We start from the raw sequence: 57671 nt of genomic DNA, 5'->3' as shown, positions 1-57671 counted from the left end.
TGGATCTCCTTCTGGCTGGGCTGGCGCTTTAAGAAGCCGCTGCACCGCTGGTCGTTCATGAAAAAGAACAAAGCGCTGCTGGATAAAACCGAACATGCGCTGCACCAGCACAGCATGTTCACCATTCTGGTAGGCCGCTTTGTCGGGCCAACGCGTCCGCTGGTGCCGATGGTGGCGGGGATGCTGGATCTGCCCGTCGCAAAATTCGTGGTGCCGAACATTATCGGCTGCGTATTCTGGCCACCGTTTTACTTCCTGCCGGGGATCCTCGCGGGTGCGGCCATTGATATCCCTGACGGTATGCAAAGCGGTGAGTTCAAGTGGCTGCTGCTGGGAACGGCGGTACTGCTGTGGCTGGCGGCCTGGCTCTGCTGGCGGCTATGGCGCAGCGCGAAAGCCAGCGTCGATCGCCTGACGCGCTATCTCCCGCGCGCGCGCCTGCTATGGCTGGCCCCGCTGACGCTGGGCGTGGCGGTGGTAGCGCTGGTCGCGCTGATTCGTCATCCGCTGATGCCGGTGTACGGCGAAATCCTGCTGAAGGTGGTTAGCCGTTAAGGTGTTTTCCCTCTCCCCGTGGGAGAGGGCCAGGGTGAGGGCGTCAGACCGCACGAATGCCCAACAATGAAGACGCCCCCGCGTTACCACTCAGAAGTTCTTCTGTTTCTCCATCCCAAAAAATCCGTCCCTCCGCGATCACTACCGATCGCGGCGCAATGCGTGCGGCATCTTCAATGCTGTGCGAAACCATCAGCATCGTGATCTGCTGGCGCTGGCAAACCTCTTCCACCAGCGAGAGCATCTCCTGGCGCAGGGCCGGGTCGAGTGCCGAGAAGGGTTCATCGAGCAGCAGCAGCGGCTGCTCGCGCACCAGACAACGTGCCAGCGCCACGCGCTGACGCTGGCCGCCGGAAAGCTCACCGGGCAGTCTGGAAATCAACGCGGACAGGCCCATTTGTTCGGCAATCTCCTCCAGCTTCTGACGCTGCGCAGCATTGAGTTTTAACCCCGGATCGATTCCCAGCGCGATGTTCTGCCACACCGTAAGGTGATTAAACAGATTGTTTTCCTGAAACAGCATCGACACCGGGCGCTTAGACGGCGGAGCGTAGGTATACTCGCCATTATCAATGACTATCGACCCGCTGACAGGCTGCAAAAAACCGGCAATCAAATTGAGCAGGGTACTTTTACCGGCCCCGCTTGGGCCAAGCACCGCAATTCGCTCTCCCTGACGAACGGAGAGGGTAAAACGCATTGGCAGGTGCTGGTAAAGCCAGGTTACATCAGTCAGTTTTAACATCACGCCCCGGGAGTTTTTCGATAACGGTAAATAACGCAAAGCACAGCACCAGCAGTAAAAGTGCCGTGACCGCGCCGTCCTGGCTGCGATAGGAGCCAATTTGCTGATAAAGCCAGAAAGGCAGCGTGCGGAAATCCTCGTTGCCAAAGAGGGCCACCACGCCAAAATCCCCAATCGACAGCACGCAGGCGAAGGCCATCGCCTGGGCGAGCGGCCGCTTCAGGGCGCGTAGTTCGACCACTTTCAGCCGCCGCCAGCCCATAATGCCAAGGGACTGGCACAGGGCGCTGTACCGGCTGTTAACATCCCGCATCGGGTTTTCCAGCACCTTCAGCGCGTACGGTATGGCCATTAAGGCGTTGGTAAAAATGACGATGCCGTCGGCGCTTTCCGGCAGGCCGATGGTGCTGTTAAACAGTAAAAAGAAGCCGGTCGCCAGCACAATGCCCGGCATCGCCAGGATCAGCATGCCCGTCAGTTCCAGCGCGTGTCCGGCTTTACGGGCATGTCGCGCGTACAGCTCGCGGCTGCTCCAGAGCAGCATCATGGTGAGCGTCACGCAGATTAGCCCGGCTGCCAGCGCGATACGCAATGAGGTCCATGTGGCTTGCCACAGGACCGGCTGTTGAAGTACCGATACCACATTCCTGTTGAGGCCATCGGCGATCACGGCCAGCAGCGGCGGCAGCAGAAGCAGGAGCGCCAGCGCGATCAGCATCACGTCCGAGATGCGGCTGTGCAGGCTGTCCTGCGGATCGCGCCAGCCGGAAAGGTTATTGCTTCCTGCGGGGATCGCTTTGCTCAGCCGCTGGCTGAGTAACACCAGCGCCAGGCAGCACACCATTTGTACGATCGCCAGCAACGCGGCGCGGCCCGGATCGTAGTCGTAGCTTAATGCCTGATAGATCGCCAGCTCAATGGTGGTGGCCTGCGGGCCGCCGCCGAGAGAAAGCACGGTCGCAAAGCTGGCGAAACAGAGCATAAAGATCAGCGCGGCCACCGGGGCAATCTGGCGTCGCAGCCACGGCCATTCGACAAAGCGGAAGAATGACCATCCGCGCATGCCGAGCTGGGCCGCAATCTGGCGCTGCTCGCCGGGTATGTTCTCCAGCGCCTGCAAAAAGAGGCGCGTCGCCATCGGCATATTGAAGAAAATGTGTGCCAGCAGGATGCCCTTCAGCCCGTAGGGAGAGAAGGTCCATTCCAGGCCTAAAGACGCGAAGAGGGAGGCCAGCCAGCCCTGGCGACCGTATACGCTCAGGATGCCAAAGACGGCCACCAGCACGGGCAGGATCAGCGTCATGGCGCACAGGCGCAGCAGTGCCAGCCTGCCGGGGAAACGTCTGCGATAGAGGGCACGCGCAAGGAAAATGGCCGGGATGACTGACAGCAGCGCGGAGAGAAACGCCTGCCAGAAGGAGAAACGGATAACGTGCCAGAGATAGCTATCGTGCCAGAGCGCGAGCAGATCGCTCTCTGGCGCGTTAAACCACAGCGCCAGAAACGCTCCCAGACTGACGACCACCATCAGTATGGCGGCAATCAGTCCGGGAACTAACCAGCCGGGGATCAGCGGCTGACGGCGCGTTGCCATTCGCTTATCCATGCGGCGCGCTGCGCGGCAACCTGCTGCGGCGTAAATTCCAGCGCGGTCTGCGGTTTGTTCAGCTGCTCAAAACCTGCCGGCAGCGTCGCGTCGGTAACCGGGTACATCCAGTTGCCCGTCGGAATGGCGTTCTGGAATGCCGGGGAGACCATAAATTTCAGGAACTTCTCGGCCAGTTCCGGCTGTTTACTGGCGGCGGTGCGGGCAGCCACTTCAACCTGCAGGTAGTGACCTTCAGCGAAATTCGCAGCTGCGTAGTTGTCTTTCTTCTCGGCAATAATATGATAGGCCGGAGATGTGGTGTAGCTCAGCACCAGATCGCTTTCGCCTTTCAGGAACAGGCCGTAGGCTTCGCTCCAGCCTTTAGTGACCGTAACGGTTTTCGCAGCCAGCTTTTGCCACGCCTCAGGCGTTTTGTCGCCGTAGACTTTCTGCATCCACAGCAGCAGGCCCAGACCCGGCGTGCTGGTGCGCGGATCTTCGTATATCACGCGCCATTTCTGGTCGCTTTCGACCAGCTCTTTCAGGCTCTTCGGCGGGTTCTTCAGTTTGTTTTTATCGTAGACGAACGCAAAGTAGCCGTAATCGAAGGGAACGAAGGTGTCGTTTTTCCAGCCGCCCGGCACGTTGACGGCATCTGCCGCTACGCCGCTTTTGGCAAACAGTCTGGTTTGCGTGGCGGCTTCCAGCAGGTTGTTATCCAGCCCGAGCACCACGTCGGCCTTGCTGTTTTTCCCTTCCATGCGCAGGCGGTTAAGCAGCGACACGCCATCTTCCAGCGCCACGAACTTCAGCTCGCAGTTGCAGTCGGCTTCAAAGGCTTTTTTAACCACCGGGCCGGGGCCCCAGTCGGCGGAGAAGGAGTCGTAGGTATAGACCGTCAGAACAGGCTTAGCAAAAACAGGCAGCGCAACCAGCGCCAGCAGAGGAAGAACGTTTTTTAACACTTTGCACCTCAGGGTTGAGTGGCAAAGGATTTTGAGAAACAGCCTCAAATCCCTTCGCCGGCGTTATCCGGATCAGGTTCGACGGGTATTATCTCAGCGCACATCTGTGATGCAGCACCCCGTTGAGAACGGCGCTATTGTAATGATTTGGTGAATATTACGAAAGCGTTATGGCTCCGGCGGCGCAAACCAGGCGGATTTAAAATCAAACCAGCCCAGGGTATTCATCCGCAGGCCGCGCATGCTGCGCTGTCCCTGGATCAGCAGCCAGTGGTGGATCAACGGTACGATGGTCTGCCCGGCCAGGAGCTCCTGGCACCACGCGGCCAGATCCATCTCTCCTGCCCGCCACTTCGCGGCGTCCTGCTGCCAGTCCCGGCTGATGCAGTGCTGAATGAGAGGCACTTCATACAGGTGTGAAAATAGCGAGAAATCCAGCGGCAGCGTAAAGTTGGCGCTGTTGAGCCAGATATCGCTGACGACATCCCCTCGGTGCCATTCATCATAATCGACTTCCTGTATCGCCAGCGTCACGCCTTCTGCCGCGAGCAGCTTGCTCATAATCTTCGCGATAAAACGGTGCTCAATGTGATCGCGATAGTAGCTGAGGGTGATGGTCTCCAGCCCGGCAGGTTTCTCGCTGCGGACCGGCTGTGCATGGTGCCAGCGCGGAAGCAGGCCATAGGCCGGGAACCACCAGGTCTGGTATTGCTCTTCAGCGTGATAAATCAGGTTAGCCGGGGCCAGAATATGGCTGATCCACTTGCGGACATCGTGGTTTGCTCCGCGGTGGCTGCGGCTGTCAAAGAGAAGATAGTAGCAGCCCTCCTCCAGGCGACTTTCGAACGCCTTTTCGCTGGTTGTGGGCCCCTCCAGGGTGAGGCCTGCGCTCAGTTCTTCGTTGAGGTCCGGTAACACCCAGACGTTCACTTCGTCGATCAGCGCCCGATAGCCAAAATAGTCATCAAAGGCGCGGATCTTCAGCTGATTGCTGTTATTGCGCGTAACGGAGTAGGGGCCTGTACCGATCGGCTGGCTGGAAAAATTGTTCAGGGATCGCCACTCGGCAGGCAGGATCATCGAGGGCACGTAGCCCAGAAGCCACGGCAGCCAGTTGTCTGGCTGGGACAGCTCAATATCCAGCGTCCAGGCCGTTGGGGAGTGGATCCGCGTGATATGCGAATAGAGCGGCAGCGTGCGGGCGCGCTCTAAAGAAGCGATGACGTCACGCATCTCCAGCTCGCGTCCATGGTGGAAATGAATGCCGGGTCGTAAAAAGAAGCGCCAGTGCAGGGGGGAAAGCTGCTGCCAGTGGTGGGCGATATCCGCTTCCAGTTCCCCGTTTTCCTCATTTATTTTCGTCAGGCCGCTGAATATCTGCCGGGCCATGTGGGTTTCAGAGCGACGCAGCGCCGTACCAGGCAGCAGATTTTTCATTGGGCGGTAGTAAAGCACCCGCAGAATGTGGCGTCCCTGGCGAAAGCTGCGTCCCAGGTGTGAGACCAGCATCTGGCGCACGGCGGCCTTGTCACCCACCAGCTGGACTAGCTGATCGATGCGGTCCTGCTCCAGCAGATCCTCCGCCCGCTGCTGCTGCAGCGCCAGGCCGGTATACAGGAAGGTCAAGCGTGAGCGCTTGCCGCGTCCCGCCTCGGCCTCCCAGCTTAGCCAGCCCTGCTGCTGCATAGTGTTGAGTAACGTGCGCATATGGCGGCGTGAGCAGTTGAGGAGTTCTGCCAGCTCGTTAAGCGTGGTCTCCTGCGATTGACCCTCGCAGCACTGCCACAGGCGAATGAATTGTTGTTGCAGTCGACCGGATGGCATAAAAGAGGAACTCCTGACAAAAAATCAGCAATTTATTAATCCCTATATTAAGCCAATAATGCTTCCCGATGAAGTGAGGAGGTAAATTATGAAGAGGTCTACCGCACGTCAGTTTTATCAGCAGTACTTTTCAGCGACAAAAGGAGTGTCCTGGCTGGCCCGCCAGTGTGCAGAGCAACGGCTGAGAATCCTGGAAGATCTGATGCAGTGGGACGTTACGAAACCGACCTCTTCTCGCTAACTCGCCTCGATCATGTGTGACTGAGTATTGGTGTTTATCACCCGCCAGCAAAATGTTTTTGCTGGCTTTTTTCGTTTATTCTTTCACCCAATTTCGATTCGCTTTCACAAGGACTTGCGCATGCTGTGGTTGATGACGATGGGGCGCCGCCTGAATGGCGTGTACGCTGCTTTTATGCTGGTGGCCTTCATGATGGGCGTGGCCGGTGCGCTACAGGCACCGACGCTGAGCCTGTTTCTCAGCCGCGAGGTGGGGGCGCAGCCGTTTTGGGTGGGCCTGTTTTATACCGTTAACGCGATTGCCGGGATCCTCGTTAGCCTGGGGCTGGCGAAACGATCCGACAGCCAGGGCGATCGCCGCAGGCTGATCCTCTTTTGCTGCGCCATGGCCGTGGGCAACGCGCTGCTTTTTGCCTTTAACCGTCATTACCTGACGCTCATCACCTGCGGCGTGCTGCTGGCCTCTCTGGCGAACACCGCCATGCCGCAGCTCTTCGCGCTGGCCCGTGAATACGCCGACAGCTCGGCGCGAGAGGTAGTGATGTTCAGCTCGGTGATGCGCGCACAGCTCTCGCTGGCGTGGGTCATCGGCCCGCCGCTGGCCTTCATGTTGGCGCTGAACTATGGCTTTACGGTCATGTTTTCTATCGCGGCAGGCATTTTTATTATCAGTCTGGCTCTGATTGCCTTTGCGCTGCCGTCTGTCGCCCGGGTTGAGCAGACGACGGATAAGCCCATCACTCAGGTGAGCGGCTGGCAGGATAAAAACGTGCGGATGCTGTTTATCGCCTCCACGCTGATGTGGACCTGCAACACCATGTACATTATTGATATGCCGCTGTGGATCAGCAGCGATCTAGGCCTACCGGACAAGCTTGCGGGGATCTTAATGGGGACCGCCGCCGGGCTGGAAATTCCGGCGATGATTCTGGCGGGGTATTACGTTAAGCGCTTCGGAAAGCGTCGGATGATGATCGTTGCCGTGGCGGCTGGGGTGCTGTTCTACGCGGGGCTGCTCCTTTTCCATTCGCGTGAAGCGTTGCTGGCGCTGCAGCTGTTTAATGCCGTGTTTATTGGCATCGTTGCCGGGATCGGCATGCTCTGGTTCCAGGATCTCATGCCCGGCCGCGCCGGCTCTGCGACTACGCTTTTTACCAACAGTATTTCGACGGGCGTTATTCTGGCGGGAGTGATTCAGGGCGCGCTGGCGCAAAGTTATGGTCATGCCTCGGTTTACTGGATGATTGCGGCGATTTCGGTGGTAACGCTTGGGCTGACCTGCCGGGTCAAGGATGTTTGATTCTGGAAGGTGGCTTCACGAAATGAAACGATTTTCTGACAGATACAGAGAAGGCGCATAGAGTGCGTGACGGGTGCTTGAGGCTGTTTGCCTCAGGCTTTCGCAAGAGGCAAACAGTGGAGAGTCCCACATCAAAAAAACTGATGGGGAGACAAACTTCACAACCAACATTGCGAGGTTAGTCTCTTCATTGCCGAAAAGCAATAAGGAGGCTGGAATGCCAAAACGTACTCTGCTGTTAGGTTTGTTTCTGATCTGTACGACGCTATTGATCTTCACCTGGATGGTGCGTGATTCGCTGTGTGAGTTGCACTTCAGACAGGAGAAAACAGAGCTGGCGGCAGTGTTGGCTTACGAAGCAAAACGTTAGCGGTATTGGCGGGGGAAGTGTCCCCGCCTCTCCAGAGTGGTTGAGCCTCAACGCACCCTTATCAATGGCCCGCGCCCTGCGGGCCATTGCCTTTAGCCCATAAATGCAGGCTGTTTTTTCTCGTACGCTGAGATGGCATCCTCGTGCTGGAGCGTCAGGCCAATGCTGTCCAGACCGTTCAACATGCAGTGGCGACGGAAGGCATCAATGCTGAAGCTGTAGGTCTTATCCCCGGCTTTCACCACTTCCGCTTCCAGATCCACCTCAAACGCCATCCCCGGATTTGCCTTAACCAGCGCGAACAGTTCATCGACCTGCTCGTCGCTCAGCGTCACCGGCAGCAACTGGTTGTTGAAGCTGTTGCCGTAGAAGATATCCGCGAAGCTCGGGGCGATAACCACCTTAAAGCCGTAGTCGGTCAGCGCCCAGGGCGCATGCTCACGCGATGAGCCGCAGCCGAAGTTTTCCCGCGCCAGAAGAATAGATGCACCTTTGTATTCCGGGAAGTTCAGGACGAACTCCGGGTTTGGCACTTCGCCTTTGTCATCGAGAAAACGCCAGTCGTTAAACAGGTGTGCGCCAAAGCCTGTGCGAGTCACTTTCTGCAAAAACTGCTTCGGAATGATCGCGTCCGTATCGACGTTAGCTGCGTCCAGCGGGACAACACGGCCCGTATGTTGGGTAAATTTCTCTGCCATGATTGTCTCCTTATTTCAGGCTGCGAATATCGGCGAAATGGCCGGTGACTGCCGCAGCGGCGGCCATTGCCGGGCTGACCAGGTGAGTGCGTCCACCCCGGCCCTGACGGCCTTCAAAATTACGGTTGCTAGTGGAGGCGCAGCGCTCGCCCGGATTCAGACGGTCGTTGTTCATCGCCAGACACATTGAGCAGCCCGGCAGACGCCATTCGAAGCCTGCTTCGATAAAGATCTTATCCAGTCCTTCCGCTTCCGCCTGGGCTTTCACCGGACCGGAGCCTGGAACCACCAGCGCCTGCACGCCCGGCGCCACTTTGCGGCCTTTGGCAATCTCTGCCGCCGCGCGTAAATCCTCGATACGGGAGTTGGTGCAGGAGCCGATGAACACCTTATCAATGTTCACGTCGGTCAGCGGTACGCCGGGTGTCAGCCCCATATAGGCCAGCGCTTTTTCCGCGCTGGCGCGTTCGACCGGATCGGCGAAGGAAGCCGGGTCAGGAATGCTGTCGTTGACGGAGATGACCTGGCCAGGATTGGTACCCCAGGTGACTTGCGGCGCAATCTCTTCCGCCTGCAGCGTGACAACGGTATCAAAGGTGGCACCGTCGTCAGTTTTCAGGGTTTTCCAGTACGCGACCGCGTCGTCAAAATCCTGACCTTTCGGCGCGTGCAGACGGCCTTTCACATAGTTGAAGGTGGTTTCGTCCGGTGCGACCAGGCCTGCTTTAGCACCCATCTCAATCGCCATGTTGCACAGGGTCATACGGCCTTCCATGCTCAGCGCCTGAATGGCTTCACCGCAGAATTCCACCACGTGACCGGTACCGCCTGCGCTGCCGGTTTTGCCGATAATCGCCAGCACGATATCTTTCGCGGTGATACCCAGCGCGGCTTTGCCCTTCACCTCAATCTTCATGGTTTTGGCGCGGCCCTGTTTCAGAGTTTGCGTCGCCAGAACGTGCTCAACTTCCGATGTGCCGATGCCGAACGCCAGCGCGCCAAACGCGCCGTGGGTCGCGGTATGGGAGTCGCCGCAGACGATGGTCATGCCCGGCAGCGTAATACCCTGCTCAGGTCCCATCACGTGGACGATGCCCTGATACGGGTGGTTCAGATCGTACAGCTCCACGCCAAATTCGTTGCAGTTCTTGATCAGCTCCTGCATCTGGATGCGCGCCATCTCGCCGGAAGCATTGATGTCTTTGGTCTGGGTGGAGACGTTGTGATCCATCGTGGCAAAGGTTTTACCCGGCTGGCGCACCGGACGCTTGTGCGCGCGCAGGCCGTCGAAGGCCTGTGGAGAGGTCACTTCGTGCACCAGGTGGCGGTCAATGTACAGCAGCGGGGTTTCGTTTGGCGCCTCGTAGACAACATGCGCATCAAACAATTTTTCATATAACGTCTTGGACATGATTACACCCCTTCAGCGACATAGCGGGCAATGATGTCGCCCATTTCATCAGTACTGACTGCTGCCGTGCCGCGCGCTAAGTCACCGGTACGGACGCCTTCTTCTAACGCCCGGTTAATGGCGTTTTCAATTGCGGTTGCTGCGTCGCCTGCATCGAGGCTGTAGCGCAGCAGCAGGGCCAGGGAGAGGATCTGCGCAATCGGGTTCGCAATGTTCTTGCCTGCGATATCCGGCGCGGAACCGCCCGCCGGTTCGTACAGGCCAAAGCCTTCTTCATTCAGGCTGGCGGATGGCAGCATGCCCATAGAGCCGGTGATCATCGCGCACTCGTCAGACAAAATATCGCCGAACAGGTTGGAGCAGAGCAGCACGTCAAACTGGGACGGATCCTTAATCAGCTGCATGGTCGCGTTGTCGATGTACATATGCGACAGCTCAACGTCCGGGTACTGCTTAGCGACTTCACTGACGATCTCGCGCCACAAAATGGACGACTGCAGCACGTTCGCCTTATCAATGGAGGTCACCTTATGGCGGCGCTTGCGTGCGGATTCAAAGGCGATATGGGCGATACGTTCAATTTCGAAACGGTGGTACACCTCGGTATCAAACGCTTTCTCGTGCTGCCCGCTGCCTTCGCGACCTTTTGGCTGACCGAAGTAGATCCCGCCCGTCAGCTCACGCACGCACAGGATGTCGAAACCGTTGGCCGCGATATCCGCGCGCAGCGGACAAAACTCTTCCAGCCCTTGATACAGCTTAGCCGGACGCAGGTTACTGAACAGTTTAAAATGTTTACGCAGCGGCAGCAGCGCGCCGCGCTCTGGCTGCTCTGCTGGCGGCAGGTGTTCCCATTTTGGGCCACCGACGGAGCCAAACAGAACGGCATCGGCATTTTCGCAGCCTTCAACGGTGGCTTTCGGCAATGGCGTTCCGTGGTTATCAATCGCAATACCGCCCACGTCGTAGTGGCTGGTGGTAATTTTCATCGCAAAACGCGAGCGAACGGCTTCCAGTACTTTCAGCGCCTGTGCCATCACTTCCGGACCAATACCGTCACCCGGCAACACAGCAATATGGTAGTTCTTCGACATTACACGGTTTCCTTGTTGTTCTCTTTATTCTGAGCTTTGCGTTGCAACTCTTTTTCGACTTCAGCGGCGCGCCAGATGTTGTTCAGGACGTGCACCATCGCTTTCGCGGAGGATTCGACAATATCCGTCGCCAGGCCCACACCGTGGAAACGGCGGCCATTATAGTTGACGACGATATCCACCTGACCCAGCGCGTCTTTACCGTGCCCTTTCGCCGTCAGGTCGTATTTCACCAGCTCTACGTCGTACTCGGTAACGCGGTTGATCGCCTGATAGATGGCATCCACAGGGCCGTTACCGTTGGCGGCTTCCGCTTTGATTTCATCACCGCAGGCCAACTTGACCGAGGCGGTAGCGATGTCGCTGGAGCCGGACTGCACGTTGAAGTAGTCCAGACGGAAGTGCTCTGGCTCTTCCTGCTGCTTGTTGATGAAGGCCAGCGCTTCCAGGTCGTAATCGAATACCTGGCCTTTCTTGTCGGCCAGCTTCAGGAACGCGTCGTACAGCTGATCCATGTTGTAATCGCTGTCCTGATAGCCCATCTCTTCCATCCGGTGTTTCACTGCCGCACGACCAGAACGGGAGGTCAGGTTCAGCTGAACCTGGTTCAGGCCGATGGATTCCGGAGTCATGATTTCGTAGTTTTCACGGTTTTTCAGCACGCCGTCCTGGTGAATGCCGGAGGAGTGGGCGAACGCGCCGGTTCCAACAATCGCCTTGTTAGCCGGGATCGGCATGTTGCAAATCTGGCTGACGGTCTGACTGGTGCGCCAGATTTCGTTGTGATTGATGCGGGTGTGCACGTTCATGATATCTTTGCGCACCTTGATCGCCATGATTACTTCTTCCAGTGAACAGTTGCCCGCGCGTTCACCGATACCGTTCATTGCACCTTCTACCTGACGTGCACCGGCGTGCACCGCAGCGATGGCATTGCCTACGGCCAGGCCCAAATCATCATGGGTATGTACTGAGATGATTGCTTTATCAATGTTAGGTACGCGCTCATACAGGCCGGTAATGATGTTGGAGAACTCAAACGGCATGGTATAGCCGACGGTGTCCGGGATGTTGATGGTTTTAGCGCCCGCGTTGATGGCGGCTTCGACTACGCGCGCCAGGTCTTCAATCGGCGTACGGCCCGCATCTTCACAGGAGAATTCAACGTCATCGGTGTAGTTGCGTGCGCGCTTAACCATGTATACCGCGCGTTCAATGACTTCATCCAGCGTGCTGCGCAACTTGGTTGCGATGTGCATTGGTGAGGTTGCAATAAAGGTATGAATACGGAAGGCTTCGGCCACCTTCAGCGACTCAGCCGCAACGTCGATATCTTTCTCTACGCAGCGCGCCAGACCGCACACGCGGCTGTTTTTAATGGTGCGGGCGATAGTCTGTACGGATTCAAAATCACCCGGAGAGGAGACGGGGAAACCAACCTCCATCACGTCGACGCCCATACGCTCGAGAGCCAGCGCAATCTGCAGTTTCTCTTTTACACTCAGGCTTGCCTGTAATGCCTGTTCACCGTCACGTAAAGTAGTATCGAAAATAATGACTTGCTGGCTCATGGGTTAGGTCCTTGTCAGTCTTAGGGCGCCTTGCTACGAGCATAAAAAAACCCGCGCAGTGGCGCGGGTTTTTAGTCTTACTGGTGACGATTCAACGCTGAATTTCGCCCGCCAGTCTACCGCGCACAGTGGATGCGTTTAGTAGTAGTAGACCGATGAAACGAATGGTGCGTGTCATGAATCGTGCTCCGTTAAATTCAATATGCTTTTAGTGGTACTGGATACCGCTGTGCATGTCAACCCCTGATGGTAAAAACGGCCCCAGAAGGCTAAACAGAGAGGGTGTGTTGTTTAGCTTATTGTGCTGGGTTTTTGATTTTTAACTTAACTAATTGTCTATTTTTGGACTTAAAAAACATTTGCAGAAACGAATAAACATAACGGGTATTTTTCAGGTGACGCAGTCCTCACAAATGCTTTCTCTTTAAACCGTTTTACTATCATCGAGTTATCTTTTTTGAGAGAACTTTTTCTCCCTTCATATAGAATCATTGATAACAGATTGTTAACTTAATTCTGCTCAATGTCGATAACAGTTTAATTATACTTAAGTCATCCTTAACTGGATGGTTATTGTATATTGATTTGGTTTATGGTTTCATTCAAACACTAAAGTTAAGCATATCCTTTGTGCCGTTTTGTATTATAGCATTATTAGATAATCTTTATATATTCCGATTTTTAAACAATTTTCTTTCGCTGGTCGTATCTGCATGGTAAATCATATTTTTCGAAATTATTACAGTGCGTTGGCGAAGGGAGTGTAGCGTGACAGTGGAGTCAGAAGTGCCAGAAAATAATATTAAACAACCACAGATTACTGATGGAATTAAACCACAGTTACGCACGGTGGATCTTAATCTACTGACGGTGTTTGATGCTGTCATGCAGGAGCAGAATATCACGCGTGCGGCACAAGCCCTGGGGATGTCACAGCCTGCCGTAAGTAATGCCGTTGCCAGGCTTAAGGTTATGTTCAACGACGAATTGTTTGTTCGTTATGGAAGAGGGATCCAGCCTACAGCGCGGGCTTTCCAGCTTTTCGGCTCCATCCGCCAGGCGCTGCAGCTGGTGCAAAATGAGCTGCCGGGCTCGGGCTTTGAACCCTTAAGCAGTGAGCGAGTATTCCATCTCTGCGTCTGCAGCCCATTAGATAATTATCTGACGTCAATTATTTATAATAAAGTTGAAGAGATCGCACCTAATATTAATCTCGTCTTTAAATCGTCCTTAAATCAAAACACCGAACACCAGTTACGTTACCAGGAAATCGAATTCGTCCTGGGTTATGAAGAATTCCGCCGTCCTGAATTTTCCTGTGTACCGCTGTTTAAAGATGAAATGGTGCTGGTTGCCAGCAAAAAACATCCACGACTGAATGCGCCGTTACGAGAAAGTGACGTTTATAGCGAACAGCATGCCGTTGTTGCGCTCGACAGATATGCCTCCTTTAGCCTGCCCTGGTACGACACTGCGGAGAAACAGGCGAGCGTGGCTTATCAGGGGATGGCCATGGTCAGCGTATTAAACGTCGTTTCCCAGACGCAGCTGGTGGCAATAGCCCCACGCTGGCTGGCAGAAGAGTTCTCTGGCGCGTTAAATCTGCAAATTTTGCCTCTGCCGCTCAAGCTAAATAGCCGCACCTGCTATCTCTCCTGGCATGAAGCTGCTGGACGGGATAAAGGACATCAGTGGATGGAAGAGCTACTTATTAGCATCTGCCGTCGGTAATCGAGTCAGGATAAATTGCATCTTTGCATGTGATTTATCCTGGTTTTGTTTCTTTTATTAATATTTTGTTCTGTTACGTATTTTATCTGGCGCCTGCCAGGCCCGTAAAAATAGATGATTTTCTACATCGCCGCGCTTTTCAGCGATGATTTATCATCTCATCCCCTAATTTCAGATGAATTAACCATATCCTCTGACAATGTCTGTTTTTTCTGCTTTCACAGCCTCTTCTCTCTCCTGGTTTGCGAATTGCCTGCCTCATAACGAGCGGTTAAGGTAAGTATCACTCTGCAAAATAGAAGACGGGTTCATCCCGATCGCAAGACGGTGCGGAAATGAATTCGGCGGTCCGTCTATAACAAAATGCCTGGAGGCAAAGCATGGAGATGTTGTCTGGCGCGGAAATGGTCGTCCGGTCGCTGATCGATCAGGGCGTAAAGCAAGTGTTCGGCTATCCTGGCGGCGCGGTCCTCGATATTTATGACGCACTGCATACGGTAGGGGGTATTGACCATGTGCTGGTACGCCATGAGCAGGCGGCGGTACATATGGCCGATGGCCTGGCGCGTGCGACGGGTGAAGTGGGCGTGGTCCTGGTCACGTCGGGGCCCGGTGCGACAAACGCCATTACCGGCATTGCGACCGCGTACATGGACTCTATTCCGCTGGTGATCCTTTCCGGACAGGTCGCGACATCACTGATTGGCTATGATGCGTTTCAGGAGTGCGACATGGTCGGGATTTCGCGTCCCGTCGTGAAGCACAGCTTCCTGGTCAAGCAAACCGAAGACATTCCTGGCATTCTGAAGAAGGCGTTCTGGCTGGCGGCAAGCGGGCGCCCGGGGCCGGTGGTGGTCGATCTCCCTAAAGATATCCTGAACCCGGCAAACAAGCTGCCTTATGTCTGGCCGGAATCGGTGAGCATGCGCTCTTACAACCCAACAACGCAGGGCCACAAAGGTCAGATCAAACGCGCGCTGCAAACGCTGCTGGCCGCTAAAAAACCGGTGGTCTATGTCGGTGGCGGGGCCGTCAATTCAGCGTGTGAGGCACAGCTTCGTGAACTGGTTGAAAAGCTCAATCTTCCTGTTGCGTCATCGCTGATGGGACTCGGAGCGTTTCCCGCCACCCACCGTCAGGCGCTCGGCATGTTGGGTATGCACGGTACCTATGAAGCCAACATGACGATGCATCATTCTGACGTCATCTTTGCCGTCGGCGTGCGTTTTGACGATCGTACGACCAACAACCTGGCGAAGTATTGCCCGAACGCCACCGTGCTGCACATTGATATCGATCCGACGTCAATTTCAAAAACGGTGTCGGCTGATGTACCTATCGTCGGCGACGCGCGACAGGTCCTTGAACAAATGCTGGATCTGCTGGCGCTGGAAAACACAGCGCAACCGCTGGATGAAATCCGTGACTGGTGGCAGCAAATTGAGCAATGGCGCGCGCGGCAGTGTCTGAAATATGACACCCAAAGCGAGCATATTAAGCCGCAGGCGGTCATCGAAACGGTATGGCGACTGACGAAAGGCGACGCGTATGTGACCTCTGACGTGGGCCAGCATCAAATGTTTGCCGCCCTCTATTATCCGTTTGATAAACCGCGTCACTGGATCAACTCGGGAGGTTTAGGCACGATGGGCTTTGGCCTGCCTGCCGCGCTGGGCGTGAAGCTGGCGCTGCCAAATGAAACCGTCGTCTGCGTGACCGGAGACGGCAGTATTCAGATGAACATTCAGGAACTTTCCACCGCGCTGCAATATGAGTTGCCGGTACTGGTGCTCAACCTTAATAACGGCTATCTCGGTATGGTGAAGCAGTGGCAGGATATGATCTACTCGGGCCGCCACTCTCAGTCATATATGAAATCGCTGCCGGATTTTGTTCGTCTTGCTGAAGCTTACGGTCATATAGGGATGCGGGTGACCGATCCGGCTGAACTGGAAACGAAGCTCGCAGAAGCGCTTGAGCACGTTAAAAACAACCGCCTCGTCTTTATGGATGTCATCGTTGATGGAACCGAGCACGTTTATCCGATGCATATTCGCGGCGGCGGTATGGACGAGATGTGGTTAAGCAAAACGGAGAGAACCTGATATGCGCCGGATATTATCGGTATTACTGGAAAACGAGTCTGGCGCACTGTCGCGCGTCATTGGGCTTTTTGCGCAGCGTGGCTATAACATTGAAAGCCTGACCGTGGCGCCAACGGACGATCCGACGCTGTCGCGTATGACGATTCAGACCGTTGGCGATGCCAAGGTAATTGAGCAGATCGAGAAACAGCTGCATAAGCTGGTCGATGTGCTGCGCGTAAGCGAGCTAGGGCAGGGCGCTTACGTTGAGCGTGAGGTCATGCTGGTAAAAATACAGGCCAGCGGTTACGGGCGCGAAGAGGTCAAACGCAATGCGGATATCTTCCGCGGGCAGATCATCGACGTCACGCCTTCACTTTATACGGTTCAACTGGTCGGAACCAGTGACAAGCTGGACGCTTTCCTGACATCCGTGCGGGATGTAGCAAAAATTGTTGAGGTGGTGAGATCGGGGATCGTTGGTCTGTCACGCGGCGAGAAAATCATGCGGTAGTTGTTAAAAAGGTTCGCCTCTTTCAGCCCGGTCACCAAAGCCGGGCTTTTTTTTGCGTAATCAGCCGACAACGCAGATAAAAGCGGTTGCCGCGAAGGCTTTTCTGCGTTTAGATGTTAAAAGATTTAACCATAACCTTGACAGGGCCATGGACTCTTTTCTTTTTTTAAGGGGCAATTGTGAAACTGGATGAAATCGCCCGGCTAGCCGGCGTGTCACGAACAACGGCCAGCTATGTGATTAACGGCAAAGCAAAGCAGTACCGCGTCAGCGATAAGACCGTTGAAAAAGTTATGGCGGTGGTTCGTGAGCATAACTACCATCCGAATGCTGTCGCTGCCGGCCTGCGTGCCGGGCGCACCCGCTCTATTGGTCTGGTGATCCCGGATCTGGAAAACACCAGCTATACCCGTATCGCCAACTATCTTGAACGTCAGGCCCGCCAGCGCGGTTACCAGCTGCTGATAGCCTGTTCTGAAGACCAGCCCGATAACGAGATGCGCTGCATTGAACATCTGCTCCAGCGTCAGGTCGATGCCATCATCGTCTCGACCTCCTTACCGCCGGAGCATCCGTTTTACCAGCGCTGGGCGAACGATCCGTTCCCCATCGTGGCGCTTGACCGCGCGCTTGATCGTGAGCATTTCACAAGCGTAGTGGGTGCCGATCAGGATGACGCGGAAATGCTGGCCGCTGAGCTGAGAACCTTCCCCGCTGAAACGGTGCTGTATCTTGGCGCGCTGCCCGAGCTTTCCGTAAGCTTCCTGCGTGAGCAAGGGTTCAGAACCGCATGGAAAGACGATCCGCGTGAAGTCCACTATCTCTATGCCAACAGCTATGAACGCGAAGCCGCTGCGCAGCTGTTCGAAAAATGGCTGGAGACGCACCCGATGCCCCAGGCGCTGTTCACCACGTCATTTGCCCTTCTGCAGGGGGTAATGGATGTCACCTTGCGTCGTGAAGGCAAGCTTCCCTCTGACCTGGCGATCGCCACGTTTGGGGATAACGAGCTTCTCGATTTCCTTCAGTGCCCGGTGCTGGCGGTGGCCCAGCGTCACCGAGATGTAGCGGAACGCGTCCTGGAGATTGTTCTGGCGAGCCTGGATGAGCCGCGCAAACCGAAGCCGGGTCTGACGCGTATCAAACGTAATCTCTATCATCGCGGAATTTTGAGCCGCCATAAATGAAATGACGGGGCGGCGAAAAACCGCCCCTTTTTACTGGAATAATTCGCCGAGTTAATTCCCGCAGTGAAATTAGGATAATTCTTGAGAGATCCTAATCTACTATTTTTCTTAATTCATTTTGCCGTTTAAAAGGGTCCTTAAAGAATCATGAAGCGATTTTTAAAAGCCTCTCTTTGTATTACTTTGTTACAAACCCTCTTCGGTCGATGAATATTCAGACGTTTTTCCTTCCCCCCGACTGGCCAGCAACGCAACCGCTGCTTCCACCGACCGATTGAGTGAATCTGGCGCTGTTATCCCCTGACAATCTGTCATAAAATGCTGCCCGCGTCGCAAACTGACACTTTATATTTATCTGCGATGATATTGAGTGAGCCTTAACGCTAGTGTGCATATTCGGTTTTTTTCTTACAAATATTCATAACGTTAATTTGCCTCGCCAGTTGTGCAGTTATTAACCAGGACTGTTTATCTCTGTAAATAGAGGGCTTTCGGGTCTCTACAGGGAGAGTCCTGGCTTGACAAGCTTTTCCCTCGCTCCGTAAACTCCTTTAGGTGGGAATTTGTGGGTTAAAGTGGTGAGGAGGGGTGAGACTGGCATGTTCCGTGGAGCTACGTTAGTCAATCTCGACAGCAAAGGGCGTTTATCGGTCCCAACCCGATACCGCGACCAGCTGATTGAGAATGCTTCGGGTCAAATGGTTTGCACCATTGACATCAACTCCCCCTGCCTGCTGCTTTATCCCTTACCTGAATGGGAAATCATTGAGCAAAAGCTGTCGCGACTGTCGAGCATGAACCCGCAAGAGCGCCGCGTGCAGCGGCTGTTATTGGGACATGCCAGTGAGTGTCAGATGGATAGCGCCGGGCGATTACTGATTGCGCCCGTGCTGCGGCAACATGCCGGTCTGACCAAAGAAGTGATGCTGGTCGGGCAGTTCAACAAGTTTGAACTGTGGGACGAAACGACCTGGTATCAACAGGTCAAGGAAGATATCGACGCTGAGCAGTCTGATTCCGCAACTTTATCGGAACGGCTGCAGGACTTGTCTCTATAAATATGATGGAAAATTATAAACATAAAACGGTGTTACTGGACGAGGCCGTGAACGGCCTGAATATTCGTCCGGATGGCATCTACATTGATGGCACGTTTGGTCGCGGTGGTCACTCGCGTTTGATCCTCTCCCAGCTTGGAGAGGAAGGGCGACTGCTGGCAATCGATCGCGATCCGCAGGCGATTGCCGTTGCACAGACCATCAATGACCCACGCTTTTCCATCGTGCATGGACCTTTTTCTGCGCTCGCGGATTACGTGGCCGAGCGCGGTCTCACGGGCAAGATCGACGGGATTCTTCTCGATCTTGGCGTATCTTCACCCCAGCTTGATGATGCAGAACGCGGCTTCTCCTTTATGCGCGACGGTCCGCTGGACATGCGTATGGACCCGACGCGCGGCCAGTCTGCCGCCGAATGGCTGCAGACCGCTGACGAAGCAGATATTGCCTGGGTGATCAAAACCTTCGGCGAAGAACGTTTTGGGAAGCGCATTGCGCGCGCCATCGTTGAGCGCAACCGCGTTGAGCCAATGACCCGCACCAAAGAGCTGGCGGAAGTGATTGCGGCGGCGACGCCGGTGAAGGATAAGCACAAACATCCCGCGACCCGTACCTTCCAGGCGGTTCGCATCTGGGTAAACAGTGAACTGGAGGAAATAGAGCTGGCGCTAAAAAGCTCGCTCGACGTGCTGGCCCCGGGTGGGCGGTTATCCATCATCAGCTTCCATTCGCTGGAAGACCGCATTGTAAAACGCTTCATGCGTGAACATAGCCGCGGTCCTCAGGTTCCAGCGGGGCTGCCGATGACGGAAGAACAACTCAGGAAGCTGGGGGGCCGTCAGTTGCGAGCATTAGGCAAGTTGATGCCGGGCGAAGAAGAGGTGGCAGAGAATCCACGTGCCCGTAGTTCAGTGCTGCGAGTTGCAGAGAGGACGAACGCATGATCGGCAGAGTGACAGAAACCCTAAGCAAAGTTAAGGGATCGTTAGGAAGCAACGAGCGCCATGCCTTGCCTGGCGTGATCGGCGACGATCTTTTGCGATTCGGGAAACTGCCACTCTGCCTGTTCATTTGCATCATTGTTACGGCAGTTACGGTGGTGACCACAGCTCACCATACACGTTTATTGACTGCGCAACGCGAGCAGCTGGTGCTGGAACGCGATGCGCTGGATATTGAATGGCGAAATCTGATCCTTGAAGAAAACGCGCTCGGCGATCACAGCCGGGTTGAACGGATCGCAACGGAAAAGCTGCAACTGCAGCATGTTGATCCTTCCCAGGAAAATATCGTAGTACAAAAATAAGGGAACACGCGACGCATGAAAGCAGCGGCAAAAACGCTTAAACCAAAACGTCAGGAAGAACAGGCCAACTTCATCAGTTGGCGTTTTGCGTTGCTTTGTGGCTGCATTTTACTGGCGCTGGGTTTCCTGCTGGGACGCGTGGCGTGGTTGCAAATCATCGCCCCTGACATGCTGGTACGCCAGGGAGATATGCGCTCCCTTCGCGTTCAGGAAGTGTCGACTTCTCGCGGAATGATCACTGACCGTTCAGGTCGCCCGCTGGCGGTGAGCGTGCCGGTGAAAGCGATTTGGGCCGACCCGAAAGAGCTGCACGACGCCGGTGGCATCACGCTTGATAACCGCTGGAAAGCGCTTTCAGATGCGCTCAAAATGCCGCTGGATCAGCTAGCCTCCCGCGTCAACGCGAACCCGAAAGGGCGTTTTATCTATCTGGCGCGCCAGGTTAACCCTGACATGGCGGACTACATTCGAAAACTGAAGCTGCCGGGCATTCATCTGCGCGAAGAATCCCGTCGTTACTATCCGTCCGGCGAAGTAACCGCTCACCTCATCGGCTTCACCAACGTCGACAGCCAGGGGATTGAAGGCGTTGAAAAAAGCTTCGATAAGTGGCTCACCGGCCAGCCTGGCGAGCGAATTGTGCGTAAGGACCGCTACGGGCGCGTCATTGAAGATATCTCCTCTACGGACAGCCAGGCGGCGCACAACCTGGCTCTGAGTATCGACGAGCGCCTGCAGGCGCTGGTCTACCGCGAGCTGAACAACGCCGTGGCGTTTAACAAGGCAGAATCCGGCAGCGCCGTGCTGGTGGATGTCAGCACCGGAGAAGTGCTGGCCATGGCCAACAGTCCTTCCTACAACCCGAACAACTTTACCGGCACCGCAAAAGATGCGATGCGTAACCGGGCGATTACCGACGTGTTCGAACCAGGCTCCACGGTGAAGCCGATGGTGGTGATGACGGCGCTTCAGCGCGGTATCGTCAATGAAAACACGGTCCTGAACACGATCCCTTACCGTATTAACGGCCACGAGATTAAAGACGTGGCGCGCTACAGCGAATTGACCCTGACCGGGGTGTTACAGAAGTCGAGTAACGTCGGTGTTTCAAAGCTGGCGTTAGCGATGCCGTCCTCAGCGTTAGTAGAGACTTACTCACGTTTTGGACTTGGAAAGGCGACCAATTTGGGGTTGGTCGGAGAACGCAGTGGCTTATATCCTCAAAAACAACGGTGGTCTGACATAGAGAGGGCCACCTTCTCTTTCGGCTACGGGCTAATGGTAACCCCGTTACAGTTAGCGCGAGTCTACGCAACGATTGGCAGCTACGGCGTCTATCGCCCGCTGTCCATCACCAAAGTTGATCCACCGGTTCCGGGCGAGCGTATCTTCCCGGAATCCATCGTTCGTACCGTGGTGCACATGATGGAAAGCGTGGCGCTGCCGGGCGGCGGCGGCGTGAAGGCGGCCATCAAAGGCTATCGCATCGCCATTAAAACCGGTACGGCGAAAAAGGTGGGGCCAGACGGCCGCTACATCAACAAATACATTGCCTATACCGCAGGCGTTGCGCCTGCTAGCAATCCGCGTTTTGCGCTGGTGGTCGTGATTAACGATCCACAGGCGGGTAAATACTACGGCGGCGCCGTTTCCGCGCCTGTGTTTGGCGCCATCATGGGCGGCGTGTTACGCACCATGAACGTTGAACCAGATGCGCTGGCGACGGGCGAAAAAAGTGAATTTGTAATTAATCAAGGCGAGGGTACAGGTGGCAGATCGTAATTTGCGCGACCTTCTCGCTCCGTGGGTGCCTAATGCACCGGAGCGAGCACTGCGAGAGATGGTACTGGACAGCCGCGTGGCTGCTTCTGGCGATCTTTTTGTGGCGGTGGTTGGTCATCAGGCGGACGGGCGTCGTTATATCCCGCAGGCGATTGCGCAAGGTGTGGCTGCCATTATTGCTGAGGCTAAAGACGAGGCAACCGACGGTGAGATCCGTGAAATGCACGGGGTGCCGGTTATCTATCTCAGCCAGTTGAATGAGCGTCTCTCTGCACTGGCAGGACGTTTTTATCACGAACCTTCCGACCAGCTGCGTCTGGTTGGCGTGACGGGCACGAACGGAAAAACCACCACCACGCAGCTGATGGCGCAGTGGGCTCAGTTGCTGGGTGAAACCGGCGCGGTGATGGGGACCGTGGGTAACGGCCTGCTGGGCAAAGTGAGCCCGACGGAAAACACCACCGGTTCTGCGGTTGACGTACAGCACGTGCTTGCCGGTCTGGCAGGGCAGGGGGCAACCTTTGCCGCGATGGAAGTTTCTTCGCACGGCCTGGTACAGCACCGCGTCGCGGCACTGAAGTTTGCTGCTTCAGTGTTCACCAACCTGAGCCGCGATCACCTTGATTATCATGGTGATATGGAACACTACGAAGCCGCCAAATGGCTGTTGTTCTCTACTCACCATTACGGCCAGGCCATCATCAACGCCGACGACGAAGTGGGCCGCCGCTGGCTTGCGAAGCTGCCAGACGCGGTAGCGGTGTCGATGGAAGACCATATCAATCCGAACTGCCACGGCCGCTGGCTGAAGGCCGTTGACGTTAACTATCACGATAGTGGCGCGACGATCCGCTTTGCCTCTTCCTGGGGTGAAGGTGAAATTGAAAGCCGCCTGATGGGGGCGTTCAACGTCAGCAACCTGCTGCTGGCGCTGGCAACGCTACTGGCGCTGGGTTATCCGATGGCGGAACTGCTGAAAACGTCAGCGCGTCTACAGCCGGTTTGCGGCCGTATGGAAGTGTTTAGCGCGCCGGGCAAACCGACCGTGGTTGTCGATTATGCCCACACGCCGGATGCGCTGGAAAAAGCGCTGGAAGCGGCACGCCTGCACTGCACCGGTAAACTCTGGTGCGTCTTCGGCTGCGGTGGCGATCGCGACAAAGGTAAACGTCCCCTGATGGGCGCCATTGCGGAGCAGTTCGCGGACATTCCTGTGGTCACCGATGACAATCCGCGTACCGAAGAGCCGCGCGCCATCATCAACGACATTCTGGCGGGTATGCTGGACGCCGGTCGCGCCCGTGTGGTGGAAGGCCGCGCGGAAGCCGTGACAAACACCATCATGCAGGCAAAAGAAAATGATGTCGTTCTGCTGGCCGGTAAAGGTCATGAAGACTATCAGATTGTTGGCAATCGTCGTCTGGACTACTCCGACCGCGTAACGGCAGCGCGTCTGCTGGGAGTCGTCGCATGATTAGCATCACCTTAAGCCAGGCCGCTGCGGTACTGCACGGCGAGCTGCTGGGCCAGGATCAGACCATTGACGCGGTCACCACCGACACCCGCAAAGTGACCGCGGGCTGTCTGTTTGTGGCGCTGAAAGGCGAACGTTTTGACGCGCATGATTTTGCCGGACAGGCCAAAGAAAACGGCGCTGGCGCGCTGCTGGTCAGCCGCAGGCTGGATATCGATTTGCCGCAGATTGTCGTGAACGATACGCGTCTCGCGTTCGGCGAGTTGGCTGCCTGGGTTCGTCAGCAGGTGCCTGCTCGCGTTGTCGCGCTGACCGGGTCATCGGGCAAAACGTCAGTGAAAGAGATGACGGCGGCCATCCTCAGCCAGTGCGGTAATACGCTTTATACCGCAGGCAACCTCAATAATGACATCGGCGTGCCGATGACATTACTTCGCCTGACCAAAGAGCATGAGTTTGCGGTGATCGAGTTAGGGGCAAACCACCAGGGCGAAATCGCCTGGACCGTGAGCCTGACTCGCCCGGAAGCGGCGCTGGTGAATAACCTTGCAGCAGCGCATCTGGAAGGTTTTGGCTCGCTGGAAGGCGTGGCGAAAGCGAAAGGCGAAATTTACACCGGTCTGCCTGCTGACGGCATTGCCATTCTCAATGCCGACAACAACGACTGGCTGAACTGGCAGAGCATCATTGGCTCGCGTAAAACCTGGCGCTTCTCGCCGAACGCGGCCAACAGTGACTTTACCGCGACCAATATCCATGTGACGTCGCACGGTACGGAATTCACGCTTGCTACCCCAACGGGTGACGTAGACGTGCTGTTACCGCTGCCGGGACGCCATAACATCGCCAATGCGCTGGCAGCAGCGGCCTTGTCGACGGCGGTGGGAGCGTCACACGAGGCGATTAAAACCGGGCTGGCGAATTTGAAAGCCGTGCCGGGACGCCTGTACCCGATCCCGCTTGCAGAAAACAAATTGCTGCTGGATGACTCCTACAACGCGAACGTCGGCTCAATGACGGCGGCGGTGCAGGTGCTATCTGAAATGCCGGGCTACCGCGTCATGGTGGTTGGCGACATGGCGGAGCTGGGCGATGAAAGCGAAGCCTGTCATACCCAGGTGGGTGAAGCGGCGAAAGCGGCGGGACTGGACTGCGTGCTGAGCGCAGGAAAACTGAGCCAGGCGATTAGCCATGCCAGCGGCGTTGGCGAACATTTTGCCGACAAAGCCGCGTTGATTGAGCGCCTTAAGGCATTAATTACAGAAAAACAAATTGTGACAGTGTTAGTGAAAGGTTCACGTAGTGCCGCCATGGAAGAGGTTGTGCACGCATTACAGGAGAACGGGACATGTTAGTTTGGCTGGCCGAACATTTGGTCAAATATTATTCAGGCTTTAACGTCTTTTCATATCTGACGTTTCGCGCCATCGTCAGCCTGCTGACTGCGCTGTTCATCTCGTTGTGGATGGGCCCGCGCATGATTGCCCGTCTGCAAAAACTCTCTTTCGGCCAGGTCGTACGTAACGACGGTCCGGAGTCGCACTTCAGCAAGCGCGGTACGCCGACGATGGGCGGGATCATGATCCTGACCGCGATCGTCGTTTCCGTACTGCTGTGGGCCTATCCGTCTAACCCGTACGTCTGGTGCGTGCTGACCGTACTGGTGGGCTACGGCATTATCGGGTTTGTGGATGATTACCGTAAAGTCGTCCGCAAAGACACGAAGGGCCTGATTGCCCGCTGGAAGTATTTCTGGATGTCAGTGATTGCGCTGGGCGTTGCCTTCGCGCTGTATCTGGCAGGAAAAGATACGCCCGCCACCGAACTGGTGGTGCCGTTCTTTAAAGACGTGATGCCGCAGCTGGGGCTGTTCTACATCCTGCTGGCCTACTTTGTGATTGTTGGTACCGGTAACGCCGTTAACCTGACCGATGGCCTGGATGGTCTGGCGATTATGCCAACCGTCTTCGTGGCGGCTGGTTTTGCGCTGGTGGCGTGGGCGACCGGTAACATGAACTTTGCGAACTACCTGCACATCCCTTATCTGCGTCACGCGGGTGAGCTGGTGATCGTCTGTACGGCGATTGTCGGCGCGGGGCTGGGCTTCCTCTGGTTCAACACCTATCCGGCGCAGGTCTTTATGGGTGACGTCGGTTCTCTGGCGCTGGGCGGCGCGCTGGGCATTATCGCCGTGCTGCTGCGTCAGGAGTTCCTGCTGGTGATCATGGGCGGCGTGTTTGTGGTTGAAACCCTGTCGGTGATTTTGCAGGTCGGCTCCTTCAAGCTGCGCGGTCAGCGCATCTTCCGTATGGCGCCGATCCACCACCACTATGAACTGAAAGGCTGGCCGGAGCCGCGCGTGATTGTGCGCTTCTGGATTATTTCGCTGATGCTGGTGCTGATTGGCCTGGCAACTCTGAAGGTACGTTAATCATGGCAGATTACCAGGGTAAAAAAGTCGTTATCATTGGGTTAGGCCTCACTGGCCTCTCCTGCGTGGACTTTTTCCTTGCGCGCGGCGTGACGCCGCGCGTGATGGATACGCGTGTCTCTCCGCCGGGTCTGGACAAACTGCCGGAACAGGTTGAACGCCACCTTGGTGGTCTGAATGATGACTGGCTGCTGGCAGCCGATCTGATTGTCGCCAGCCCGGGTATGGCGCTGGCGCACCCTTCACTGAGCGCTGCTGCGGATGCGGGCGTTGAGATTGTCGGCGATATCGAGCTGTTCTGCCGCGAAGCGCAGGCGCCGGTTATAGCGATCACCGGTTCTAACGGCAAAAGTACCGTCACTACCCTGGTGGGTGAAATGGCGAAAGCCGCAGGCATGAACGTAGGGGTAGGCGGCAATATCGGTCTGCCCGCGCTGATGCTGCTGGACAAAGGCTGCGAGCTGTACGTTCTGGAACTTTCCAGCTTCCAGCTTGAAACCACCTCCAGCCTGCATGCGGCGGCGGCAACGATCCTCAACGTGACGGAAGATCATATGGATCGGTACCCATTTGGTCTGCAGCAGTATCGCGCGGCCAAGCTGCGTGTTTACGAAAATGCCAAAGTTTGCGTGGTTAACGCCGACGACGCGCTGACCATGCCGGTGCGCGGCGCGGACGAGCGCTGCATCAGCTTTGGTATCACCATGGGTGATTATCATCTGAACCGCCAGCTGGGCGAAACCTGGCTGCGCGTGAAAGGTGAAAAAGTGCTGAACGTGAAGGAGATGAAGCTTTCCGGCCAGCACAACTATACCAATGCCCTGGCGGCGCTGGCGCTTGCAGATGCCGTAGGGCTGCCGCGCTCTTCCAGCCTGAAAGCGTTGACCACATTTTCCGGCCTGGCACACCGTTTCCAGCTGGCGCTGGAGCATAACGGCGTGCGCTGGATTAACGACTCCAAAGCGACCAACGTGGGAAGCACGGAGGCCGCGCTGAACGGTCTGCACGTTGACGGCACCCTGCATCTTCTGTTGGGTGGCGACGGCAAATCCGCTGATTTCTCCTCCCTGAAACAGTACCTCACCGGCGATAACATCCGCCTGTACTGCTTTGGCCGTGACGGCAGCGAGCTGGCTGAACTACGCCCGGAAGTTGCTGAGCAAACTGAAACGATGGAACAGGCGATGCGCCTGATTGCCCCGCGCGTGCAGCCTGGCGACATGGTTCTGCTCTCCCCGGCGTGCGCCAGCCTCGATCAGTTTAAGAATTTCGAACAGCGTGGCGATGTCTTTACCCGCCTTGCGAAGGAGTTAGGCTGATGCGTTTATCTCTCCCTCGCCTGAAAATGCCGCGCCTGCCAGGATTTGGAATTCTGGTGTGGCTGTTTGCGGCGCTGAAAGGCTGGGTGATGGCTTCACGGGATAAAGATTCCGATAGCCTGATTATGTACGACCGCACCCTGTTCTGGCTGACGCTGGGGCTGGCGGCGATCGGCTTTATCATGGTGACGTCGGCCTCTATGCCCGTTGGACAGCGTCTGGCGAACGATCCCTTCCTGTTCGCCAAGCGTGACGGGCTTTACATCATACTGGCGTTCTGCCTGGCGCTGGTAACGCTTCGTCTGCCGATGGCGTTCTGGCAGCGCCACAGTACCGCGATGCTGATCGCCTCCATTATCATGCTGCTGATCGTGCTGGTTGTCGGGAGCTCCGTTAACGGGGCATCACGCTGGATCGCCTTCGGCCCGCTGCGTATTCAGCCTGCGGAGTTCACCAAGCTTTCGTTATTCTGCTACCTGGCAAACTACCTGGTGCGAAAAGTCGATGAGGTGCGAAACAACCTTCGCGGCTTCTTAAAGCCGATGGGCGTCATTCTGGTGCTGGCGATCCTGCTGCTGGCGCAGCCTGACCTCGGGACCGTTGTCGTACTGTTTGTCACCACGCTGGCTATGCTGTTCCTGGCAGGGGCCAAGCTGTGGCAGTTCATCGCCATCATCGGGATGGGGATTTCAGCGGTGGTGCTGCTGATCCTCGCCGAGCCTTACCGTATCCGCCGCGTGACCTCGTTCTGGAACCCATGGGAAGATCCGTTCGGTAGCGGTTACCAGCTGACGCAGTCGCTGATGGCGTTTGGCCGCGGTGAAGTCTGGGGGCAAGGCCTGGGCAACTCGGTGCAGAAACTGGAGTATTTACCGGAGGCGCACACCGACTTTATCTTCTCCATTATTGGGGAAGAACTGGGTTATATCGGTGTGGTATTAGCGCTTTTAATGGTATTCTTCGTCGCTTTCCGCGCCATGTCGATTGGCCGAAAAGCGCTGGAGATTGATCACCGCTTCTCAGGCTTCTTAGCCTGCTCAATTGGTATCTGGTTTAGCTTCCAGGCGCTGGTTAACGTCGGGGCCGCAGCGGGTATGCTGCCGACCAAAGGTCTGACGTTGCCGCTGATCAGCTATGGTGGTTCGAGCCTGTTGATCATGTCGACGGCCATTATGTTTTTGTTACGCATAGATTATGAGACGCGTCTGGAGAAAGCCCAGGCGTTTACACGAGGTTCACGATGAATCAACCGAAGCGGTTAATGGTGATGGCAGGCGGTACCGGTGGACACGTGTTCCCGGGGCTGGCGGTTGCGCACCATTTAATGGAGCAGGGCTGGCAGGTACGCTGGCTGGGAACCGCAGACCGCATGGAAGCCGACCTGGTACCGAAGCACGGTATTGAGATCGACTTTATTCGTATTTCCGGCCTGCGAGGCAAAGGCCTCAAGGCCATGCTGCTGGCGCCGGTGCGTATTTTTAACGCCTGGCGTCAGGCGCGCACCATCATGAAGCGCTTTAAGCCCGATGTGGTGCTGGGTATGGGCGGCTATGTTTCTGGTCCCGGCGGGCTGGCCGCGTGGTCGTTAGGCATTCCCGTTGTTCTGCACGAGCAGAACGGTATTGCCGGTCTGACCAACAAGTGGCTGGCGAAAATCGCCACCAAAGTGATGCAGGCGTTTCCCGGTGCGTTTCCGAAAGCGGACGTGGTGGGTAACCCGGTGCGCGTCGACGTGCTGGCGCTGCCTCTACCGGATGCCCGCCTGGCGGGACGTGAAGGCCCGGTTCGTGTTTTGGTCGTTGGTGGTTCTCAGGGTGCGCGCATTCTGAATCAGACAATGCCGCAGGTGGCGGCAAAGCTGGGTGATGCCGTGACTATCTGGCACCAAAGCGGTAAAGGCGCTCAGCAGACCGTTGAGCAGGCGTACGCTGATGAAGGCCAGCCGCAGCATAAAGTGACGGAATTTATTGACGATATGGCCGCAGCCTATGCCTGGGCCGATGTCGTGGTCTGCCGCTCTGGCGCGCTGACGGTGAGCGAAATCGCCGCCGCCGGCTTGCCAGCGCTGTTCGTGCCGTTCCAGCACAAAGACCGACAGCAGTACTGGAACGCGCTGCCGCTTGAGAAAGCCGGCGCGGCGAAAATTTTTGAGCAGCCACACTTTACCGCCGATGCGGTCGCCACCACCCTGGCGGGCTGGAACAGAGACGCACTGCTGGAGATGGCGCAGCGCGCGCGCGCTGCCGCTATCCCGGATGCGACAGAACGGGTGGCAAAAGAAGTGAGTCTGGCAGCCCAGGCTTAACCCTCGCAGCGCGTGTTGCGCTGCACGAATTTTAAGTAGTCGATGGCGTTTAGAGAATGAATACACAACAACTGGCAAAACTGCGTTCAATCGTGCCCGAGATGCGTCGCGTCCGGCACATTCACTTTGTTGGCATCGGTGGTGCCGGCATGGGCGGTATTGCCGAAGTGTTAGCTAACGAAGGTTATCAGATCAGCGGGTCCGACCTGGCGCCAAACCCTGTCACGCAGCAGCTTGCGTCGCTTGGGGCGACTATCTATTTCAACCATCGCCCGGAAAACGTGCGCGATGCAAGCGTGGTGGTGGTATCGAGCGCCATCTCCTCTGACAATCCGGAAATCGTTGCCGCGCACGAAGCGCGCATTCCAGTGATCCGCCGCGCAGAAATGCTGGCGGAACTGATGCGGTTCCGTCACGGCATTGCGATTGCCGGTACCCACGGTAAAACCACGACCACGGCGATGGTTTCCAGCATTTATGCGGAAGCGGGTCTCGATCCGACGTTTGTCAACGGCGGTCTGGTGAAAGCCGCAGGCGTCCATGCGCGTCTGGGCCACAGCCGTTATCTGATTGCGGAAGCGGATGAGAGCGACGCGTCGTTCCTGCACCTGCAGCCGATGGTGGCGATTGTCACCAATATCGAAGCTGACCATATGGATACCTACCAGGGCGACTTCGAAAACTTAAAGCAGACCTTCATCAACTTCCTGCACAACCTGCCGTTTTATGGTCGCGCGGTGATGTGCGTGGACGACCCGGTGATCCGCGAGCTGCTGCCGCGCGTCGGTCGTCAAATCACCACCTACGGCTTCAGCGAAGACGCTGACGTCCGCGTGGAAGAGTACAAACAGATTGGTGCGCAGGGGCATTTCACTCTGGCGCGTCAGGACAAAGAGCTGCTGCACGTTACGCTGAATGCGCCAGGGCGCCATAACGCACTTAACGCCGCAGCGGCAGTGGCTGTTGCGACGGAAGAAGGCATTGATGATGAGGCGATCCTGCGCGCGCTGGAAAGCTTCCAGGGGACGGGGCGTCGCTTCGACTTCCTCGGCGAGTTCCCGCTGGAAGCGGTGAATGGTAAGCCAGGTACCGCGATGCTGGTGGACGACTACGGTCACCATCCGACGGAAGTGGACGCGACCATCAAAGCCGCACGCGCGGGCTGGCCGGAGAAGAATCTGGTGATGATCTTCCAGCCGCACCGCTTCACGCGTACCCGCGATCTGTATGATGATTTCGCCAGTGTGCTGTCACAGGTAGATACCCTGCTGATGCTGGATGTTTACGCCGCCGGCGAAACGCCAATTCCAGGCGCAGACAGCCGTTCCCTGTGTCGTACCATCCGCGGGCGCGGTAAAGTTGACCCTATTCTGGTTTCTGACCCGGCACAGGTGGCGGAAATTCTGGCACCGGTCCTGACCGGTAACGATCTCATCCTGATTCAGGGTGCGGGAAATATCGGCAAGATCGCCCGTACCTTAGCTGAAATCAAACTGAAGCCGCAAACCCAGGAGGATGAGCATCATGGCTGATAAGATTGCAGTCCTCTCTGGCGGCAACTCCGCCGAGCGCGAGGTTTCTCTGAATTCCGGCGCTGCCGTGCTGGCGGGCCTGCGTGAAGGCGGCGTAAACGCACATATTGTCGATCCAAAAGAGGTCGACGTGACGCAATTAAAAGCGATGGGCTTCGATAAGGTCTTTATCGCGTTACATGGTCGTGGCGGTGAAGACGGAACCCTGCAAGGGCTTCTGGAGCTGATCGGCCTGCCTTACACTGGCAGCGGCGTGATGGCATCCGCCATCTCTATGGATAAACTGCGCAGTAAGTTACTCTGGCAGGGAGCGGGTTTACCCGTTGCGCCGTGGGTGGCGCTGACGCGCGGCGAATTTGAATTGGGCCTGTCGGACAGCGTTAATACACGCATTGCGGCACTGGGCTTACCGGTTATTGTAAAGCCGAGCAGGGAAGGGTCGAGCGTCGGGATGTCAAAGGTCGATAAAGCTGAAGATTTAACATCTGCTTTAGCGCTGGCATTTCAACATGATGAAGAAGTTCTGATTGAAAAATGGCTCAGCGGGCCGGAATTTACCGTCGCGATGCTTGGCGAAGAAATTTTACCGTCAATTCGCATCCAACCCGCCGGAGTCTTCTATGATTATGAGGCGAAGTATCTCTCTGATGAGACGCAATATTTCTGTCCTTGTGGTCTTGAAGCAGAGCGCGAAGCCGAATTACAGTCCCTGGTGCTTAAAGCCTGGAATGTTTTGGGCTGCAGCGGCTGGGGACGCATTGATGTGATGCAGGACAATGACGGGCAATTTTATCTGCTGGAAGCCAATACGTCACCGGGAATGACCAGCCACAGCCTTGTGCCGATGGCGGCGCGTCAGGCGGGAATGAGCTTCTCGCAGTTAGTCGTACGTATTCTGGACCAGGCGGGCTGATATGTCTCAGGCTGCATTGAACACGCGCAACCGCGATGACGAAGAAGAATACACTTCTTCACGGCGGAGTAATGGAACGCGTCTTGCAGGGATAATTTTCCTGCTCGGGGTGCTGTGCACCGTGTTTATCAGCGGCTGGATGGTGCTGGGCTGGATGGAAGACGCACAGCGGTTGCCGCTGTCAAAGCTGGTGGTGACCGGCGAGCGTCACTACACGCGTAACGATGATATTCGCCAGTCTATTCTGGCGCTGGGATCGCCCGGCACCTTTATGACGCAGGACGTCAATATTATCCAGAGCCAGATTGAACGTCTGCCATGGATAAAACAGGCGAGTGTCAGAAAACAATGGCCTGATGAATTGAAGATTCATCTGGTTGAATATGTGCCCATTGCGCGTTGGAATGATCAGCACATGGTTGACGTAGATGGAAATTCCTTCAGCGTCCCGAGCGATCGTGTCAACAAGCAAAATTTACCGATGTTGTATGGCCCTGAAGGCAGCGAAAACGAAGTATTGCAGGGTTTTCGTGAAATGGGGCAGGTGCTGGCGAAGGACAGGTTTACGTTAAAGGATGCTGCGATGACGGCGCGCCGCTCCTGGCAACTGACGTTGACGAACGGCATTAAGCTCAACCTGGGACGCGGCGACACAATGAAACGTCTTGCGCGTTTTGTAGAACTTTACCCGGTTTTACAACAGCAGGCGCAGGCGGACGGCAAACGGATAAGCTACGTTGATTTGCGCTATGACTCAGGCGCAGCAGTCGGTTGGGAGCCGGCTCCGGTCGAGGAACCTAATCAGCAACAGAATCAGGCACAGGTACAGGCAGAACAACAATGATCAAGGCGACGGACAGAAAACTGGTAGTTGGACTGGAGATTGGCACCGCGAAGGTTGCCGCTTTAGTAGGGGAAGTTCTGCCCGACGGTATGGTCAATATCATTGGCGTGGGCAGTTGCCCGTCCCGTGGTATGGATAAAGGTGGGGTAAACGACCTTGAGTCGGTGGTGAAATGCGTACAGCGCGCCATCGACCAGGCTGAATTAATGGCAGATTGCCAGATTTCTTCTGTCTATCTGGCCCTTTCTGGCAAGCACATTAGCTGCCAGAACGAAATCGGTATGGTGCCGATTTCTGAAGAAGAAGTGACGCAGGAAGACGTTGAAAACGTTGTGCATACGGCGAAGTCCGTGCGCGTTCGCGATGAGCATCGCGTGCTGCACGTGATCCCGCAGGAATATGCGATTGACTACCAGGAAGGGATCAAGAACCCGGTTGGTCTGTCTGGCGTGCGTATGCAGGCAAAAGTGCACCTGATCACATGTCACAACGATATGGCGAAGAACATCGTAAAAGCCGTTGAACGTTGTGGCCTGAAAGTTGACCAACTTATTTTCGCCGGTCTGGCGGCAAGTTATTCCGTGCTGACCGAAGACGAACGTGAACTGGGTGTCTGTGTGGTCGATATTGGTGGTGGTACAATGGACATGGCCGTGTATACCGGCGGTGCGCTGCGCCACACCAAAGTGATCCCTTACGCAGGGAACGTTGTGACCAGCGATATTGCTTACGCTTTTGGTACGCCACCGAGCGATGCAGAAGCGATTAAAGTACGCCACGGCTGTGCGCTGGGGTCTATCGTTGGTAAAGATGAGAGCGTTGAGGTGCCGAGCGTGGGCGGCCGTCCGCCGCGTAGCCTGCAGCGCCAGACGTTGGCAGAGGTAATTGAGCCGCGCTATACCGAGCTGCTCAACCTGGTCAACGAAGAGATTTTACAGCTTCAGGAACAGCTTCGTCAGCAGGGTGTTAAGCATCATCTTGCGGCGGGGATTGTATTAACCGGCGGTGCAGCGCAAATTGAAGGTCTTGCGGCCTGCGCTCAGCGCGTGTTCCATACGCAGGTGCGTATTGGTGCGCCGCTGAATATTACCGGTTTAACGGATTATGCTCAGGAGCCGTACTATTCAACGGCTGTGGGCCTGCTTCACTACGGGAAGGAATCTCATCTCAGTGGTGAAGCGGAAGTGGAAAAACGCGTCTCAGTGGGGTCGTGGGTCAAACGACTGAACAACTGGCTGCGAAAAGAGTTTTAATTTTTTAAAGAGACCGGAGAGAATTAGCGGTCTCGGGCGACAGGCACAACGGAGAGAGAAATTATGTTTGAACCTATGGAACTGACCAACGACGCGGTGATTAAAGTCATCGGCGTCGGTGGCGGCGGCGGTAACGCCGTAGAGCATATGGTGCGTGAACGCATTGAAGGTGTTGAATTCTTCGCAGTTAACACCGATGCGCAGGCACTGCGTAAAACGGCAGTAGGCCAGACTATCCAGATCGGCGGTGGCATCACCAAAGGGCTGGGCGCTGGGGCTAACCCGGAAGTCGGTCGCAACGCGGCTGAAGAAGATCGTGAAGCCCTGCGTGCTGCACTGGAAGGTGCGGACATGGTCTTCATCGCAGCAGGCATGGGCGGCGGTACCGGTACCGGTGCAGCACCTGTTGTCGCTGAAGTAGCTAAAGATTTAGGTATCCTGACCGTTGCTGTCGTGACCAAGCCTTTCAATTTTGAAGGCAAGAAGCGCATGGCCTTCGCGGAGCAGGGTATCACCGAGCTGTCCAAGCATGTGGACTCGCTGATCACCATCCCGAACGACAAGCTGCTGAAAGTTCTGGGTCGTGGTATCTCCCTGCTTGACGCCTTCGGCGCAGCAAACGACGTGCTGAAAGGCGCGGTCCAGGGTATCGCAGAACTGATTACCCGTCCTGGCCTGATGAACGTTGACTTTGCAGACGTTCGCACCGTGATGTCCGAAATGGGCTACGCGATGATGGGCTCTGGCGTGGCGAGCGGCGAAGACCGTGCGGAAGAAGCGGCTGAAATGGCGATCTCTTCTCCACTGCTGGAAGATATCGATCTGTCCGGTGCGCGCGGCGTGCTGGTCAACATTACCGCTGGCTTTGACCTGCGTCTGGATGAGTTCGAAACCGTGGGTAATACCATCCGCGCGTTCGCCTCTGACAACGCGACCGTGGTAATCGGTACTTCCCTTGACCCGGAAATGAACGACGAGCTGCGTGTTACCGTTGTTGCGACCGGTATCGGTATGGACAAGCGTCCTGAGATCACCCTCGTGACCAACAAGCAGACTCAGCAACCGGTAATGGATCGTTACCAGCAGCACGGTATGTCTCCTCTGACTCAGGAGCAAAAACCGGCTGCGAAAGTGGTAAACGACCCAACGCCGCAAACGGCAAAAGAGCCAGATTATCTGGACATCCCGGCGTTCCTGCGTAAGCAAGCTGACTAAGAATTGGCTGGAATTTGGGGATTTGCGCTCTTTGTGCTAAACTGGCCCACCGTTAGTGATATACACTCTCGGTTGGATAGTTAATTTGGCGAGATTATACGATGATCAAACAAAGGACACTTAAACGTATCGTTCAGGCGACGGGTGTCGGTTTACATACCGGCAAGAAAGTCACACTGACGTTACGCCCTGCGCCGGCCAATACCGGGGTCATCTATCGTCGCACCGACTTGAATCCACCGGTAGATTTTCCGGCCGATGCCAAATCTGTGCGTGATACAATGCTCTGTACTTGTCTGGTGAACGAGCATGACGTGCGGATTTCTACCGTAGAGCACCTGAACGCCGCCCTGGCGGGTCTGGGTATCGACAACATTATTGTTGAAGTCGATGCGCCAGAAATCCCGATTATGGATGGTAGTGCTGCGCCGTTCGTTTATCTGTTGCTGGATGCCGGCATCGAAGAACTGAACTGTGCGAAGAAATTTGTTCGCATCAAAGAGACCGTTCGCGTCGAAGATGGCGACAAGTGGGCTGAATTCAAACCGTACAATGGTTTCTCGTTGGACTTTACCATCGACTTTAACCATCCGGCGATTGACTCCAGCACTCAGCGCTACGCGATGAACTTCTCTGCTGATGCGTTTATGCGCCAGATCAGCCGCGCACGTACGTTTGGCTTCATGCGTGATATCGAATATCTGCAGTCCCGCGGCCTGTGCCTGGGCGGCAGCTTCGATTGTGCCATCGTTGTTGACGATTATCGCGTACTGAACGAAGACGGCCTGCGTTTTGAAGATGAATTCGTTCGTCACAAAATGCTGGATGCGATCGGCGACCTGTTCATGTGTGGTCACAACATCATTGGTGCATTTACCGCGTTCAAATCCGGTCATGCACTGAACAACAAATTGTTGCAGGCCGTCCTGGCAAAACAGGAAGCCTGGGAATATGTGACCTTTGAAGACGAAGCGGAACTGCCGCTGGCGTTCAAAGCACCGACTATGGTCCTGGCGTAACGGTTAACGCCGTTTCGTAAGAAAAGCGACTGGTTCACCTGGTACTCTCTCCGACCAGGGAAGCCAGTCGTTTTTATTTCTGCCCTTCTTTGATTTGCCCCTCTACTCCCTGGCCATTGTCGGATGCCGAATAACGGTGTGTTCGCTGCATTATTGACCGTTTTTACCTGCTGCAAGGTGTCATTCCTGCTGCTGCGTATTGGCTTTAGTGGTAATATCTGGGCGCTAAAAAAGAATAATTGAACTCAGCCTGCACTGGCGGGCGAATGTGGTGGAGCAAGTGAGCGGAATACTGACGCGCTGGCGACAATTTGGCAGACGTTACTTCTGGCCGCATCTCTTATTAGGGATGGTCGCGGCAAGTTTCGGCTTGCCTGCGCTCAGCAACAGTGCGGAAGCGGCGACGCCAGCACGTTCCACGACAACTAAACACGATCTCTCGACGCGGGTTAACTTTACTAATCTCGCGTGGCTTGAAGCCAGCCGTCGTCCTAATTTCTCCGTTGATTACTGGCAGCAGCACGCCATCCGCACGGTTATTCGTCATCTGTCGTTCGCGATGGCGCCGCAGACGATGCCTGTTGCTGAAGAGTCGCTGCCGGTTCAGGCTCAGCATCTTGCCCTGCTCGATACGCTTAATGCGCTTCTGACGCAGGATAACCAGCCGCCCGTGACCGTGAGTCAGACGGCGCAAACCTCGTTTGTTCCTCCTGTATCATTCTCCGTTTCGACATGGATTAGCCAGGTTCACGGCATCCGTGCCGGGCCTCAACGCCTCAGCTAAATTAACCTTTTTCAATACCTTAATTTATCTGCCCGTCTGGGGCGTTTGAGAATTTATTATGCTAATCAAATTATTAACCAAAGTTTTTGGTAGTCGTAACGATCGTACCCTGCGCCGTATGCGCAAAGCTGTAAACGTCATCAACGGTATGGAACCGGCGATGGAGAAGCTCTCTGATGATGAGCTGAAGGCGAAAACCGCGGAATTCCGCGCACGCCTGGAAAAAGGCGAAACCTTAGAGAGCCTGATCCCGGAAGCTTTCGCCGTTGTGCGTGAAGCGAGTAAACGTGTGTTCGGCATGCGTCACTTCGACGTTCAATTGCTGGGCGGTATGGTGCTTAACGAACGCTGCATCGCGGAAATGCGTACCGGTGAAGGTAAAACCCTGACCGCAACGCTGCCGGCTTACCTGAATGCACTTACCGGTAAAGGCGTTCACGTTGTTACCGTCAACGACTATCTGGCCCAGCGTGATGCCGAAAACAACCGTCCGCTGTTCGAATTCCTCGGCATGACCGTCGGCATCAACATGTCCGGACTGCCGGCACCCGCCAAGCGCGAAGCCTACAACGCGGACATCACCTACGGCACCAACAACGAATACGGCTTCGACTACCTGCGCGACAACATGGCGTTCAGCCCGGAAGAGCGCGTCCAGCGTAAGCTGCACTATGCGCTGGTGGATGAGGTTGACTCCATTCTGATCGATGAAGCGCGTACCCCGCTGATCATCTCCGGCCCGGCCGAAGACAGCTCTGACATGTACCGTAAAGTCGACAAAATCATTCCACACCTGCTGCGTCAGGAGAAAGAAGACTCCGATACCTTCCAGGGGGAAGGCCACTTCTCCGTGGATGAAAAAGCGCGCCAGGTGAACCTGACCGAACGCGGTCTGGTGAAAATCGAAGAGCTGCTGGTGGCTGAAGGCATTATGGAAGAGGGTGAGTCCCTGTATTCCCCGAGCAACATCATGCTGATGCACCACGTGACCGCCGCGCTGCGCGCCCACGCGCTGTTCACCCGCGACGTTGACTACATCGTGAAAGACGGCGAAGTCATCATTGTCGATGAACACACCGGCCGTACCATGCAGGGTCGTCGCTGGTCTGATGGTCTGCATCAGGCCGTTGAAGCGAAAGAAGGCGTGGATATCCAGAACGAAAACCAGACGCTGGCATCCATCACCTTCCAGAACTACTTCCGTCTGTATGAGAAGCTGGCGGGGATGACCGGTACCGCAGATACCGAAGCGTTTGAATTCAGCTCCATCTACAAGCTGGATACCGTGGTGGTGCCAACCAACCGTCCGATGATCCGTAAGGATATGCCGGACCTGGTGTACATGACCGAAGCGGAAAAAATTCAGGCGATCATCGAAGATATTCGCGACCGTACTGCCAATGGTCAGCCGGTTCTGGTGGGGACCATCTCCATCGAGAAATCCGAGGTGGTTTCCAATGAGCTGACCAAAGCAGGCATCAAGCACAACGTTCTGAACGCCAAGTTCCACGCTAAAGAAGCGGACATTGTTGCTCAGGCGGGCTATCCGGCAGCCGTGACCATCGCCACCAACATGGCGGGTCGTGGTACCGATATTATGCTCGGCGGTAGCTGGCAGGCTGAAGTCGCTGAACTGGAAAACCCAACGCCAGAGCAGATCGAGCAGATCAAAGCCGACTGGCAGGTGCGTCACGACGCGGTGCTGGCATCCGGTGGTCTGCACATCATCGGTACCGAGCGTCACGAATCTCGTCGTATCGACAACCAGCTGCGTGGCCGTGCGGGCCGTCAGGGTGATGCCGGTTCTTCCCGCTTCTACCTGTCTATGGAAGATGCGCTGATGCGTATTTTCGCCTCCGACCGCGTGTCCGGCATGATGCGTAAGCTGGGCATGAAGCCTGGTGAAGCCATTGAGCACCCATGGGTGACTAAAGCGATCGCTAACGCCCAGCGTAAAGTTGAAAGCCGCAACTTCGATATTCGTAAGCAGCTGCTGGAATATGATGACGTGGCCAACGATCAGCGTCGCGCGATCTACACCCAGCGTAACGAACTGCTGGACGTGTCCGACGTGAGCGAAACCATCAACAGCATCCGCGAAGATGTGTTCAAAGCCACCATCGACGCGCATATTCCACCGCAGTCTCTGGAAGAGATGTGGGACGTTGAAGGCCTGCAGGAACGTCTGAAAAACGACTTCGATCTCGATCTGCCAATCAAAGAGTGGCTGGACAAAGAGCCTGAGCTGCATGAAGAGACCCTGCGCGAACGTATCTTTGAAACCGCGCTGGAGGTTTATAAGCGTAAGGAAGAAGTGGTTGGCGCTGAGATGATGCGTCACTTCGAAAAAGGCGTGATGCTGCAGACGCTGGACTCCCTGTGGAAAGAGCACCTGGCGGCGATGGACTACCTGCGTCAGGGTATCCACCTGCGCGGCTATGCGCAGAAAGATCCGAAGCAGGAGTACAAGCGTGAATCCTTCTCCATGTTTGCCTCTATGCTGGAGTCACTGAAGTACGAAGTGATCAGCACCCTGAGCAAGGTTCAGGTGCGCATGCCGGAAGAAGTGGAAGCGATGGAGCAGCAGCGTCGTGAAGAAGCTGAGCGTCTGGCGCAGATGCAGCAGCTGAGCCACCAGACTGACGAAAGCGAAGCCGCAGCAGCGATCGCCGCGCAGACCGGCGATCGTAAAGTCGGTCGTAACGATCCGTGCCCGTGTGGTTCGGGTAAAAAATACAAGGCGTGCCACGGCCGCCTGAGCTAAGAACATAACTAACTGAAAAGGCGCAGATATCTGCGCCTTTTTTATGGAAGTGACGCTATGAAAATACTGCAAATTGCCGTCGGGATTATTCGCAACCCGCAAAACCAAATCTTCATCACCCAGCGCGCTGCTGACGCCCATATGGCGAACAAGTGGGAGTTTCCTGGCGGGAAAATCGAATCAGGAGAAACACCGGAAGAGGCGCTGGTGCGTGAGCTGCAGGAAGAGGTGGGGATTACCCCGCTTGGCGCCACGCTGTTCGATAAGCTGGAGTATCAGTTTCCCGACAGGCACATCACGCTGTGGTTCTGGCTGGTGGAAAGCTGGGAAGGTGAACCCTGGGGAAAAGAGGGACAGCCGGGTAACTGGGTGGAACTTCAGGTCAGTGATGCCGACAAATTCCCGCCAGCCAATGAGCCTGTGATCCGCCGCTTAGCGACAAACATGTAGGCCTGCCGAACGAATCGCCAGCAGGCTTTGAACGTTACTGCTGGCTTTCGCTCCAGTCATCGCTATCCGAGAGGTCGCCTTCACTCGGAATACGTTTCTCTTCCGCCGCCCATTCGCCCAGATCAATGAGCTGACAGCGCTTGCAGCAGAACGGGCGAAACGGACTCACTTCTCCCCAGACGACAGTTTTCCCACAGGTTGGGCAGTTTACGGTGGTGACGTCAGACATTGGCACTCCTTAACAACAGGCCAGTTCAAAATCGAGGCGTTCCGGCACGGTGCCATTTTCACTGTCCAGCGGCATAAAGCGGATCGCGAAACGGCTTTTATGCCCGGAAATTTGTGGATAAAGCTGCTCGCCAAGCGACAAATTTAGACGCAGAAGATCGGCGTCGTCGCCGTTGTCCTGATAAAAACCGTTGAGACTGGTTTGCTTGCGGAACGGGGCAGAGTTACGCACAAGATCGAGGATCAGCGATAGCGTCTGATTCATCGGCTCCAGGCTACCCAGCCAGCTGTTTACCTGGCGATCGCGCTGTTCCTGCGGCATATGCAGCCACATATGCAGCGTTGGCAGATCAAAGCTACAGCAACCGCCCGGTATGCTCAGGCGCTGGCGCACCAGCGCTATCAAACGGTCTTCTCGTAAATATTGCCCAACGCGCGGCGCGGCCATCAGCGTCGTGCTGCTGTTTTTCAACTGCTGGCGTAAGGCGTCAATTCGACTTTGATCCACGCCCGGTACTTCGGCCCAGGCCTGTAATTTACGCTGCTGGCGCTCCAGCTCTTTCAACAGCTCCGTGCGGACATCGCCACGTTCAATCACATCCAGCAGATCGCCTACGTTGCGAAAGAAGTGCAACGCCGTGGCATGATCGTTAACAGGCAGATGTTGTGAAAGCTGTTGGATGAGAAATTCAATGCGCAGCCAGGTACGCATTTTTTCATTAAGCGGGTGCTCAAAAAGGATGTGGGTCGACATTATGGTTTTTCCTGTGCAACGGCCTGCGCGGCGAAGGTTAGATACTGCTCGTGCAGGCGGGCAACATCCGATGCAATGGCATCTGGTGCGCCGTTATTATCAATAACATCATCCGCAACGGCAAGGCGCTGAGCGCGAGTGGCCTGAGCGGCAAGAATTTGTTCAGCATGTTCACGAGAGACGTGGTCGCGCGTCATGGTTCGCTGGATTTGCGTCTCGGGTGTGACATCAATCACCAATACCCGATTGGCTTTCTTATGCAGCTGATTTTCTACCAGGAGCGGAACCACCCACAGGACATAGGGCGAGCGGGCTGCGGCTATCTGACGCTGAGTTTCCTGGTGGATAATGGGGTGGAGCAGGGCATTAAGCCAGGCTTTTTCCGCAGAATCGGAAAAAATATATTCGCGAAGCTGACGGCGGTTCAGTGTGCCATCGGCATTGATGATTGCCTGACCGAAATGGTCGGCGATGGCCTTTAGCGCGGGTGTATTGGGCTCTACCACCTGACGGGCAATAATATCAGCATCAATAATCGCGATGCCGAGACGAGAAAACGCGTCCGCAACGGTACTTTTGCCACTACCGATGCCGCCGGTTACTGCGACGATATACCCCATTAAATCAAATCCTGGGAATTATTCATTATGGAAATCAGTTGCTTAAAAAACAAACGTGCGACAGTAATTGTTTGATTCTCTTTACCGGCTTTTTACCAGGTAAATTTATAGGATTGTAGCGTAAAAAAAGAGAATTTCGCAGTCTTGCGGAGCAGGTATTAGTGCGTATGATAGCGTCACTGGAGTTGTGCTTTTAACATATTTGCCTCTAACCCCAGGAATCCGCACATGCGTATCGAAGAAGATCTGAAGTTAGGTTTCAAAGACGTTCTTATCCGCCCTAAACGCTCTACACTGAAAAGTCGCTCAGACGTTGAACTCGAACGTCAATTCACCTTTAAACACTCCGGTCAGACGTGGTCTGGCGTGCCAATCATTGCTGCCAACATGGATACAGTCGGTACCTTTGAGATGGCAACGGCGCTGGCTCAGTTCGATATTCTTACTGCAGTCCACAAGCACTACACTTCTGAAGAGTGGAATGCGTTTGTTGCGTCCGCCTCTGCTGACGTGGTGAAGCACGTGATGGTTTCCACCGGTACTTCCGACGCCGATTTCGAGAAAACCAAACAGATCCTGAATGCCAACCCGGCGCTTAGCTTCGTTTGTATTGATGTGGCGAACGGTTACTCCGAGCACTTCGTGCAGTTCGTCAGCAAGGCGCGCGAAGCCTGGCCGACCAAAACTATCATTGCGGGCAACGTGGTGACCGGTGAAATGTGTGAAGAGCTGATCCTTTCCGGTGCCGATATCGTGAAAGTGGGCATTGGCCCGGGCTCTGTATGCACCACGCGCGTGAAGACCGGAGTTGGTTATCCGCAGCTTTCCGCGGTCATTGAATGTGCCGACGCGGCGCACGGCCTGGGCGGCCAGATCATCAGCGACGGCGGTTGCACCATGCCGGGCGATGTCGCAAAGGCCTTTGGCGGCGGCGCGGACTTCGTGATGCTCGGCGGTATGCTGGCAGGCCACGAAGAGAGCGGCGGCACCGTGGTGGAAGAGAACGGCGAGAAATTCATGCTGTTCTACGGTATGAGCTCTGAATCCGCGATGACCCGCCACGTCGGTGGCGTGGCAAAATACCGTGCGGCAGAAGGCAAAACCGTGAAGCTGCCTCTGCGCGGCCCGGTTGAAAACACCGCGCGCGACATCCTGGGCGGCCTGCGCTCAGCCTGTACCTACGTGGGTGCATCCCGCCTGAAAGAGCTGACGAAACGCACAACGTTTATTCGCGTTCAGGAGCAGGAAAACCGCGTTTTCAATAGCCTGTAATGGCTTTCGCTGGCGCATACTCGTGCGCCAGCGCTGCTGCACTACCCCGCGCTCATCGCATCACCCAGATGGAAAATCGGCAGATACATTGCCACCACCAGCGTGCCGATGATAACCCCCGTAACAACCAGGAGCAGTGGCTCCAGAAGCGCCGCCAGGTTGTCTGCCCGTTGAAAGGTCTGTTCCGTGTGATGGCGAGCAAGGTTTGCCAGTATGACGTCCAGCGAACCTGACATCTCGCCGGTTCGTAAAAGCTGAATACAGAGCGGGGTAAACATTGCCGCCTTCTGAAAGGACGACCAGACGGGGAGACCTTTTTCAATGTTCTCGCGTATGCTGCGGAGTATTCCCTGCCAGTACCGGCTTTCAACAGTCTCTTCTACACTTTCAAGCCCCTGTAAGAATGCAATGCCCGCCTGCTGCGTGAGCGACAGCACGGTGAAGATCTGCCCCAGCTTTTGCCCTTTCGCCAGCGCGCCCATTACGGGAAAACTCAGCAGAATACGCTGCCAGCGAGGATGGTGTCGCAGAGGCCAGGCTGCGGTTACGGAAACAAGCAGCATCGTGAACAGCGCAATGGCATATGACTGCATAAACGCGGCTATCCCCATAACAATTCGCGTCAGCGCCGGAAGCGGGGTATTAAAGGTTTTGTAGATCGCGGCAAATTCGGGCAAAACCAGGGTGACCATTGCCAGCACGACGAGCACGGCCAGCGTCAGGACGATCGCCGGGTAGCGCAGCGCTTTTTTCACCTTCGCGCTGAGCTGCTGCTGCGCTTTTTGCTGCTCTGCAAGCTCTCGGCAGCACGCTTCAAGCTTCCCCGTTAGCTCTCCGGTTTTCACCATTGAGATATGCAGTGGGCTAAAGACTGCTGGCCACCGTTTGAGCGCCTCAGAAAAAGGACAGCCTTCACTGAGTTCATCGGCAACGTTTTGCAGTAGCCCCCGCCACGGTTCTACTGGATGTTGGTCTGCCAGCATTTGCAGACTATGCGCGAGCGTCAGCCCGGCCTGCAGGAGCGTTGCGAGCTGACGAAACATCTCGTAGCATTGATGTGGACGCCAGCGGTGCCTTTGAGCGCATCGGGTCAGGGCTAGAGGATGGAGGTCGTTACGCATCAGTCTGGTGAAGGCTGCGTTGCGGTCGGTGGCCCAGAGTACTCCGTTTCGGGGGGCTCCTTCAGTGGAGATTGCTCGCCAGCGCCAGAGTTGATTAGCAGCCATCGGGCATACCCAGAACACGCACTAACTCTTCAAGCGTGGTCATCCCTTGTTCAACGGCCATGCAGCCGTGTTCAAACAGCGAGATGAGTCCAGCCTGTCGGGCGCTGGCTTCAATCACCTCGGTGCCTGCCCCGCTGGCAATAGCCTGGCGCAGGGGATTATCGATCGCAAGTACTTCAAAAATGGCCACGCGCCCGTAAAAACCGTGATAACAACGATCGCAGCCTGCAGGCTGCCAGCGAGGAAGTTGCCGCGGCCAAACCGAGCGCGGCAGGTCCGTATGCTCCCCTGTTTTCTGTCGGCAGTGCGGGCAAAGGCGCCGAACCAGCCGCTGGGCAATCACCATCGAAAGCGCGGAAGAGATCATCCAGCGCGCCACGCCCATCTGCTCCAGACGAATGAGGGTTTCCGTCGTCGAGTTGGTGTGCAGCGTCGACAATACCAGATGCCCGGTCTGCGCGGCTTTAATGGCAATTTCTGCCGTTTCACCATCGCGAATTTCCCCTACCATAATGATGTCCGGATCCTGACGGAGCAGCGCTCTCAGTACGCTCTGGAATGTTAAGCCCGCGCGGGGGTTAACCTGCGTCTGATTTAACCCCGCAAGCGGGATCTCGATGGGATCCTCCACGCTGCAGATGTTGACGTCAGGGGTGTTACGCGCCTGCAGCGCGCTGTAGAGCGTTACGGTTTTGCCGCTGCCCGTCGGGCCGGTGACCAGAATTAGCCCCTGAGGCTGGTGGAGTACCTCATTAAAACAGGCCAGCTGTTTAGCGCTCATGCCAAGCGCGTTCGGCTCCAGCGCCTGCTGAACCTGATGTAGCAAACGCAGCACAATTTTCTCACCGCCATTGCAGGGAAGCGTGGCGATACGAAACGAGACCGGCTCGTTTGTCAGCTCAATCGTAAACTGACCGTCCTGAGGTAAGCGCCGTTCCGCAATATCCAGATTACCCAGCACTTTTAACCGGGCGCTGAGCATCGTCGCCAGCGCGGCGGAAAGGGGAGGCTGCGGATAAAGTACCCCGTCGATACGTAAGCGGATCTGGCACGCGTGCTCCATTGGTTCGATATGGATGTCAGACGCGCGCTGGTTTACTGCCTGCTGCAGCGTATGGTTGAGGATGTCCACCGCGGAGTGGGGTTGCGAAACGACGGGCAGATGCGATTGCGCGGTTAACTGCCGGTGCTTTTCCATGCGTTCAGCGCTCCAGCATTCGATATCAATCCGCTTCTGGGTCGCGAAGCGCAGGGCCTCCATCAGTTCAGGCGCGGGGGTTCCCACGACGGCGATGCTAATCATGTCGCTGTCGCTGGTGAGCAGCAGGGCATGGTGGCGAAAACAAAGCGCCACGAGTTGATCGGTGTTCATTATCCGCTCCTTAGTTAGTGTCGAAGCGGAAGACGTCTTCGCAGGCCTGCTTAAGCGCGCTGTCAGCACTGATATTGCAGTCACGCGTCCAGCCCGTCATACCGTTGCCGTTGCTCCACTGCGGCGTCATGGTTACCGTCAGCCCGTTCAGGCTCTCCTGGCCTGTTAAGGTCACGATCCCTTTCGCCACGCTCATTTCTGAAACGTAACGCGTCGTGGCAGGAGAGGGAATACCGTTACTGCCGGCATCGCAGCTCTCCACGCCGCCGCGATCGAGCGCGCAAAGCTCAATGGCAGTGCGATAGGGAACGAAAGTTTGCAGCATATCGGTGAGGGCTGCTTTACGCAGGTAGTTCTGATAGGCGGGAACGCCGATGGCGCTCAGAATCGCAATGATGCCAATGACCACCATCAGCTCAATGAGTGTGAATCCTTGTTGTCTGTCCATATCTGCTCCTTATGCAAAGTGGCGCTACTTTGTCAGCGGGACAGGGCAGAAACGAGGGGCAAAAAAGAGAACGAGAAAGGAGCTTCAGAGAATTCATTCCGTGTTGCAGAGAAGGACAATGGATTTGCGAGCGAGGCTGAAATTCCCCTCTCCGGGCAGAGAGGGGAGCGTGCGTTATTTGAAGCGCATTGAGAGATCGAGGGCGCGAACGTGCTTGGTCAGCGCGCCAACGGAGATGTAATCCACGCCAGTTTCGGCGAACTCACGGATCGTCTCGAAAGTGACGTTTCCGGAGACTTCAAGCTGGGCCCGGCCGTTGGTCAGTTTCACCGCCTCGCGCATCTGCTCCGTCTCGAAGTTATCGAGCATGATGATATCGGCCCCGGCCTTGATCGCCTGCTCCAGCTCTTCCAGGCTTTCGACCTCCACCTCAACCGGCACATCCGGATGCAGCCAGAAGGCCTTTTCCACCGCCTGACGCACGGAGCCAGAAGCAATAATGTGGTTCTCTTTAATCAGGAAAGCATCGGATAAGCCCAGACGATGGTTTGCGCCGCCGCCGCAGAGCACCGCGTACTTCAGCGCAGTGCGCAGGCCCGGCAGCGTTTTGCGGGTATCAAGCAGCTGGGTACGGGTGCCGGCCAGCAGGTCAACGTAGCGGCGCACTTCACTGGCGACGCCAGAGAGCGTTTGGACAAAATTGAGCGCGGTACGCTCGCCGGTCAGTAATACGCGGGAAGGACCGTCCAGCTCGAACAGCGGCTGATTGGCGGTCACTGCATCACCATCATCAACGTGCCATGTCACCTGTACATCGTCACCCGCCAGCTGAGTAAAGACCTCTTCAACCCAACGCTTGCCGCAGAAAACGCCCTCCTCACGGGTGATAATGACCGCGTGCGAGCGTGTCTCTTTTGGCAACAATTGTGCGGTAATATCTTTATCGGCGTTAACGTCACCCCCCAGGTCTTCTTTCAACGCATGGGCGACGCTTGCCGGAATATCCATATTAATACGTTCCAGAAGCGCTTCACGTCGGTGGTCGGGGTTGTAGCGGCGAGGCGGCATGATAAAACTCCAAATTGGTAACGAATCATAATATTGAAACATGCTACTCTGAACCGAGTCATTGCACCATACAGAAGGAGTTCCAGCATGTTGTTAGAAAACGGATGGCTTGTGGATGCGCGGCATGTGCCCTCGCCGCACCACGACTGCCGCCCGGAGGATGAAAAGCCCACACTGCTGGTGGTTCATAATATTAGCCTCCCGCCGGGTGAGTTTGGCGGCCCGTGGATCGATGCGTTATTCACGGGAACGATAGATCCCAATGCTCATCCCTTCTTCGCTGAGATTGCGCATCTGCGCGTGTCGGCTCACTGCCTGATTCGCCGTGATGGTGAGGTGGTTCAGTATGTTCCTTTTGATAAGCGCGCCTGGCATGTCGGGGTATCGATGTATCACGGGCGCGAACGGTGCAACGATTTCTCGATTGGGATTGAGCTGGAAGGCACGGATACTACCCCCTACACCGATGCCCAGTATCAGCAGCTGGTTGCTATTACCCACACGCTTATCGGACTCTACCCGGCAATCGCCGACAATATTACCGGGCACAGCGATATCGCACCGGCGAGAAAAACCGATCCCGGCCCGGCATTTGACTGGCCGCGGTTTCGCGCCATGCTTGCCGCGTCGTCAGAATAAGGAGATACCATGACGTTGTTTACCATGCTGCTGGTTATCATCGCCGAACGCCTGTTCAAGCTCGGCGAGCACTGGCAACTGGATCACCGGCTGGAGGTGTTATTCCGCCGCATCAAGCACTTTTCCATGCTGCGCACGCTGCTGATGATGGCGGGCGTCATGCTGATTACCTTCCTGCTGCTGCGCTCGCTGTACGGACTCTTTTTTAACGTGCCGCTGCTGGTGGTGTGGATCCTGCTCGGCGTGCTGTGCATCGGTGCGGGCAAGGTGCGTTTGCACTATCACGCCTACCTGAAAGCCGCCTCCCGTGACGATGCGCACGCGCGCGGCGCGATGGCGAGCGAGCTGACGATGATCCACGGCGTGCCGCCGGACTGCGACGAGCGCGAGTTCCTGCGCGAGCTGCAAAACGCGCTGCTGTGGATTAACTTCCGCTACTACCTTGCTCCGCTGTTCTGGTTTGTGGTGGGCGGCCCCTGGGGGCCGGTACTGCTGATGGGCTATTCGTTCCTGCGCGCCTGGCAGACCTGGCTTGCCCGTTATCTGACGCCGCATGAGCGTTTGCTGTCCGGCATTGATGCCATCCTGCACGTGCTCGACTGGCTTCCGGTGCGTCTGGTGGGCGTGGTGTACGCCTTAATTGGCCACGGTGAAAAAGCGCTGCCCGCATGGTTCGCTTCTCTTGGGGACCGCCATACGTCCCAGTACCAGGTGTTGACGCGCCTGGCGCAGTTCTCGCTGGCGCGCGAACCGCATACCGACAAGATCGAAACGCCAAAAGCCGCCGTTTCAATGGCGAAGAAAACCTCGTTTGTTGTGGTGGTGATTGTGGCGCTGCTGACGATTTACGGCACGCTGGTGTAACCCAGCGCGCCGCAGACGCTATAACGTATCCGCAGGCGGGATGCCGAAATCAGGCATCCCGTTTTCGTCCCAGCGGACAAGCTTCAGGCGGGTATGACGGTTCGGATCGTAAAGCGGATCGCCTTCAATTTCGGTGTAATTTCTTGCGTGGTACACCAATACATCTTCCCCTTCCGACGTTTGCGTAAAGCTGTTGTGGCCTGGCCCGTACTGGCGGTTCTCGTAGCTGGTGACGAAAACCGGGCGAGGGGATTTGTGCCAGTTTGCCGGGTTTTGCGGATCGGCGTTCAGGTCTATCCACAGTAACCCCATGCAGTAGTTCTCATCGGTGGCGCTGGCGGAGTAGCTGATAAACAGCTTATCGCCGTGAACCAGCACCGCCGGACCTTCGTTGACCCAGAAACCACGGCATTCCCAGTCGTATTCTGGCTTGCTGAGCATCACCGGCTCGCCTTTCAGCGTCCACGGGTTATCCATTTCACACAGATAGAGGTTAGAGTTACCGGAAATATCCGGGGCTTTTTGCGCCCACAGGTACCAGCGTTTGCCCTGATGAACAAAGGTGGTGGCGTCCAGGGCGAAGGTGTCGAACGGGGTGTTGATTTGCCCTTTCTCGATCCAGGTACCGCTGAGCGGATCGCGGTCCGCACACTCAATCGCAAACATGCGGTGCTGGAACATCCCGAGCGCGTCTAGCGCCTGGGTGTGCGTCGCGGCAAAATAGATGTACCACTTGCCGTCAACGTGGTGCAGTTCTGGCGCCCAGATTAGCTGGCTCATCGGGCCGGTCTCGGGTTTGCGCCAGACCACTACCTCTTCAGCGTCGCGTAGTCCTTCCAGCGAGTCCGCGCGGCGGATCGCCAGCCTGTCGTACTGCGGCACGGAGGCAATAAAATAGTACTGTCCCTCATGGCGTAAAATGTACGGGTCGGCGCGTTGTTCGATAAACGGGTTTGGCCAGTTATACATGCGGCTTTCCTTATTTAGTCTCAGCGGCTTTGAGTTCCTGATAGTCATTCAGCTCGCGGTAATTGTTGCGGCGTTTTTCCAGATCGGCCTGGATCTGCTTCATGGTCTCACGGTCCACTTTCAGCAGACGTACCACCCCAGCGGTAATTAAGTATCCAATGCCCGGAATGACGGTAAAGAGCAGCACGATCCCGTTGATGGCGTCCGCGCTTTGCGCTTTTGCGCCCGCGTCATAACCGTACCAGGAGAGCAGGAAGCCGACCATCGCCCCGGCAATCGCCAGGCCAAGTTTCAGGAAGAAGATGTTACCCGAGAAGCTGATCCCGGTGATGCGCTTCCCGGTTTTCCATTCGCCGTAGTCGTCCACGTCGGCCATCAGCGACCAGTGCAGCGGAGACGGGATCTGGTGCAGGATGTTAAGCAGGACGTAGAGCACCACGATGGTAACGGTGGCTTTCGGGTCGAAGAAATAGAAGGCGCAGGAGAATGCCGCCAGCACGATATTGGTCCAGAAGAAGACCTTCAGCTTACACCAGCGGTCGGTCAGCACTTTCGCCAGCACGCTGCCAAGCATCATGCCGACAACGCCCAGGCTGATAAACAGCGTGGCGAAGTGGGTGCTCTGGCCCATCACCCAGGTGACGTAATACATGGTCGCCGCCATGCGGATAAAGCCCGGGCAGACGTTGCACAGCGTGAGCAGCAGAATGCGCACCCACTGGTCGTTTTTCCACACGTCTTTCAGGTCGTTTTTCAGTTCGTCGTTGGTTTGCACTGCCGGGCGCACGCGCTCGCGCACGGTGGCGAAGCAGAACAGGAACATACAGGTACCAATCAGCGCCAGGACGGTCATCGCCATCTGGTAGCCTTTGGCTTTGTTATCCCCGCCAAACCAGTCGGCCATCGGCAGCAGCGTTAAGGAGAGCAGCAGCGTGGCGATGCCGACCAGCACGAAGCGATACGACTGGCAGGCCACGCGCTCTTTTGGATCGTTGGTGATCACTCCACCTAACGAGCAGTAAGGGATGTTGATGGCCGTATAGGTTAACGAGAGCAGGAAGTAGGTGACAAACGCATAGATAACTTTGCTGTTATAGCTCCACTCCGGGGTGGTGAACATCAGAATGCTGAACAGCGCGTAGGGGAACGCAATCCACAGCAGCCATGGACGAAACCGGCCATATTTACTGCGGGTACGGTCGGCAATCGCCCCCATAATCGGGTCCGTTACGGCGTCAATTACGCGGACGGACAGCAGCAGCACGCCGACCAGCGCAGGCGCCAGGCCAAAAATATCCGTATAGAAATAGTTAACAAACAGCATGATGGCGCCGAAGATGATGTTGCATCCCGCGTCGCCCATCCCATAGCCGATCTTTTCTTTTACTGACAGTTTGTTGTTATCCATCGACAGCTCTCCGGTTTACGGTATGGGGAGAATTATTCGCTGGCAAAGGAATATATGCGTTGCAGTATCAGGGCGGTGATATGGATAAATGTGCTGTTGGCGTGAAAGTGTGAAGGAGGTAACAACGCGCGGCACCCTCAAAAACAGGTGCCGCGGCGAGAGGTTTAGTGCGCCTTCATGGCATTACGGCTTTTCTGGCTGAAGAGATAGCCAACGCCAAGGATCGCAATCCAGACCGGGATCAGGTAGACGGAAATCGCCATGCCCGGCGTGATCAGCATGATCACCAGCACGGCCGCCATAAACAGCAGGCAAATCCAGTTACCCAGCGGATAGAGCAGGGCAGGGAAGCGCGTGGTGACGCCCTGCTGCTGTTTCGCGCGGCGGAACTTCATGTGCGCCAGGCTGATCATCGCCCAGTTGATAACCAGAGCGGAGACTACCAGCGCCATCAGCAGGCCAAACGCCGATTCCGGTGCCATGTAGTTAATCAGCACGCACAGCGCGGTCACGATGGCTGAAACAATGATGGTATTCACCGGCACGCCGCGTTTATCCACGTTGAGCAGCATCTTCGGCGCGTTGCCCTGCTGGGCCAGGCCGAACAGCATACGGCTGTTGCAGTATACGCAGCTGTTGTAAACGGAGAGCGCTGCGGTCAGCACCACGATGTTCAGGGCGTTGGCGACAAAGGTATCGCCCAGCTCGTGGAAGATGAGAACAAACGGGCTGGTGTCAGCGGTCACGCGCGTCCACGGCAGCAGGGAGAGCAGCACGGCCAGTGAGCCCACATAGAAGATCAGAATACGGTAGATAACCTGATTTGTGGCTTTCGGAATGCTTTGCTCCGGGTTATCGGCTTCGGCAGCGGTAATACCCACCAGCTCCAGGCCGCCGAAGGAGAACATAATGATTGCCATCATCATCACCAGACCGGTCATGCCGTGAGGCAGGAAGCCGCCCTGTTCCCAGAGGTTACGCACGGTAGCCTGCGGGCCGCCGTTGCCGCTGAACAGCAGCCAGCCACCGAAGATGATCATCGCCACAACGGCAATGACTTTGATAATGGCAAACCAGAACTCCATCTCGCCGAATACTTTTACGTTGGTCAGGTTAATGGCGTTGATAATCACGAAGAAGGCTGCAGCAGACGCCCAGGTGGGGATCTCCGGATACCAGAACTGAATGTACTTCCCGACGGCGGTCAGCTCGGCCATAGCAACCAGAACGTACAGCACCCAGTAGTTCCAGCCGGAGGCGAAGCCCGCAAAGCTGCCCCAGTATTTGTAGGCAAAGTGGCTGAACGAGCCTGCGACCGGCTCTTCAACGACCATTTCGCCAAGCTGGCGCATGATCAGAAAAGCGATGAAACCCGCAATCGCGTAACCCAAAATAATACCCGGACCGGCTGACTGGATAACGGATGCGCTGCCCAGAAACAGGCCGGTACCAATCGCACCGCCCAGTGCGATGAGCTGTATATGGCGGTTTTTAAGTCCGCGCTTTAGCTGATCGCCGTGCTGTTGAGCTTCCATTTGAAACCTCGTGTGTGGTTGTTATGTTCACGCTGTGCGTGTGTAATTATGAAAGTCCATATTCTGTATTTATTTCTTTACGGTTAAACAAACCGAAAAAAGCGGAGATGACTTCCGTAAGCGCCAGAATAGTGGTAAGCGACTGCGAATGCACCTGCTTTATGAAGGGATGCTGACGACTTGAATAAAAAGAAAGCATTTGTAAATCGGCCCGCTTATTCTTCCTAACCCAACCTATAGAATAGAAATGCTTCTTAAGTGGGCGAATTTTCATTATTTGCCATGTTGAATCGCTTCAGATTGCAAAACCCCTCGTTTCATTATGGTTAAAACTCCCTCTTTGGGAGTAATCAACTCATTTGTGCAAAGTTACATTTCTGAAACGTTATTTCTGTAAGGTTGTTAAAATGTGCAGGGTTTACTGATTTCAATCAAAACCAATATGGACAGAAGGTGAATACTTTGTTACTTTAGCGATACGAACTAGAAATTGGTAAGACCAATTGACTCCGGGCAAAAAGGCGTAAGACAGGGAATATGGCCTACAGCAAAATTCGCCAACCAAAACTATCTGATGTGATTGAGCAGCAGCTGGAGTTTTTAATCCTCGAAGGGACTCTGCGCCCGGGTGAGAAACTTCCGCCAGAACGCGAGCTGGCAAAACAGTTCGACGTTTCACGTCCCTCTCTGCGTGAGGCGATTCAACGCCTCGAAGCAAAGGGCTTGCTGCTTCGTCGCCAGGGCGGCGGAACCTTTGTGCAAAACAGCCTGTGGCAGAGCTTCAGCGATCCGCTGGTAGAACTTCTCTCTGACCACCCAGAATCCCAGTTTGACCTGCTTGAGACCCGTCACGCGCTTGAAGGTATTGCGGCCTATTACGCCGCCCTTCGCAGCACTGATGAAGATCGCGTGCGTATCCGCGAACTGCATCAGGCCATTGAACGGGCACAGCAGTCCGGCGATTTAGACGCCGAGTCCAGCGCCGTTGTCCAGTATCAAATCGCCGTCACCGAAGCGGCACACAACGTGGTGCTCCTCCATCTGCTACGCTGCATGGAGCCGATGCTGGCCCAGAACGTTCGTCAGAATTTTGAATTGTTGTATGCCCGTCGGGAGATGCTTCCGCTGGTAAGCAACCATCGCACCCGAGTATTCGAGGCGATAATGGCCGGGGAGCCGGAGCAGGCGCGCGAAGCGTCGCACCGTCACCTGGCTTTCATTGAGGAAATCTTGCTGGACCGCAGCCGTGAACAATCGCGTCGCGAACGTTCATTACGCCGCATACAGCAACGAAAGGATTAAGCGCCAGGTACTTTTAGAGCGCGGCAACTAAACGCAGAACCTGTCTTATTGTGTTCTTGCCCAAGAGCACAATGGGACAGGTTCCAGACAAATCAACGTATTAGATAGATAAGGAATACCCCCATGTCAGAACGTCTCCAAAATGACGTGGATCCGATCGAAACTCGCGACTGGCTACAGGCGATCGAATCGGTCATCCGTGAAGAAGGTGTTGAGCGCGCTCAGTATCTGATTGATCAGCTGCTTTCTGAAGCCCGCAAAGGCGGCGTGAAAGTTGCTTCAGGTGCAGGGGCTAGCAACTACGTAAACACGATTGCCGTTGAAGACGAACCGGAATACCCGGGCAATCTGGATCTGGAACGTCGTATCCGTTCTGCAATCCGCTGGAACGCCATCATGACCGTTCTGCGCGCGTCCAAGAAAGACCTGGAACTGGGTGGCCACATGGCGTCCTTCCAGTCTTCTGCGACCGTTTACGAAGTGTGCTTCAACCACTTCTTCCGTGCAGCGAACGAGAAAGACGGCGGCGATCTGGTGTACTTCCAGGGCCACATCTCTCCGGGCATCTATGCACGTGCATTCCTGGAAGGTCGTCTGACTGAAGAGCAGATGAACAACTTCCGTCAGGAAGTTCACGGTAAAGGTCTGTCTTCTTATCCGCACCCTAAACTGATGCCTGAATTCTGGCAGTTCCCGACCGTATCTATGGGTCTGGGCCCAATCGGTGCGATCTACCAGGCTAAATTCCTGAAGTATCTGGAACACCGTGGTCTGAAAGACACCTCTGAGCAGACCGTTTATGCCTTCCTGGGCGACGGTGAGATGGATGAGCCAGAATCTAAAGGTGCGATCACCATCGCAACCCGTGAGAAGCTGGACAACCTGTGCTTCATCATCAACTGTAACCTGCAGCGTCTGGATGGTCCGGTAACCGGTAACGGCAAGATCATCAACGAACTGGAAGGCATCTTCGCAGGTGCTGGCTGGAACGTGATCAAAGTCATGTGGGGTTCCCGTTGGGACGAACTGCTGCGTAAAGACACCAGCGGTAAACTGATCCAGCTGATGAACGAAACCGTTGACGGCGATTATCAGACCTTCAAATCCAAAGACGGTGCCTACGTGCGTGAGCACTTCTTCGGTAAATACCCTGAAACCGCAGCGCTGGTTGCCGACTGGACTGATGAGCAGATCTGGGCCCTGAACCGCGGTGGTCACGATCCGAAGAAAATTTACGCTGCACTGAAAAAAGCGCGTGAAACCAAAGGTAAAGCGACTGTAATCCTGGCCCACACCATCAAAGGTTACGGCATGGGTGATACCGCAGAAGGTAAAAACATCGCTCACCAGGTTAAGAAAATGAACATGGACGGCGTGCGCTATATCCGCGACCGTTTCAACGTTCCAGTGACCGATGAGCAGGTAGAAAACCTGTCTTACATCACCTTCCCGGAAGGCTCTGAAGAGCACAAGTACCTGCACGAACGTCGTCAGGCGCTGAAAGGCTATCTGCCAGCTCGTCAGCCTAACTTCACCGAGAAGCTGGAACTGCCAGCGCTGGAAGACTTCTCTCAGCTGCTGGAAGAGCAGAACAAAGAGATCTCTACCACTATCGCTTTCGTTCGTGCCCTGAACGTGATGCTGAAGAACAAGTCGATCAAAGATCGTCTGGTGCCAATCATCGCCGACGAAGCGCGTACTTTCGGTATGGAAGGTCTGTTCCGTCAGATCGGTATTTACAGCCCGAACGGCCAGCAGTACACCCCGCAGGACCGTGAGCAGGTTGCATACTACAAAGAAGACGAGAAAGGTCAGATTCTGCAGGAAGGTATCAACGAGCTGGGCGCAGGCGCATCCTGGCTGGCTGCTGCGACTTCATACAGCACCAACAACCTGCCGATGATTCCGTTCTACATTTACTACTCCATGTTCGGGTTCCAGCGTATCGGTGACCTGTGCTGGCAGGCAGGCGACCAGCAGGCTCGCGGCTTCCTGATCGGTGGTACTTCCGGTCGTACGACCCTGAACGGTGAAGGTCTGCAGCACGAAGATGGCCACAGCCACATTCAGTCTCTGACTATTCCTAACTGTATCTCTTACGACCCGTCTTACGCGTACGAAGTTGCTGTCATCATGCATGACGGTCTGCAGCGCATGTACGGTGAAGCGCAAGAGAACATTTACTACTACATCACCACCCTGAACGAAAACTACCACATGCCGGCAATGCCAGCAGGTGCCGAGGAAGGTATCCGTAAAGGTATCTACAAACTCGAAACCATTGAAGGGAGCAAAGGTAAAGTTCAGCTGCTGGGCTCCGGTTCTATCCTGCGTCACGTTCGTGAAGCAGCGCAGATCCTGGCGAAAGACTACGGTGTGGGTTCCGACGTTTACTCTGTGACTTCCTTCACCGAACTGGCGCGTGATGGCCAGGATTGTGAGCGCTGGAACATGCTGCACCCAATGGAAACCCCACGCGTACCGTACATCGCTCAGGTGATGAACGACGCGCCAGCGGTGGCGTCTACTGACTATATGAAACTGTTCGCTGAGCAGGTTCGTACTTACGTTCCAGCTGATGATTATCGCGTACTGGGTACTGACGGCTTCGGTCGTTCTGACAGCCGCGAAAACCTGCGTCACCACTTCGAAGTTGATGCTTCTTACGTGGTTGTAGCAGCACTGGGCGAACTGGCTAAACGTGGCGAAATCGATAAGAAAGTGGTTGCGGACGCAATTACCAAATTCAACATCGATGCAGAAAAAGTTAACCCGCGTCTGGCGTAAGAGGTAAAAGAATAATGGCTATCGAAATCAATGTACCGGACATCGGGGCTGATGAAGTTGAAATCACCGAGATCCTGGTCAAAGTGGGCGACAAAGTTGAAGCTGAACAGTCGCTGATCACCGTAGAAGGCGACAAAGCCTCTATGGAAGTCCCGTCTCCTCAGGCTGGCATCGTTAAAGAGATCAAAGTCTCCGTTGGCGATAAAACCGAGACTGGCAAACTGATCATGATTTTCGATTCCGCCGACGGTGCAGCAGCAGCTGCACCTGCGCAGGAAGAGAAGAAAGAAGCCGCTGCGGCCGCCGCTGCTCCAGCAGCGGCCGCAGCAGCGAAAGAAGTGAACGTGCCTGACATCGGCGGTGACGAAGTTGAAGTCACTGAAATCCTGGTGAAAGTGGGCGATACCGTTGCGGCCGAGCAGTCACTGATCACCGTAGAAGGCGACAAAGCCTCTATGGAAGTACCAGCGCCATTCGCCGGTACCGTAAAAGAGATCAAGATCAACACCGGCGATAAAGTGTCTACCGGGTCGCTTATCATGATCTTCGAAGTGGCGGGTGCTGCACCTGCTGCCGCGCCTGCACAGGCCGCTGCTCCGGCTCCGGCCGCTGCACCAGCCGCTGCTGGCGGTGCGAAAGACGTTAACGTACCGGACATCGGCGGTGACGAAGTTGAAGTCACCGAAGTGATGGTAAAAGTGGGCGACAAAGTTGCCGCTGAACAGTCACTGATCACCGTTGAAGGCGACAAGGCTTCCATGGAAGTGCCTGCGCCGTTCGCCGGTACCGTTAAAGAGATCAAAATCAGCACCGGCGATAAAGTGTCTACCGGCTCCCTGATCATGGTCTTCGA

Annotated in this window: 52 protein-coding genes and 1 riboswitch (2 of these 53 only partly in view); of the genes, 33 read left to right on the top strand and 19 right to left on the bottom strand. The window is 55.7% G+C overall.

Annotated elements, in window-relative coordinates; genetic code table 11:
* Nucleotides 1–555: the 3' portion of a DedA family protein gene (locus INF77_RS02070; RefSeq protein WP_045259445.1), read on the top strand. It extends 213 nt beyond the left edge of the window; the window shows 555 of its 768 coding nt (coding positions 214–768); the start codon falls outside the window, past its left edge; it ends in the stop codon at nt 553–555.
* A gap of 43 nt (nt 556–598) precedes the next feature.
* Here the strand turns inward: INF77_RS02070 and thiQ are convergent, their stop codons facing one another.
* From thiQ to sgrR, 4 genes are all read right to left on the bottom strand, one after another.
* Nucleotides 599–1300, bottom strand: coding sequence for a thiamine ABC transporter ATP-binding protein ThiQ (gene thiQ / locus INF77_RS02065; RefSeq protein WP_193532387.1), 702 nt, complete (start codon nt 1298–1300; stop codon nt 599–601).
* The gene (gene thiP / locus INF77_RS02060; RefSeq protein ID WP_047367318.1) at nt 1284–2894 is read right to left on the bottom strand and encodes a thiamine/thiamine pyrophosphate ABC transporter permease ThiP; all 1611 of its coding nucleotides are present in this window, start codon (nt 2892–2894) and stop codon (nt 1284–1286) included. The genes thiQ and thiP overlap by 17 nt, the downstream gene beginning before the upstream one ends.
* The gene (gene thiB, locus INF77_RS02055) at nt 2870–3853 is read right to left on the bottom strand and encodes a thiamine ABC transporter substrate binding subunit (RefSeq protein ID WP_126326304.1); all 984 of its coding nucleotides are present in this window, start codon (nt 3851–3853) and stop codon (nt 2870–2872) included. The genes thiP and thiB overlap by 25 nt, the downstream gene beginning before the upstream one ends.
* Before the next feature lie 31 nt (nt 3854–3884).
* A riboswitch (TPP riboswitch) is annotated at nt 3885–3985 on the bottom strand.
* 36 nt (nt 3986–4021) lie between these two features.
* Nucleotides 4022–5677, bottom strand: coding sequence for an HTH-type transcriptional regulator SgrR (sgrR, locus tag INF77_RS02050; protein WP_193532386.1), 1656 nt, complete (start codon nt 5675–5677; stop codon nt 4022–4024).
* Between the two features lie 88 nt (nt 5678–5765).
* Between sgrR and sgrT the strand changes: the two genes are divergently transcribed.
* The 3 genes from sgrT to INF77_RS02035 all read left to right on the top strand — a co-directional run bounded on the left by sgrT (nt 5766) and on the right by INF77_RS02035 (nt 7587).
* Nucleotides 5766–5918, top strand: a complete 153-nt coding sequence (sgrT, locus tag INF77_RS02045; protein WP_045631150.1) for a glucose uptake inhibitor SgrT — start codon at nt 5766–5768, stop codon at nt 5916–5918.
* A gap of 120 nt (nt 5919–6038) precedes the next feature.
* Entirely contained in the window at nt 6039–7217 is a 1179-nt protein-coding gene (locus INF77_RS02040; RefSeq protein ID WP_028015496.1) for a sugar efflux transporter, read from the top strand.
* 217 nt (nt 7218–7434) lie between these two features.
* Nucleotides 7435–7587, top strand: a complete 153-nt coding sequence (locus INF77_RS02035) for a Hok/Gef family protein (protein WP_010427008.1) — start codon at nt 7435–7437, stop codon at nt 7585–7587.
* Nucleotides 7588–7679: 92 nt separating this feature from the next.
* Here INF77_RS02035 and leuD read toward each other — a convergent pair whose 3' ends face one another.
* The 5 genes from leuD to leuL all read right to left on the bottom strand — a co-directional run bounded on the left by leuD (nt 7680) and on the right by leuL (nt 12539).
* Nucleotides 7680–8285 (bottom strand): 3-isopropylmalate dehydratase small subunit, encoded by a 606-nt coding sequence (leuD, locus tag INF77_RS02030; RefSeq protein WP_028015497.1) that lies wholly within the window; start codon nt 8283–8285, stop codon nt 7680–7682.
* 10 nt (nt 8286–8295) lie between these two features.
* Entirely contained in the window at nt 8296–9696 is a 1401-nt protein-coding gene (gene leuC, locus INF77_RS02025) for a 3-isopropylmalate dehydratase large subunit (protein WP_193532385.1), read from the bottom strand.
* A 2-nt stretch (nt 9697–9698) separates the two neighbouring features.
* A complete protein-coding gene (leuB, locus tag INF77_RS02020) occupies nt 9699–10790 on the bottom strand; it encodes a 3-isopropylmalate dehydrogenase (RefSeq protein WP_014882533.1) in 1092 nt (363 codons plus the stop codon).
* Nucleotides 10790–12361, bottom strand: coding sequence for a 2-isopropylmalate synthase (leuA, locus tag INF77_RS02015; protein ID WP_028015499.1), 1572 nt, complete (start codon nt 12359–12361; stop codon nt 10790–10792). The genes leuB and leuA overlap by 1 nt, the downstream gene beginning before the upstream one ends.
* 91 nt (nt 12362–12452) lie before the next feature.
* Nucleotides 12453–12539, bottom strand: a complete 87-nt coding sequence (gene leuL, locus INF77_RS23425) for a leu operon leader peptide (protein ID WP_071993742.1) — start codon at nt 12537–12539, stop codon at nt 12453–12455.
* Nucleotides 12540–13147: 608 nt separating this feature from the next.
* Between leuL and leuO the strand changes: the two genes are divergently transcribed.
* The 23 genes from leuO to mutT all read left to right on the top strand — a co-directional run bounded on the left by leuO (nt 13148) and on the right by mutT (nt 40326).
* The gene (leuO, locus tag INF77_RS02005; RefSeq protein ID WP_041911249.1) at nt 13148–14092 is read left to right on the top strand and encodes a transcriptional regulator LeuO; all 945 of its coding nucleotides are present in this window, start codon (nt 13148–13150) and stop codon (nt 14090–14092) included.
* Nucleotides 14093–14472: 380 nt separating this feature from the next.
* Nucleotides 14473–16197: an acetolactate synthase 3 large subunit gene (ilvI, locus tag INF77_RS02000; RefSeq protein WP_028015500.1), complete on the top strand. Its 1725-nt coding sequence runs from the start codon at nt 14473–14475 to the stop codon at nt 16195–16197.
* Nucleotide 16198: 1 nt separating this feature from the next.
* Nucleotides 16199–16690 carry an acetolactate synthase small subunit gene (gene ilvN, locus INF77_RS01995; RefSeq protein ID WP_193532384.1) on the top strand — a complete coding sequence of 164 codons (492 nt, stop codon included), beginning with the start codon at nt 16199–16201 and terminating at the stop codon, nt 16688–16690.
* 179 nt (nt 16691–16869) lie between these two features.
* Nucleotides 16870–17877: a catabolite repressor/activator gene (gene cra, locus INF77_RS01990; RefSeq protein ID WP_014168621.1), complete on the top strand. Its 1008-nt coding sequence runs from the start codon at nt 16870–16872 to the stop codon at nt 17875–17877.
* Between the two features lie 599 nt (nt 17878–18476).
* Nucleotides 18477–18935 (top strand): division/cell wall cluster transcriptional repressor MraZ, encoded by a 459-nt coding sequence (gene mraZ, locus INF77_RS01985; protein WP_014882537.1) that lies wholly within the window; start codon nt 18477–18479, stop codon nt 18933–18935.
* A gap of 2 nt (nt 18936–18937) precedes the next feature.
* A complete protein-coding gene (gene rsmH / locus INF77_RS01980; RefSeq protein WP_193532383.1) occupies nt 18938–19879 on the top strand; it encodes a 16S rRNA (cytosine(1402)-N(4))-methyltransferase RsmH in 942 nt (313 codons plus the stop codon).
* Nucleotides 19876–20241 carry a cell division protein FtsL gene (ftsL, locus tag INF77_RS01975; protein WP_006173860.1) on the top strand — a complete coding sequence of 122 codons (366 nt, stop codon included), beginning with the start codon at nt 19876–19878 and terminating at the stop codon, nt 20239–20241. Before rsmH ends, ftsL begins: the two co-directional genes overlap by 4 nt.
* A gap of 15 nt (nt 20242–20256) precedes the next feature.
* Nucleotides 20257–22023: a peptidoglycan glycosyltransferase FtsI gene (locus INF77_RS01970; protein ID WP_028015504.1), complete on the top strand. Its 1767-nt coding sequence runs from the start codon at nt 20257–20259 to the stop codon at nt 22021–22023.
* A complete protein-coding gene (murE, locus tag INF77_RS01965) occupies nt 22010–23497 on the top strand; it encodes a UDP-N-acetylmuramoyl-L-alanyl-D-glutamate--2,6-diaminopimelate ligase (protein WP_014882540.1) in 1488 nt (495 codons plus the stop codon). Before INF77_RS01970 ends, murE begins: the two co-directional genes overlap by 14 nt.
* Nucleotides 23494–24852, top strand: a complete 1359-nt coding sequence (gene murF / locus INF77_RS01960) for a UDP-N-acetylmuramoyl-tripeptide--D-alanyl-D-alanine ligase (protein ID WP_193532382.1) — start codon at nt 23494–23496, stop codon at nt 24850–24852. Before murE ends, murF begins: the two co-directional genes overlap by 4 nt.
* Nucleotides 24846–25928, top strand: a complete 1083-nt coding sequence (gene mraY / locus INF77_RS01955; protein WP_008501985.1) for a phospho-N-acetylmuramoyl-pentapeptide-transferase — start codon at nt 24846–24848, stop codon at nt 25926–25928. Before murF ends, mraY begins: the two co-directional genes overlap by 7 nt.
* A gap of 2 nt (nt 25929–25930) precedes the next feature.
* Nucleotides 25931–27247: a UDP-N-acetylmuramoyl-L-alanine--D-glutamate ligase gene (gene murD / locus INF77_RS01950; RefSeq protein ID WP_028015507.1), complete on the top strand. Its 1317-nt coding sequence runs from the start codon at nt 25931–25933 to the stop codon at nt 27245–27247.
* Complete coding sequence (gene ftsW, locus INF77_RS01945) at nt 27247–28491, top strand: cell division protein FtsW (RefSeq protein WP_028015508.1); 1245 nt, start codon at nt 27247–27249, stop codon at nt 28489–28491. Before murD ends, ftsW begins: the two co-directional genes overlap by 1 nt.
* Nucleotides 28488–29552: an undecaprenyldiphospho-muramoylpentapeptide beta-N-acetylglucosaminyltransferase gene (gene murG, locus INF77_RS01940; protein WP_028015509.1), complete on the top strand. Its 1065-nt coding sequence runs from the start codon at nt 28488–28490 to the stop codon at nt 29550–29552. Before ftsW ends, murG begins: the two co-directional genes overlap by 4 nt.
* Nucleotides 29553–29608: 56 nt before the next feature.
* The gene (murC, locus tag INF77_RS01935) at nt 29609–31084 is read left to right on the top strand and encodes a UDP-N-acetylmuramate--L-alanine ligase (protein WP_047363459.1); all 1476 of its coding nucleotides are present in this window, start codon (nt 29609–29611) and stop codon (nt 31082–31084) included.
* Nucleotides 31077–31997: a D-alanine--D-alanine ligase gene (locus INF77_RS01930; RefSeq protein ID WP_041911244.1), complete on the top strand. Its 921-nt coding sequence runs from the start codon at nt 31077–31079 to the stop codon at nt 31995–31997. The genes murC and INF77_RS01930 overlap by 8 nt, the downstream gene beginning before the upstream one ends.
* 1 nt (nt 31998) lies before the next feature.
* Entirely contained in the window at nt 31999–32841 is an 843-nt protein-coding gene (gene ftsQ / locus INF77_RS01925) for a cell division protein FtsQ (protein ID WP_045259458.1), read from the top strand.
* Complete coding sequence (gene ftsA / locus INF77_RS01920; RefSeq protein ID WP_006173845.1) at nt 32838–34094, top strand: cell division protein FtsA; 1257 nt, start codon at nt 32838–32840, stop codon at nt 34092–34094. Before ftsQ ends, ftsA begins: the two co-directional genes overlap by 4 nt.
* Nucleotides 34095–34157: 63 nt before the next feature.
* On the top strand, nt 34158–35309 hold the full coding sequence (gene ftsZ, locus INF77_RS01915; RefSeq protein ID WP_008501978.1) for a cell division protein FtsZ: 1152 nt from the start codon (nt 34158–34160) through the stop codon (nt 35307–35309).
* Between the two features lie 101 nt (nt 35310–35410).
* Nucleotides 35411–36328, top strand: a complete 918-nt coding sequence (gene lpxC / locus INF77_RS01910; RefSeq protein WP_006810110.1) for a UDP-3-O-acyl-N-acetylglucosamine deacetylase — start codon at nt 35411–35413, stop codon at nt 36326–36328.
* Nucleotides 36329–36608: 280 nt separating this feature from the next.
* A complete protein-coding gene (gene secM / locus INF77_RS01905; protein WP_041912065.1) occupies nt 36609–37112 on the top strand; it encodes a secA translation cis-regulator SecM in 504 nt (167 codons plus the stop codon).
* A gap of 58 nt (nt 37113–37170) precedes the next feature.
* Nucleotides 37171–39876 (top strand): preprotein translocase subunit SecA, encoded by a 2706-nt coding sequence (gene secA, locus INF77_RS01900; protein WP_041911242.1) that lies wholly within the window; start codon nt 37171–37173, stop codon nt 39874–39876.
* A gap of 57 nt (nt 39877–39933) precedes the next feature.
* Nucleotides 39934–40326 (top strand): 8-oxo-dGTP diphosphatase MutT, encoded by a 393-nt coding sequence (gene mutT / locus INF77_RS01895; RefSeq protein WP_028015515.1) that lies wholly within the window; start codon nt 39934–39936, stop codon nt 40324–40326.
* A 34-nt stretch (nt 40327–40360) separates the two neighbouring features.
* On the opposite strand, the gene yacG is transcribed toward mutT, so the two are convergent.
* Genes yacG through coaE form a run of 3 tightly spaced genes read right to left on the bottom strand, consistent with a single transcriptional unit; the run spans nt 40361 to nt 41928 of the window.
* Nucleotides 40361–40555, bottom strand: a complete 195-nt coding sequence (gene yacG, locus INF77_RS01890; protein ID WP_028015516.1) for a DNA gyrase inhibitor YacG — start codon at nt 40553–40555, stop codon at nt 40361–40363.
* Between the two features lie 9 nt (nt 40556–40564).
* On the bottom strand, nt 40565–41308 hold the full coding sequence (gene zapD / locus INF77_RS01885; RefSeq protein WP_028015517.1) for a cell division protein ZapD: 744 nt from the start codon (nt 41306–41308) through the stop codon (nt 40565–40567).
* The gene (gene coaE / locus INF77_RS01880) at nt 41308–41928 is read right to left on the bottom strand and encodes a dephospho-CoA kinase (protein WP_028015518.1); all 621 of its coding nucleotides are present in this window, start codon (nt 41926–41928) and stop codon (nt 41308–41310) included. Before coaE ends, zapD begins: the two co-directional genes overlap by 1 nt.
* A 228-nt stretch (nt 41929–42156) precedes the next feature.
* On the opposite strand from coaE, the gene INF77_RS01875 reads away from it, so the two are divergent.
* Entirely contained in the window at nt 42157–43200 is a 1044-nt protein-coding gene (locus INF77_RS01875) for a GMP reductase (protein ID WP_193532381.1), read from the top strand.
* Between the two features lie 41 nt (nt 43201–43241).
* On the opposite strand, the gene hofC is transcribed toward INF77_RS01875, so the two are convergent.
* From hofC to nadC, 4 genes are all read right to left on the bottom strand, one after another.
* Nucleotides 43242–44426, bottom strand: coding sequence for a protein transport protein HofC (gene hofC, locus INF77_RS01870; protein ID WP_193532380.1), 1185 nt, complete (start codon nt 44424–44426; stop codon nt 43242–43244).
* Nucleotides 44416–45798, bottom strand: coding sequence for a type II secretion system protein GspE (gspE, locus tag INF77_RS01865; RefSeq protein ID WP_136343958.1), 1383 nt, complete (start codon nt 45796–45798; stop codon nt 44416–44418). The genes hofC and gspE overlap by 11 nt, the downstream gene beginning before the upstream one ends.
* 10 nt (nt 45799–45808) lie before the next feature.
* The gene (ppdD, locus tag INF77_RS01860) at nt 45809–46246 is read right to left on the bottom strand and encodes a prepilin peptidase-dependent pilin (RefSeq protein ID WP_048960892.1); all 438 of its coding nucleotides are present in this window, start codon (nt 46244–46246) and stop codon (nt 45809–45811) included.
* Between the two features lie 174 nt (nt 46247–46420).
* Nucleotides 46421–47314 carry a carboxylating nicotinate-nucleotide diphosphorylase gene (gene nadC / locus INF77_RS01855; protein WP_045259465.1) on the bottom strand — a complete coding sequence of 298 codons (894 nt, stop codon included), beginning with the start codon at nt 47312–47314 and terminating at the stop codon, nt 46421–46423.
* Nucleotides 47315–47401: 87 nt separating this feature from the next.
* On the opposite strand from nadC, the gene ampD reads away from it, so the two are divergent.
* Together ampD and ampE are read left to right on the top strand one after the other, a co-directional pair.
* Nucleotides 47402–47953, top strand: coding sequence for a 1,6-anhydro-N-acetylmuramyl-L-alanine amidase AmpD (ampD, locus tag INF77_RS01850; protein WP_193532379.1), 552 nt, complete (start codon nt 47402–47404; stop codon nt 47951–47953).
* A gap of 9 nt (nt 47954–47962) precedes the next feature.
* The gene (ampE, locus tag INF77_RS01845) at nt 47963–48817 is read left to right on the top strand and encodes a beta-lactamase regulator AmpE (protein WP_041911235.1); all 855 of its coding nucleotides are present in this window, start codon (nt 47963–47965) and stop codon (nt 48815–48817) included.
* Nucleotides 48818–48835: 18 nt separating this feature from the next.
* On the opposite strand, the gene INF77_RS01840 is transcribed toward ampE, so the two are convergent.
* From INF77_RS01840 to aroP, 3 genes are all read right to left on the bottom strand, one after another.
* On the bottom strand, nt 48836–49786 hold the full coding sequence (locus INF77_RS01840; protein ID WP_193532378.1) for a family 43 glycosylhydrolase: 951 nt from the start codon (nt 49784–49786) through the stop codon (nt 48836–48838).
* Between the two features lie 10 nt (nt 49787–49796).
* Nucleotides 49797–51194 carry a glycoside-pentoside-hexuronide (GPH):cation symporter gene (locus INF77_RS01835; protein ID WP_193532377.1) on the bottom strand — a complete coding sequence of 466 codons (1398 nt, stop codon included), beginning with the start codon at nt 51192–51194 and terminating at the stop codon, nt 49797–49799.
* A 164-nt stretch (nt 51195–51358) separates the two neighbouring features.
* Nucleotides 51359–52729 (bottom strand): aromatic amino acid transporter AroP, encoded by a 1371-nt coding sequence (aroP, locus tag INF77_RS01830; RefSeq protein ID WP_028015528.1) that lies wholly within the window; start codon nt 52727–52729, stop codon nt 51359–51361.
* A gap of 537 nt (nt 52730–53266) precedes the next feature.
* Between aroP and pdhR the strand changes: the two genes are divergently transcribed.
* The 3 genes from pdhR to aceF all read left to right on the top strand — a co-directional run.
* On the top strand, nt 53267–54031 hold the full coding sequence (pdhR, locus tag INF77_RS01825; RefSeq protein WP_006173806.1) for a pyruvate dehydrogenase complex transcriptional repressor PdhR: 765 nt from the start codon (nt 53267–53269) through the stop codon (nt 54029–54031).
* A 123-nt stretch (nt 54032–54154) separates the two neighbouring features.
* Entirely contained in the window at nt 54155–56818 is a 2664-nt protein-coding gene (aceE, locus tag INF77_RS01820) for a pyruvate dehydrogenase (acetyl-transferring), homodimeric type (RefSeq protein WP_028015529.1), read from the top strand.
* 14 nt (nt 56819–56832) lie between these two features.
* Nucleotides 56833–57671, top strand: partial view of a pyruvate dehydrogenase complex dihydrolipoyllysine-residue acetyltransferase gene (gene aceF, locus INF77_RS01815; protein ID WP_193543064.1) — the 5' portion only. 1060 nt of this gene lie beyond the right edge of the window; the window shows 839 of its 1899 coding nt (coding positions 1–839); its start codon is at nt 56833–56835; the stop codon falls past the right edge of the window.

This window comes from Enterobacter cloacae complex sp. P1B (assembly GCF_014982345.1).
In the GTDB taxonomy this organism is placed as follows: domain Bacteria; phylum Pseudomonadota; class Gammaproteobacteria; order Enterobacterales; family Enterobacteriaceae; genus Enterobacter; species Enterobacter bugandensis.
Note: the sequence above shows the minus strand (reverse complement) of the source record. Positions and strands in the feature narration are given on the sequence as shown.

What these genes read in the sequence shown, in the direction of transcription:
- thiQ (WP_193532387.1), bottom strand. Translation starts at nt 1,300, where the DNA reads ATGTTAAAACTGACTGATGTAACCTGGCTTTACCAGCACCTGCCAATG.
- thiP (WP_047367318.1), bottom strand. Translation starts at nt 2,894, where the DNA reads ATGGCAACGCGCCGTCAGCCGCTGATCCCCGGCTGGTTAGTTCCCGGA.
- sgrR (WP_193532386.1), bottom strand. Translation starts at nt 5,677, where the DNA reads ATGCCATCCGGTCGACTGCAACAACAATTCATTCGCCTGTGGCAGTGC.
- sgrT (WP_045631150.1), top strand. Translation starts at nt 5,766, where the DNA reads ATGAAGAGGTCTACCGCACGTCAGTTTTATCAGCAGTACTTTTCAGCG.
- INF77_RS02040 (WP_028015496.1), top strand. Translation starts at nt 6,039, where the DNA reads ATGCTGTGGTTGATGACGATGGGGCGCCGCCTGAATGGCGTGTACGCT.
- INF77_RS02035 (WP_010427008.1), top strand. Translation starts at nt 7,435, where the DNA reads ATGCCAAAACGTACTCTGCTGTTAGGTTTGTTTCTGATCTGTACGACG.
- leuD (WP_028015497.1), bottom strand. Translation starts at nt 8,285, where the DNA reads ATGGCAGAGAAATTTACCCAACATACGGGCCGTGTTGTCCCGCTGGAC.
- leuC (WP_193532385.1), bottom strand. Translation starts at nt 9,696, where the DNA reads ATGTCCAAGACGTTATATGAAAAATTGTTTGATGCGCATGTTGTCTAC.
- leuB (WP_014882533.1), bottom strand. Translation starts at nt 10,790, where the DNA reads ATGTCGAAGAACTACCATATTGCTGTGTTGCCGGGTGACGGTATTGGT.
- leuA (WP_028015499.1), bottom strand. Translation starts at nt 12,361, where the DNA reads ATGAGCCAGCAAGTCATTATTTTCGATACTACTTTACGTGACGGTGAA.
- leuL (WP_071993742.1), bottom strand. Translation starts at nt 12,539, where the DNA reads ATGACACGCACCATTCGTTTCATCGGTCTACTACTACTAAACGCATCC.
- ilvI (WP_028015500.1), top strand. Translation starts at nt 14,473, where the DNA reads ATGGAGATGTTGTCTGGCGCGGAAATGGTCGTCCGGTCGCTGATCGAT.
- ilvN (WP_193532384.1), top strand. Translation starts at nt 16,199, where the DNA reads ATGCGCCGGATATTATCGGTATTACTGGAAAACGAGTCTGGCGCACTG.
- mraZ (WP_014882537.1), top strand. Translation starts at nt 18,477, where the DNA reads ATGTTCCGTGGAGCTACGTTAGTCAATCTCGACAGCAAAGGGCGTTTA.
- rsmH (WP_193532383.1), top strand. Translation starts at nt 18,938, where the DNA reads ATGATGGAAAATTATAAACATAAAACGGTGTTACTGGACGAGGCCGTG.
- ftsL (WP_006173860.1), top strand. Translation starts at nt 19,876, where the DNA reads ATGATCGGCAGAGTGACAGAAACCCTAAGCAAAGTTAAGGGATCGTTA.
- INF77_RS01970 (WP_028015504.1), top strand. Translation starts at nt 20,257, where the DNA reads ATGAAAGCAGCGGCAAAAACGCTTAAACCAAAACGTCAGGAAGAACAG.
- murF (WP_193532382.1), top strand. Translation starts at nt 23,494, where the DNA reads ATGATTAGCATCACCTTAAGCCAGGCCGCTGCGGTACTGCACGGCGAG.
- mraY (WP_008501985.1), top strand. Translation starts at nt 24,846, where the DNA reads ATGTTAGTTTGGCTGGCCGAACATTTGGTCAAATATTATTCAGGCTTT.
- murD (WP_028015507.1), top strand. Translation starts at nt 25,931, where the DNA reads ATGGCAGATTACCAGGGTAAAAAAGTCGTTATCATTGGGTTAGGCCTC.
- ftsW (WP_028015508.1), top strand. Translation starts at nt 27,247, where the DNA reads ATGCGTTTATCTCTCCCTCGCCTGAAAATGCCGCGCCTGCCAGGATTT.
- murG (WP_028015509.1), top strand. Translation starts at nt 28,488, where the DNA reads ATGAATCAACCGAAGCGGTTAATGGTGATGGCAGGCGGTACCGGTGGA.
- murC (WP_047363459.1), top strand. Translation starts at nt 29,609, where the DNA reads ATGAATACACAACAACTGGCAAAACTGCGTTCAATCGTGCCCGAGATG.
- INF77_RS01930 (WP_041911244.1), top strand. Translation starts at nt 31,077, where the DNA reads ATGGCTGATAAGATTGCAGTCCTCTCTGGCGGCAACTCCGCCGAGCGC.
- ftsQ (WP_045259458.1), top strand. Translation starts at nt 31,999, where the DNA reads ATGTCTCAGGCTGCATTGAACACGCGCAACCGCGATGACGAAGAAGAA.
- ftsA (WP_006173845.1), top strand. Translation starts at nt 32,838, where the DNA reads ATGATCAAGGCGACGGACAGAAAACTGGTAGTTGGACTGGAGATTGGC.
- ftsZ (WP_008501978.1), top strand. Translation starts at nt 34,158, where the DNA reads ATGTTTGAACCTATGGAACTGACCAACGACGCGGTGATTAAAGTCATC.
- lpxC (WP_006810110.1), top strand. Translation starts at nt 35,411, where the DNA reads ATGATCAAACAAAGGACACTTAAACGTATCGTTCAGGCGACGGGTGTC.
- secA (WP_041911242.1), top strand. Translation starts at nt 37,171, where the DNA reads ATGCTAATCAAATTATTAACCAAAGTTTTTGGTAGTCGTAACGATCGT.
- mutT (WP_028015515.1), top strand. Translation starts at nt 39,934, where the DNA reads ATGAAAATACTGCAAATTGCCGTCGGGATTATTCGCAACCCGCAAAAC.
- yacG (WP_028015516.1), bottom strand. Translation starts at nt 40,555, where the DNA reads ATGTCTGACGTCACCACCGTAAACTGCCCAACCTGTGGGAAAACTGTC.
- zapD (WP_028015517.1), bottom strand. Translation starts at nt 41,308, where the DNA reads ATGTCGACCCACATCCTTTTTGAGCACCCGCTTAATGAAAAAATGCGT.
- coaE (WP_028015518.1), bottom strand. Translation starts at nt 41,928, where the DNA reads ATGGGGTATATCGTCGCAGTAACCGGCGGCATCGGTAGTGGCAAAAGT.
- INF77_RS01875 (WP_193532381.1), top strand. Translation starts at nt 42,157, where the DNA reads ATGCGTATCGAAGAAGATCTGAAGTTAGGTTTCAAAGACGTTCTTATC.
- hofC (WP_193532380.1), bottom strand. Translation starts at nt 44,426, where the DNA reads ATGGCTGCTAATCAACTCTGGCGCTGGCGAGCAATCTCCACTGAAGGA.
- gspE (WP_136343958.1), bottom strand. Translation starts at nt 45,798, where the DNA reads ATGAACACCGATCAACTCGTGGCGCTTTGTTTTCGCCACCATGCCCTG.
- ppdD (WP_048960892.1), bottom strand. Translation starts at nt 46,246, where the DNA reads ATGGACAGACAACAAGGATTCACACTCATTGAGCTGATGGTGGTCATT.
- nadC (WP_045259465.1), bottom strand. Translation starts at nt 47,314, where the DNA reads ATGCCGCCTCGCCGCTACAACCCCGACCACCGACGTGAAGCGCTTCTG.
- ampD (WP_193532379.1), top strand. Translation starts at nt 47,402, where the DNA reads ATGTTGTTAGAAAACGGATGGCTTGTGGATGCGCGGCATGTGCCCTCG.
- ampE (WP_041911235.1), top strand. Translation starts at nt 47,963, where the DNA reads ATGACGTTGTTTACCATGCTGCTGGTTATCATCGCCGAACGCCTGTTC.
- INF77_RS01840 (WP_193532378.1), bottom strand. Translation starts at nt 49,786, where the DNA reads ATGTATAACTGGCCAAACCCGTTTATCGAACAACGCGCCGACCCGTAC.
- INF77_RS01835 (WP_193532377.1), bottom strand. Translation starts at nt 51,194, where the DNA reads ATGGATAACAACAAACTGTCAGTAAAAGAAAAGATCGGCTATGGGATG.
- aroP (WP_028015528.1), bottom strand. Translation starts at nt 52,729, where the DNA reads ATGGAAGCTCAACAGCACGGCGATCAGCTAAAGCGCGGACTTAAAAAC.
- pdhR (WP_006173806.1), top strand. Translation starts at nt 53,267, where the DNA reads ATGGCCTACAGCAAAATTCGCCAACCAAAACTATCTGATGTGATTGAG.
- aceE (WP_028015529.1), top strand. Translation starts at nt 54,155, where the DNA reads ATGTCAGAACGTCTCCAAAATGACGTGGATCCGATCGAAACTCGCGAC.